At 60.6% G+C, this 56,620-nt stretch carries 53 protein-coding genes, 1 tRNA gene, 1 pseudogene and 1 riboswitch (2 of these 56 only partly in view); of the genes and pseudogenes, 26 read left to right on the top strand and 29 right to left on the bottom strand.

What is annotated here, in order from left to right; translation table 11 throughout:
* From ATY79_RS18500 to ATY79_RS18475, 6 genes are all read left to right on the top strand, one after another.
* Positions 1-896, top strand: partial view of an FAD-binding oxidoreductase gene (locus ATY79_RS18500; protein WP_088704636.1) — the 3' portion only. The gene continues 388 nt to the left of window position 1, outside the view; 896 of the gene's 1,284 nt are visible here — the last part of the coding sequence; the start codon falls outside the window, past its left edge; it ends in the stop codon at positions 894-896.
* 16 nt (positions 897-912) lie between these two features.
* Complete coding sequence (locus tag ATY79_RS18495) at positions 913-2,451, top strand: aldehyde dehydrogenase family protein (protein ID WP_088704556.1); 1,539 nt, start codon at positions 913-915, stop codon at positions 2,449-2,451.
* Between the two features lie 73 nt (positions 2,452-2,524).
* A complete protein-coding gene (locus ATY79_RS18490; protein WP_088693045.1) occupies positions 2,525-3,514 on the top strand; it encodes an Ldh family oxidoreductase in 990 nt (329 codons plus the stop codon).
* A gap of 136 nt (positions 3,515-3,650) precedes the next feature.
* A complete protein-coding gene (locus ATY79_RS18485) occupies positions 3,651-4,679 on the top strand; it encodes an iron ABC transporter substrate-binding protein (RefSeq protein ID WP_088693237.1) in 1,029 nt (342 codons plus the stop codon).
* Positions 4,680-4,853: 174 nt separating this feature from the next.
* Positions 4,854-6,410 (top strand): iron ABC transporter permease, encoded by a 1,557-nt coding sequence (locus tag ATY79_RS18480; protein WP_088693044.1) that lies wholly within the window; start codon positions 4,854-4,856, stop codon positions 6,408-6,410.
* Entirely contained in the window at positions 6,407-7,447 is a 1,041-nt protein-coding gene (locus ATY79_RS18475; protein ID WP_088693043.1) for an ABC transporter ATP-binding protein, read from the top strand. The genes ATY79_RS18480 and ATY79_RS18475 overlap by 4 nt, the downstream gene beginning before the upstream one ends.
* On the opposite strand, the gene ATY79_RS18470 is transcribed toward ATY79_RS18475, so the two are convergent.
* From ATY79_RS18470 to ATY79_RS18410, 13 genes are all read right to left on the bottom strand, one after another.
* Positions 7,448-8,773, bottom strand: a complete 1,326-nt coding sequence (locus ATY79_RS18470; protein WP_088704555.1) for a glucoamylase family protein — start codon at positions 8,771-8,773, stop codon at positions 7,448-7,450. It abuts the gene before it with no gap.
* Between the two features lie 117 nt (positions 8,774-8,890).
* On the bottom strand, positions 8,891-9,520 hold the full coding sequence (locus ATY79_RS18465; RefSeq protein ID WP_088693042.1) for a thiamine phosphate synthase: 630 nt from the start codon (positions 9,518-9,520) through the stop codon (positions 8,891-8,893).
* Positions 9,517-10,290, bottom strand: coding sequence for a thiazole synthase (locus ATY79_RS18460; protein ID WP_088704554.1), 774 nt, complete (start codon positions 10,288-10,290; stop codon positions 9,517-9,519). Before ATY79_RS18460 ends, ATY79_RS18465 begins: the two co-directional genes overlap by 4 nt.
* Positions 10,291-10,292: 2 nt before the next feature.
* The gene (thiS, locus tag ATY79_RS18455; protein WP_088693040.1) at positions 10,293-10,490 is read right to left on the bottom strand and encodes a sulfur carrier protein ThiS; all 198 of its coding nucleotides are present in this window, start codon (positions 10,488-10,490) and stop codon (positions 10,293-10,295) included.
* Positions 10,487-11,461, bottom strand: coding sequence for a glycine oxidase ThiO (gene thiO, locus ATY79_RS18450; RefSeq protein WP_088693039.1), 975 nt, complete (start codon positions 11,459-11,461; stop codon positions 10,487-10,489). The genes thiS and thiO overlap by 4 nt, the downstream gene beginning before the upstream one ends.
* A 1-nt stretch (position 11,462) precedes the next feature.
* Entirely contained in the window at positions 11,463-13,289 is a 1,827-nt protein-coding gene (gene thiC / locus ATY79_RS18445; protein ID WP_088693038.1) for a phosphomethylpyrimidine synthase ThiC, read from the bottom strand.
* Positions 13,290-13,382: 93 nt separating this feature from the next.
* Positions 13,383-13,494, bottom strand: a riboswitch (TPP riboswitch).
* 48 nt (positions 13,495-13,542) lie between these two features.
* Positions 13,543-14,307 (bottom strand): FadR/GntR family transcriptional regulator, encoded by a 765-nt coding sequence (locus ATY79_RS18440; RefSeq protein WP_189637151.1) that lies wholly within the window; start codon positions 14,305-14,307, stop codon positions 13,543-13,545.
* 24 nt (positions 14,308-14,331) lie between these two features.
* Complete coding sequence (locus ATY79_RS18435) at positions 14,332-15,393, bottom strand: four-carbon acid sugar kinase family protein (protein ID WP_088693036.1); 1,062 nt, start codon at positions 15,391-15,393, stop codon at positions 14,332-14,334.
* Complete coding sequence (locus ATY79_RS18430) at positions 15,390-16,382, bottom strand: oligopeptide/dipeptide ABC transporter ATP-binding protein (RefSeq protein WP_088693035.1); 993 nt, start codon at positions 16,380-16,382, stop codon at positions 15,390-15,392. The genes ATY79_RS18435 and ATY79_RS18430 overlap by 4 nt, the downstream gene beginning before the upstream one ends.
* Entirely contained in the window at positions 16,382-17,389 is a 1,008-nt protein-coding gene (locus ATY79_RS18425; RefSeq protein WP_088693034.1) for an ABC transporter ATP-binding protein, read from the bottom strand. The genes ATY79_RS18430 and ATY79_RS18425 overlap by 1 nt, the downstream gene beginning before the upstream one ends.
* The gene (locus ATY79_RS18420; RefSeq protein ID WP_088693033.1) at positions 17,389-18,348 is read right to left on the bottom strand and encodes an ABC transporter permease; all 960 of its coding nucleotides are present in this window, start codon (positions 18,346-18,348) and stop codon (positions 17,389-17,391) included. The genes ATY79_RS18425 and ATY79_RS18420 overlap by 1 nt, the downstream gene beginning before the upstream one ends.
* Positions 18,349-18,350: 2 nt before the next feature.
* Complete coding sequence (locus ATY79_RS18415) at positions 18,351-19,307, bottom strand: ABC transporter permease (protein ID WP_088693235.1); 957 nt, start codon at positions 19,305-19,307, stop codon at positions 18,351-18,353.
* A gap of 143 nt (positions 19,308-19,450) precedes the next feature.
* Positions 19,451-21,100 carry an ABC transporter substrate-binding protein gene (locus tag ATY79_RS18410; RefSeq protein ID WP_088693032.1) on the bottom strand — a complete coding sequence of 550 codons (1,650 nt, stop codon included), beginning with the start codon at positions 21,098-21,100 and terminating at the stop codon, positions 19,451-19,453.
* 306 nt (positions 21,101-21,406) lie between these two features.
* On the opposite strand from ATY79_RS18410, the gene ATY79_RS18405 reads away from it, so the two are divergent.
* From ATY79_RS18405 to ATY79_RS30935, 7 genes are all read left to right on the top strand, one after another.
* Positions 21,407-22,327 carry a dihydrodipicolinate synthase family protein gene (locus tag ATY79_RS18405; RefSeq protein WP_088693031.1) on the top strand — a complete coding sequence of 307 codons (921 nt, stop codon included), beginning with the start codon at positions 21,407-21,409 and terminating at the stop codon, positions 22,325-22,327.
* A complete protein-coding gene (locus tag ATY79_RS18400; RefSeq protein WP_088693030.1) occupies positions 22,324-23,511 on the top strand; it encodes an exo-alpha-sialidase in 1,188 nt (395 codons plus the stop codon). Before ATY79_RS18405 ends, ATY79_RS18400 begins: the two co-directional genes overlap by 4 nt.
* A gap of 352 nt (positions 23,512-23,863) precedes the next feature.
* Positions 23,864-24,997 carry an iron-containing alcohol dehydrogenase gene (locus ATY79_RS18395; protein ID WP_088693029.1) on the top strand — a complete coding sequence of 378 codons (1,134 nt, stop codon included), beginning with the start codon at positions 23,864-23,866 and terminating at the stop codon, positions 24,995-24,997.
* A 32-nt stretch (positions 24,998-25,029) separates the two neighbouring features.
* The gene (pdxA, locus tag ATY79_RS18390) at positions 25,030-26,019 is read left to right on the top strand and encodes a 4-hydroxythreonine-4-phosphate dehydrogenase PdxA (protein ID WP_088693028.1); all 990 of its coding nucleotides are present in this window, start codon (positions 25,030-25,032) and stop codon (positions 26,017-26,019) included.
* 77 nt (positions 26,020-26,096) lie between these two features.
* The gene (locus ATY79_RS18385; protein ID WP_088704553.1) at positions 26,097-27,062 is read left to right on the top strand and encodes a hydroxyacid dehydrogenase; all 966 of its coding nucleotides are present in this window, start codon (positions 26,097-26,099) and stop codon (positions 27,060-27,062) included.
* A gap of 34 nt (positions 27,063-27,096) precedes the next feature.
* The gene (locus ATY79_RS18380) at positions 27,097-28,146 is read left to right on the top strand and encodes an Ldh family oxidoreductase (RefSeq protein WP_088693026.1); all 1,050 of its coding nucleotides are present in this window, start codon (positions 27,097-27,099) and stop codon (positions 28,144-28,146) included.
* A gap of 114 nt (positions 28,147-28,260) precedes the next feature.
* The gene (locus tag ATY79_RS30935) at positions 28,261-28,434 is read left to right on the top strand and encodes a hypothetical protein (RefSeq protein ID WP_189637150.1); all 174 of its coding nucleotides are present in this window, start codon (positions 28,261-28,263) and stop codon (positions 28,432-28,434) included.
* A gap of 86 nt (positions 28,435-28,520) precedes the next feature.
* On the opposite strand, the pseudogene ATY79_RS18375 reads toward ATY79_RS30935, so the two are convergent.
* The 3 genes and pseudogenes from ATY79_RS18375 to ATY79_RS18365 all read right to left on the bottom strand — a co-directional run.
* A pseudogene (locus tag ATY79_RS18375) lies at positions 28,521-28,647 on the bottom strand (IS110 family transposase); the annotation flags it as partial.
* A gap of 27 nt (positions 28,648-28,674) precedes the next feature.
* On the bottom strand, positions 28,675-32,028 hold the full coding sequence (locus tag ATY79_RS18370) for an AAA family ATPase (protein ID WP_088693025.1): 3,354 nt from the start codon (positions 32,026-32,028) through the stop codon (positions 28,675-28,677).
* Positions 32,029-32,712: 684 nt separating this feature from the next.
* Positions 32,713-32,787, bottom strand: a tRNA-Gly gene (locus ATY79_RS18365).
* A gap of 254 nt (positions 32,788-33,041) precedes the next feature.
* On the opposite strand from ATY79_RS18365, the gene ATY79_RS18360 reads away from it, so the two are divergent.
* From ATY79_RS18360 to ATY79_RS18345, 4 genes are all read left to right on the top strand, one after another.
* Positions 33,042-33,551, top strand: a complete 510-nt coding sequence (locus ATY79_RS18360; RefSeq protein WP_088693234.1) for a prolyl-tRNA synthetase associated domain-containing protein — start codon at positions 33,042-33,044, stop codon at positions 33,549-33,551.
* A gap of 53 nt (positions 33,552-33,604) precedes the next feature.
* Positions 33,605-34,570: a thioredoxin gene (trxA, locus tag ATY79_RS18355; protein ID WP_088693024.1), complete on the top strand. Its 966-nt coding sequence runs from the start codon at positions 33,605-33,607 to the stop codon at positions 34,568-34,570.
* A gap of 112 nt (positions 34,571-34,682) precedes the next feature.
* Positions 34,683-35,351 (top strand): LON peptidase substrate-binding domain-containing protein, encoded by a 669-nt coding sequence (locus ATY79_RS18350; RefSeq protein ID WP_088693023.1) that lies wholly within the window; start codon positions 34,683-34,685, stop codon positions 35,349-35,351.
* 9 nt (positions 35,352-35,360) lie between these two features.
* Entirely contained in the window at positions 35,361-35,549 is a 189-nt protein-coding gene (locus ATY79_RS18345) for a Trm112 family protein (protein ID WP_007528286.1), read from the top strand.
* A 17-nt stretch (positions 35,550-35,566) separates the two neighbouring features.
* On the opposite strand, the gene ATY79_RS18340 is transcribed toward ATY79_RS18345, so the two are convergent.
* Positions 35,567-36,814 carry a ubiquinone biosynthesis hydroxylase gene (locus ATY79_RS18340; RefSeq protein WP_280950892.1) on the bottom strand — a complete coding sequence of 416 codons (1,248 nt, stop codon included), beginning with the start codon at positions 36,812-36,814 and terminating at the stop codon, positions 35,567-35,569.
* A gap of 53 nt (positions 36,815-36,867) precedes the next feature.
* Between ATY79_RS18340 and tesB the strand changes: the two genes are divergently transcribed.
* The 6 genes from tesB (at position 36,868) to ATY79_RS18310 (ending at position 44,417) form a co-directional block, all read left to right on the top strand.
* Positions 36,868-37,752 carry an acyl-CoA thioesterase II gene (gene tesB / locus ATY79_RS18335; protein ID WP_088693021.1) on the top strand — a complete coding sequence of 295 codons (885 nt, stop codon included), beginning with the start codon at positions 36,868-36,870 and terminating at the stop codon, positions 37,750-37,752.
* 211 nt (positions 37,753-37,963) lie between these two features.
* Positions 37,964-38,314 carry a P-II family nitrogen regulator gene (locus tag ATY79_RS18330; RefSeq protein WP_019280527.1) on the top strand — a complete coding sequence of 117 codons (351 nt, stop codon included), beginning with the start codon at positions 37,964-37,966 and terminating at the stop codon, positions 38,312-38,314.
* Between the two features lie 27 nt (positions 38,315-38,341).
* On the top strand, positions 38,342-39,775 hold the full coding sequence (locus ATY79_RS18325; RefSeq protein ID WP_088693020.1) for an ammonium transporter: 1,434 nt from the start codon (positions 38,342-38,344) through the stop codon (positions 39,773-39,775).
* Positions 39,776-40,020: 245 nt separating this feature from the next.
* A complete protein-coding gene (locus ATY79_RS18320; protein WP_088693019.1) occupies positions 40,021-42,681 on the top strand; it encodes a DNA translocase FtsK in 2,661 nt (886 codons plus the stop codon).
* A gap of 138 nt (positions 42,682-42,819) precedes the next feature.
* Positions 42,820-43,491 carry an outer membrane lipoprotein carrier protein LolA gene (locus ATY79_RS18315; protein ID WP_088693018.1) on the top strand — a complete coding sequence of 224 codons (672 nt, stop codon included), beginning with the start codon at positions 42,820-42,822 and terminating at the stop codon, positions 43,489-43,491.
* 122 nt (positions 43,492-43,613) lie between these two features.
* Complete coding sequence (locus tag ATY79_RS18310; RefSeq protein WP_088693017.1) at positions 43,614-44,417, top strand: exodeoxyribonuclease III; 804 nt, start codon at positions 43,614-43,616, stop codon at positions 44,415-44,417.
* Positions 44,418-44,421: 4 nt separating this feature from the next.
* Here the strand turns inward: ATY79_RS18310 and ATY79_RS18305 are convergent, their stop codons facing one another.
* Positions 44,422-44,877, bottom strand: coding sequence for a cyclic nucleotide-binding domain-containing protein (locus ATY79_RS18305; protein WP_088693016.1), 456 nt, complete (start codon positions 44,875-44,877; stop codon positions 44,422-44,424).
* Position 44,878: 1 nt separating this feature from the next.
* Positions 44,879-45,562 (bottom strand): response regulator transcription factor, encoded by a 684-nt coding sequence (locus ATY79_RS18300; RefSeq protein ID WP_007528266.1) that lies wholly within the window; start codon positions 45,560-45,562, stop codon positions 44,879-44,881.
* A 170-nt stretch (positions 45,563-45,732) separates the two neighbouring features.
* On the opposite strand from ATY79_RS18300, the gene ATY79_RS18295 reads away from it, so the two are divergent.
* Together ATY79_RS18295 and ATY79_RS18290 are read left to right on the top strand one after the other, a co-directional pair.
* Positions 45,733-46,254 (top strand): L,D-transpeptidase family protein, encoded by a 522-nt coding sequence (locus tag ATY79_RS18295; protein ID WP_088693233.1) that lies wholly within the window; start codon positions 45,733-45,735, stop codon positions 46,252-46,254.
* 141 nt (positions 46,255-46,395) lie between these two features.
* Positions 46,396-47,226, top strand: coding sequence for an aldo/keto reductase (locus ATY79_RS18290; RefSeq protein ID WP_088704551.1), 831 nt, complete (start codon positions 46,396-46,398; stop codon positions 47,224-47,226).
* 53 nt (positions 47,227-47,279) lie between these two features.
* On the opposite strand, the gene ATY79_RS18285 is transcribed toward ATY79_RS18290, so the two are convergent.
* From ATY79_RS18285 to ATY79_RS18265, 4 genes are all read right to left on the bottom strand, one after another.
* A complete protein-coding gene (locus ATY79_RS18285) occupies positions 47,280-47,819 on the bottom strand; it encodes a histidine phosphatase family protein (protein ID WP_088693014.1) in 540 nt (179 codons plus the stop codon).
* Between the two features lie 109 nt (positions 47,820-47,928).
* Positions 47,929-49,338, bottom strand: a complete 1,410-nt coding sequence (gene leuC, locus ATY79_RS18280) for a 3-isopropylmalate dehydratase large subunit (RefSeq protein WP_088693013.1) — start codon at positions 49,336-49,338, stop codon at positions 47,929-47,931.
* A gap of 244 nt (positions 49,339-49,582) precedes the next feature.
* Positions 49,583-50,404: an amino acid ABC transporter permease gene (locus tag ATY79_RS18270; protein WP_088693012.1), complete on the bottom strand. Its 822-nt coding sequence runs from the start codon at positions 50,402-50,404 to the stop codon at positions 49,583-49,585.
* Positions 50,405-50,426: 22 nt separating this feature from the next.
* A complete protein-coding gene (locus ATY79_RS18265; protein ID WP_088693011.1) occupies positions 50,427-51,224 on the bottom strand; it encodes a transporter substrate-binding domain-containing protein in 798 nt (265 codons plus the stop codon).
* 493 nt (positions 51,225-51,717) lie between these two features.
* Here ATY79_RS18265 and ATY79_RS18260 point away from each other — a divergent pair, with 493 nt between their 5' ends.
* Positions 51,718-52,272, top strand: coding sequence for a hypothetical protein (locus tag ATY79_RS18260; RefSeq protein ID WP_141105560.1), 555 nt, complete (start codon positions 51,718-51,720; stop codon positions 52,270-52,272).
* 104 nt (positions 52,273-52,376) lie between these two features.
* Here ATY79_RS18260 and rplS read toward each other — a convergent pair whose 3' ends face one another.
* From rplS to ffh, 6 genes are all read right to left on the bottom strand, one after another.
* Entirely contained in the window at positions 52,377-52,913 is a 537-nt protein-coding gene (rplS, locus tag ATY79_RS18255) for a 50S ribosomal protein L19 (protein ID WP_018855826.1), read from the bottom strand.
* A gap of 240 nt (positions 52,914-53,153) precedes the next feature.
* Complete coding sequence (gene trmD / locus ATY79_RS18250) at positions 53,154-53,834, bottom strand: tRNA (guanosine(37)-N1)-methyltransferase TrmD (RefSeq protein WP_088693008.1); 681 nt, start codon at positions 53,832-53,834, stop codon at positions 53,154-53,156.
* Between the two features lie 8 nt (positions 53,835-53,842).
* On the bottom strand, positions 53,843-54,412 hold the full coding sequence (gene rimM, locus ATY79_RS18245) for a ribosome maturation factor RimM (RefSeq protein ID WP_088693007.1): 570 nt from the start codon (positions 54,410-54,412) through the stop codon (positions 53,843-53,845).
* 117 nt (positions 54,413-54,529) lie between these two features.
* Positions 54,530-54,898, bottom strand: coding sequence for a 30S ribosomal protein S16 (rpsP, locus tag ATY79_RS18240; RefSeq protein WP_088693006.1), 369 nt, complete (start codon positions 54,896-54,898; stop codon positions 54,530-54,532).
* 49 nt (positions 54,899-54,947) lie between these two features.
* A complete protein-coding gene (locus ATY79_RS18235) occupies positions 54,948-55,268 on the bottom strand; it encodes a chorismate mutase (RefSeq protein WP_016556656.1) in 321 nt (106 codons plus the stop codon).
* Between the two features lie 15 nt (positions 55,269-55,283).
* Positions 55,284-56,620, bottom strand: partial view of a signal recognition particle protein gene (ffh, locus tag ATY79_RS18230; RefSeq protein WP_088704549.1) — the 3' portion only. 238 nt of this gene lie beyond the right edge of the window; only the last 1,337 of its 1,575 coding nucleotides appear in the window; the start codon falls outside the window, past its right edge — the gene reads right to left on this strand; it ends in the stop codon at positions 55,284-55,286.

The following is a 56,620-nucleotide window of genomic DNA, read 5'->3' as shown; positions in this document are numbered from 1 at the left end:
TCGCTGTCGGCGCGAGTGGATTGAAGGAGATCGAAGATCGCGTGCAGCAGTGGGCGGCGCGCGGAGCGCCTGTGACGTTGCTCGACGCGGCGGAGACGGCCAAGCGTGTTGGCAGCAGTGCCTATACGGGCTCATTGCTAGATATGCGCGCCGGCACGCTGCAGCCGCTCGCCTATGCCCGCGGCCTTGCGCATGCGGCGGTCAAGGCCGGCGTTTCAATCCATACTTCGAGCCCCGTGATAGCGACCGAGCCGAAAGGCAACCGCTGGACCGTGAGGACCGCAAAGGGCGAGGTGACGGCTGACTGGATCATCGTGGCGACTGATGCATACAGCACGGGTCCCTGGGAAGCGGTGCGCAACGAGCAGGTCCACCTGCCCTATTTCAATCTTGCGACCCGGCCACTTGGCGACAATTTGCGCCGCTCGATCCTTGCCGGGCGCGAAGGAGTTTGGGACACGAAGGAAATCCTCTCCTCCTATCGCATGGACCAGGCCGGGCGCCTGGTGTTCGGCAGTGTCGGCGCTTTACGCAATACTGGGCTTGGCATCCACACGGCCTGGGCCAAACGCTCTTTGAAGAAGCTCTTTCCGCAGCTTGGCGATGTCGAGTTCGAATGCGAGTGGTATGGCAAGATCGGGATGACCGACAATGCGCTGCCGCGCTTCCACAGGTTCGCGCCGAATGTCGTTGGCTTCTCCGGCTATAATGGTCGCGGGATCGCGCCGGGCACCGTTTTCGGCCGCACGCTTGCCCAGCTTATCCTGGGGCAGACGACGGAAGCGGACCTGCCACTACCGCTTACCGCGCCGTCCGAGCCGAGCTTCCGCGCCTTGAAGGAAATGTGGTACGAAGCCGGTGCCCAAGTCGCCCATTTCGCCGACGCCCGCCTTTGAGAACCGAGGTTGAACCATGACCATTTCTGCACTTGATCTCGCCGCCGAGACGAAAAAACTGCTCACGGAACTGGGCGTCAGCGCCGACCGCTATATCGGCGGCACGCTTCGCGTTACCTCTCCAGTCACCGGTAAGGAGATCGGTGCACTGAAGGAGCACTCTTCCTCAGAAGCAAAGGACGCCATCGAGGCGGCGCACAAGGCATTCCTCGAGTGGCGGGCCGTTCCGGCTCCGAAGCGCGGCGAACTCGTGCGCCTGCTCGGCGAAGAGCTCCGCGCGGCAAAAGCCGCTCTCGGCCGACTCGTCTCGATCGAGGTTGGCAAGATCACCTCCGAGGGGCTCGGCGAAGTCCAGGAAATGATCGACATCTGCGACTTTGCCGTCGGCCTGTCGCGCCAGCTCTATGGTCTTACCATTGCAACGGAGCGCTCCGAGCACCGGATGATGGAAAGCTGGCACCCGCTGGGCGTCGTCGGCATTATCTCTGCCTTCAATTTTCCGGTCGCTGTCTGGTCGTGGAATGCTGCCTTGGCGCTGGTTTGCGGTAACTCAACAGTGTGGAAGCCTTCGGAGAAGACGCCGCTGACGGCGCTTGCCGTTCAGGCGCTGTTTGAGAAGGCATTGAAGCGGTTTGTCGCCGAAGGCGGGGCCGCGCCTGCGAACCTTTCGACGTTGCTCATCGGTGGACGCGATGTCGGGGAAGTGCTTGTCGACCATCCCAAGGTGCCGCTGGTCTCGGCGACGGGGTCGACGGCCATGGGCCGCGTTGTCGGTCCCCGCCTGTCACAGCGCTTTGCGCGATCGATCCTCGAACTCGGCGGCAACAATGCCGCGATCATCTGCCCGACGGCCGATCTTGACCTGACGCTGCGTGGCGTTGCCTTTTCCGCCATGGGGACCGCCGGTCAGCGCTGCACGACGCTGCGCCGCCTGTTCGTTCACGAGAGCGTCTACGACAAGCTCGTTCCGCGCCTGCAGAAGGCCTATGGCTCGGTTTCGATCGGCAACCCGCTGGAAACGGGGACGCTTGTCGGGCCTCTCATCGACAAGCATGCCTTTACGAACATGCAGTCGGCTCTCGAGCAAGCGAGGGCCGCCGGCGGCAAGGTTACCGGTGGCGAGCGCGTCGAAAACGGTGCCGGAGACGCTTTCTATGTCCGTCCGGCGCTCGTTGAAATGCCCGCACAGAGCGGTCCTGTCGAGCATGAGACATTTGCGCCAATTCTCTACGTGATGAAGTACACGGATTTCGATCAGGCGTTGGAGCTCCATAACGCGGTGCCGCAGGGGCTTTCTTCTTCGATCTTCACGAATGATATGCGTGAGGCTGAAACCTTTGTTTCGGCGCGCGGTTCCGATTGTGGCATTGCCAACGTCAACCTCGGTCCGTCGGGAGCCGAAATCGGTGGTGCGTTCGGCGGCGAGAAGGAAACCGGCGGTGGCCGCGAGTCCGGCTCGGATGCCTGGAAGGCCTATATGCGCAGGGCGACGAACACAGTCAATTACGGCAAGACACTGCCGCTTGCGCAGGGCGTAAAGTTCGACGTCGAATGATCATTGCCTGCATTGCGGCCGAAAGGGTGATGACATAACACGTCATCACCCCTTTTCTTTTCTGCAGGTCGCCATGCATTTCACCCTAGCTGCGGCGGAAACGCTGGTTATCGAAGCCTTGACGCGCAATCGTGTGGACGAGGCCAATGCGCGCTCGGTTGCCAGGGCTCTCGTTGCCGCCGAGGCGGCCGGACAAGGCGGCCATGGCCTGCGCCGCGTCGAGGCTTACGCGAAGCAGGCCAAGGCGGGCAAAGTCGACGGATTTGCCAAGCCGCGGCTCGAAAGGCTGTTTCCCGCGGTCGTGCGGATCGACGCCTGCCACGGCTACGCCTATCCGGCCTTCGATCTCGTAGCCTCGATTCTCCCGGAGATTGTCGGGCAGCAGGGCATCGCTTTAGCGGCGGTTCATCGTTCCCACCACGCCGGCGTCCTCGCCTTGACCGTCGAGCGGTTTGCGGAAATGGGGTTTGTCGCTCTGATGGTTGCCAATGCCACCGCGTCCATGGCCGCCTGGGGTGGGCGCAAGCCCGTCTTTGGAACGAATCCGATCGCGTTCGCCGCGCCGATCCCGGCAGCCGACCCCCTCGTCATTGATCTCGCGCTTTCGCGCGTTGCCCGTGGCAAGGTGATGGCAGCACGCCAAAAGGGTGTCGCTATTCCTGCGGATTGGGCTTTTGACCGAAATGGCCAGCCGACGACGGATGCGGCTGCGGCACTCGAGGGGACGATGGCACCATCGGGAGAAGCCAAGGGTGCCGCGTTGGCGATGATGGTCGAATTCCTTGCCGGCGCGCTGACAGGGGCCAATTTCTCCTTCGAGTCCTCCTCGCTTTTCGACGATAAGGGTTCGGCACCCGGCCTCGGGCAGATGCTTGTTGTCATCAACCCGACCGCCAGCGGTGGAAGTGGTGTGGCCGAACGATTGGCCGCACTTGTAGACGAGATCTCGTCAGACCCCGGCGTCCGGCTTCCCGGGCGTCGGGGTCAAACGGCACGGCAGCAGGCCCTGGAACACGGCATTGACGTGGAAGACGAGGTCATTGCCGCGATCTGCGCGCTCTAGAACGATTCTAATGTTGATGAACTGTTTCAAGTATTTGTGATGCTTGTGCCGTCACTAAAACTTGAAATACCAAATCAACAAAAATATACGGGCTCCAACATCCCGGGATCTCGGGTGAAACACCATGGAGGGCTTCATGAAAACTTCCCTTAACCGCCTTTCCGGCGCGCTGGCGTTTGCCGCTTCGCTCGTTGCCGCAACTTCGCTCGCCACTGGCACCGCTCTGGCGCAGGAATCTGAAGGCATTGTCGTCTACAATGCTCAGCATGAGAGCCTTGGGCGCGAGTGGATCGATGCCTTCACAAAGGCAACCGGCATCAAGGTAACGATGCGCCAAGGCGGCGACATGCAGCTCGCCAATCAGATCGTTCAGGAAGGTGATGCGTCGCCGGCCGACGTTTTCCTGACGGAGAACTCTCCAGCCATGACGCTGGTCGATGCAGCTGGCCTCTTTGCGCCGGTCGACAAGGAAACGCTGGCTCAGGTCCCCGAGCAGTATCGCCCGTCTGACGGCATGTGGACCGGCATTGCTGCTCGTTCAACGGTTTTTGCTTATGACAAGACGAAGCTGACTGAGGACAAGTTGCCGAAGTCGCTGCTCGACCTCGCGGATCCGGCCTGGAAGGGTCGTTGGGGCGCTTCGCCGGCGGGCGCTGACTTCCAGGCGATTGTCAGCGCTTTGCTCGAACTCAAGGGTGAGGAAGCAACGACGGCTTGGCTCAAGGCGCTCAAGGAAAACTCCACGCCCTACAAGGGCAATAGCGTCGCGATGAAGGCGGTCAACGCCGGCGAAGTCGAGGGCGCGGTCATCTATCACTATTACTGGTTCGGCGATCAGGCGAAGACTGGTGAAAACAGCAAGAACGTTGCCCTGCACTACTTCAAGAATCAGGATCCGGGTGCTTTCGTCAGCATCTCCGGCGGCGGCGTTCTGAAGTCGAGCCAGCATGCCAAGGAAGCTCAGGCCTTCCTGAAGTTCGTTACCGGCAAGCCCGGCCAGGACATCCTTAAGAACGGCACGTCCTATGAATATGCCATCGGCAAGGATGCGGCATCGAATGACAAGCTCGTTCCGCTGGCTGACCTCAATGCACCGAAGGTCGATGCGGCCAAGCTGAACAGCAAGAAGGTGACGGAATTGATGACAGCCGCTGGCATCATCTAGTCTTTCTGTCAGAGGCCCTGCGGGTCAAAACTGTTGCTTTTGGCTCAAGAAAAACGTAGGGCATGACGAAATCGGCAACCGCCTATCATAGGCGGTTGCCTTCCTTTTTCAGCGTATGAAGGCGCGGCCTTGCTGCAGGACAACAGATTGCTTGTTCCCGGTCATGAAAGGCCGATGGCGCGGTCGGTGGCGGGAATAGATCGGCTGCGTGCACGTCTGCCCCACGCTGCCGTCATCTTTTTTGCCTCCGTTGTGGCGCTGTTCAGTCTGGTGCCGCTCGGTTTCATAGGCTGGATAACCTTCGATGTCGGTTGGCAGACCGTCAAGGAATTGGTGTTCCGCGCGCGCGTTGGCGAGCTGCTCGTCAACACGGTGCTGCTGGAAGCATTTACCATTCCACTGTCGATCGCTCTTGCCGTGACACTGGCCTGGCTGGTCGAGCGGACGGATATACCCTTCGCGCGGCTGTGGTCGTGGCTGGCGGTTGCGCCGCTCGCGGTGCCGGCCTTCGTCCATAGCTACGCGTGGATCAGCCTCGCCCCCGGCATGCGCGGGCTGCAGAGCGGCGTCTTCGTTTCCGTGCTTGCGTACTTCCCGTTTCTCTATCTGCCGGTCGCCGCTGCCCTGCGCCGGCTTGACCCCGCGATTGAGGACGCCGCTTCTTCCCTTGGCCTCGGGCCTTGGCGTTTGTTCTTCCGCACCATCCTGCCACAATTGCGCTTCGCCATCTGCGGTGGTTCGCTGCTGATCGCGCTGCATCTGCTGTCGGAGTACGGTCTCTTCGTGATGATCCGTTTCGACACCTTCGCAACGGCGATCGTCGATCAGTTCCAATCCGCCTACAATAGCCCGGCTGCCAACATGCTGGGTGGTGTTCTTGTCGGCTGCTGCCTGTTTCTGCTCGGCTTGGAAATCCTGCTGCGCGGCAACGAGCGATATGCCCGTGTCGGATCCGGCTCGGCGCGGCCGGCGGATCGCCGTCGGCTTGGCTGGTTCATAGTGCCGGCGATCGTACTCCAGGTGGGTCTCGCGGCTTTGACGCTCGGCGTTCCCTTGGTGACGCTGGTGCGATGGCTCTATCTCGGTGGGCTCGGGGTCTGGCGCGTCGACGCGGTCGGCAATGCGTTTGTGCAAACTATCGTTCTCGCGCTTGCCGGCGGCGTGCTTGCGACGATTGCTGCCGCGCCAATGGCTTGGCTTTCCGTCCGCGCGCCGGGACGGCTGCAGCGCCTGCTCGAGGCTTGCCACTACTATGTGGGCTCGTTGCCGGGCGTAGTTGTCGCATTGGCGCTGGTGACGATTACGGTCCGTCTCGTTCTGCCCCTCTATCAGACCTTTGCGACCCTTGTTGCTGCCTACATCCTGCTGTTTCTGCCGCGTGCCATGGTGGGCCTGCGCGCCAGTATCGCGCAGGCGCCGGTGGAGCTGGAGCGTGCCGCAATGGGCCTTGGCCGCACGCCCGCCCAGGCAGTGAGGCAGATCACCATGCGGCTGGCCGCGCCGGGTGCGGCGGCCAGCGTCGCGCTTGTTGGTCTCGGCATCACCAACGAACTCACCGCGACGTTGATGCTGGCGCCGAATGGAGTGGAAACGCTTGCGACGAAGTTCTGGTCGCTGACCAGCGAGATCGACTACGTGGCAGCGGCGCCTTACGCATTCATGATGGTCGTGCTATCGCTGCCGCTCACCCTTCTCCTCTATGCCCAATCGAAACGGACTGCCGGACAATGACGCTGCTTACGATCGATCGCATCAGCAAGCGCTACGGACATGTTCAGGCATTGCAGAACATTTCACTCGATGTCGCCGCCGGGAGCCGCACGGCCGTGGTCGGGCCTTCGGGGTCGGGCAAGACGACGCTGCTGCGCATCATCGCCGGTTTCGAGCAGCCTGATGACGGCCGTGTGACGCTTAGCGGCGAGCTTCTGGCGGACGGTCCGGTGGTGGTGCCCGCGCACAAGCGAGGCATCGGTATCGTGTCGCAGGATGGCGCGCTGTTTCCGCATCTGAGCGTCGCCGACAATATCGGTTTCGGCTTCGAGCGCGGCGCGCCCGATCGCGAACGACGCATTATCGACCTGCTCGATATGGTCGAGCTTGACCGCAACATGCTCACCCGCCGGCCGCACCAGCTTTCCGGCGGCCAGCAGCAGCGCGTGGCGCTTGCCCGCGCGCTCGGTCGCAAGCCGCGCCTGATGCTGCTCGATGAACCGTTTTCGGCTCTCGATACCGGTCTGCGCGAGAGTATGCGCAAGGCCGTCGCGCGCGTTCTCCAGTCGGCGGGCATCACGACGATCCTCGTCACCCATGACCAGGCGGAAGCGCTGTCCTTTGCTGATCAGGTCGCCGTCCTGCGAGAAGGCCGGTTGATCCAGGCGGGTTCACCGCAATCGGTTTATTTGCAGCCCATTGATCGCGAGACAGCTCTTTTTCTCGGAGACGCGGTTATGCTTCCGGCCATTGTTCGCAATGGTTTTGCCGATTGTGCGCTCGGCCGCGTCGCTGTCGACGGCAGCCATAAAGGCAAGGTCGAGATCATGCTGCGGCCCGAACAGATCAGGGTCGTTCCCGATGAAAGCGCGCAGACCTATCGCGGACGGGTCGTGGAGGTCGAATTCGGCGGGGCGACCTGCACCGTCGCGGTGTCGCTTGAAGGCGTCGCCCTTCCGCCGATCATGGTCAAGACGTCGAGCGTGGCGCTTCCGGAGCGCGGAGATCATGTTCGTCTCGACATCGCCGGCAAGGCGCACGTTCTCGGAAGTCGCTGATCAGGCGATCTTCAGTTCGGAACTCTCATCTTCCGATAACCAGCCACCGCTAAATCCTGCTAGCTCAAGACCGCGTCGGATGACCGGTGAACGGCGCACAAGGCCCCAGATGAAGTCCGAGCGATCATTTTCGATCGTCATGACCAGAAGACCCTGATCGATGCCGACGCAGCGGTCGTCGACCCAGCCTTCAGGCCGCTTGGTCTTGACGGTCGGGTTGAATCCACCGGGGAAGCGATCCTCGTAGAGCAGGTTCGGATAGGTCGATATCAGGGCGCGAAGGCCATCGAGCGACGCTTGGCGGTCATATGGGAGCGATGCGAGTGCTGCCCAGGGTGCGATCGTGCCGTCATCTGGTCCGAGCGGTGCGCCACGCGCTGCATAGCCGAGTACGCGCGGATGGCGACCGCCACGCATGTTACGGGTCGGAGGCGGGCCGTCCGAGGCAGACAGCCCCCAGATGTCCTTGCTGTAACCGACAAAATGGCCGGGATTGCGCTGCGCATAGTCCCGCTGCACGGCGATCGATACCTGCGTGTTGCGGAAATAATCCCAGTTGCGCTCGGCCATTGCCTTGTCCTGGATTCCGCGGAAATCGATCCAGGCATGCGAGAAAAGATGAATGAAGAGCGGGCCGGCATAGACATAAGGTTGATCGCCGAAAAGCATCCACGAATAGCTCGCGGTAAAGGCATCATAGCTCGACGCCGGGATTGGATGCGTCGGGGAAGCGAGCGCCAACGTATAAAGCAGGATCGCTTCGTCGTAGCCCTGCCAGCGCCAGCGCAGGAAGCCACTGCCCGGCTTCCAGCCCATGCAGACGGTCTGGCCTTTGTTCAGCGCCCAGTGCCAGTCGATTCTTTCGTAGACCAAACTCGCGAGCCTACGAATCTCCGTTTCGGCTTCGGTGTTGCGGTCGAAATAGGCCGCGGCGGTCAACATGCCTGCCACGAGAAGCGTGGTGTCGATCGTCGACAGCTCGCTGTTCCAGGCGCGGTGGCCGGTGTCCATATGCAGGAAGTGATAGAAGAAACCGCGATAGCCGATCGCGTGCCGCTCGCGACCTTGGTGGCCGTTGGCAAAGAAACAAAGCGTCTTCAGCGTGTAGTCGATCGCTTCGGAGCGCTGCATCCAGCCACGCTCGACAGCGACGGCATAGGACGACAGGGAAAAGCCGACCGCGGCGATGCTGCAGGGAACGCCCGCGATGGACGTGTCCGGGACCAAGCCGTTGTCCGGATTGTAGTGCTTCGGGAAATAATTAAATGCGCCTTGCTGAAGCCTGTCGATCAGCGCGGCGTCCGTTTCCTCGGTCCGTTGTAACATACGTGCCAAGCCCAACTTGTTGTCCAGTCCCCGGTTCAACATGGTGAAGCGCGATCCGCAAATCAATCATTTTTGAAGGCGTTGCGACTGAACGACCCATCAGGTCGTTCTGGTCTGCTACCGACCCAAGGGCATTTCCACCCCGCGCCAAGAAGCGGTGGCAGCAAGCCACTGCCGCGTTCGTGTCTCCGGATCGGGGCTCAGGGTAATATCCGTCACGACGGCAGCGCTGTCGGCGCCCCGAGACAAAACGCCCTCGATTCGATCGACGTTCAGCCCGCCGATAGCGACGAGCGGCAGGTCGCCGATGCGCGCTTTCCATATGCGGAGGCGCTCAAGTCCCTGCGGCGACCACTTCATTTGCTTGAGGATGGTCGGATAGATCGGACCGAGCGCGACATAGTCCGGCTTTGCCGCCATCGCTGTCTCGAGCTCGGCATCGTTGTGGGTGGACAGCCCGAGCTTCAGGCCGGCCGCTCGAATGGTGCCGAGATCGGCCGCTTCCAGATCCTCCTGACCGAGGTGGACGAAATCGCATCCTTCATTGATAGCAAGCTGCCAGTAGTCGTTGACGATCAGTTGGCAGCCATGTGCGGCGCAAATTGCCTTTGCGGTTCGGATTTCGGTGCGCAGCTCGGCCGGTTCCTTATCCTTGATCCGTAGCTGCACAAGCTTGACCCCGAGCGGCACTAGCCGCGCGATCCATTCGGCACTGTCGACGATAAGATAGAAGGGATCGAGCTTCATGCAAAGACGGCCTTTCCGATGATGGGTGTCGACGGAACAGCAACATCGCGTGGTTCGAGCATGCCCGCACCGAAAGCCTCGTGGCCGGAGTCGATCGCCTTGGCAAATGCATTGGCCATGGCAACAGGGTCGCCCGCACCGGCGACGGCGGTATTCAAGAGGACGGCATCGAAGCCGAGTTCCATGACTGATGTCGCGTGCGACGGCCGGCCGATGCCGGCGTCGACGATGAGCGGAACGTCAGGAAAATGTGCGCGCATGGAACGCAGAGCAGAGAGGTTCAGCGGTCCCGCGGCGCTGCCGATCGGGGCGCACCAGGGCATCAGCACCCGGCAACCCGCTTCGAGCAGCTTCTCCGCCACCACGAGGTCGTCAGTCGTGTAGGGGAAGACCTTAAAGCCTTCGGCTGAAAGGATGCGTGCGGCCTCCACCAGGCTGAAAACGTCTGGCTGAAGCGTATCGTGGTTGCCGATCACCTCCAGCTTGATCCAATTGGTGCCGAACAACTCGCGCGCCATCTTGGCTGTCAGCACGGCCTCTGAAACCCCATGACAGCCGGCTGTATTCGGCAGAACGCGAACGCCAAGCGCGCGGATCATTTCGAAGAAGGCACCACCGCTTCGTCCGCCGGCGGTCTCGCGGCGAAGCGAGACGGTGACGATCTCCGTTCCTGACCGTTTGACGGCCCCTGCAAGGATCGCGGGTGATGGATATCGTGCGGTACCGAGAAGCAGACGGGAAGAGACTTCAGTGTCGTAAAGTGTCAACATGGTCAGCCCCCTTGCATCGGCGACAGGATTTCGATCCTGTCATTGTCGCTAAGCGCGTGGTCGGCACGATCCTCGCGGTGGACGATTTCGCCGTTTACGGCGGTCGCCAACCAGTCGCCTTCGTATTCCATCAGCGTCAGCAACTCCGACAACGTCGCGGCAATCAGGTCGTGTTGCTCGCCATTGACGATCAATCTCATCGGTTACTTCCTCCTATTTCGGTTCGGGAGAAGACAAGGTCCGCGGCCTCCTCCGCCATCGCGGGTGCCAGCAGGAAGCCGTGGCGATAGAGACCGTTGAGCACGACAGCATCACGCTCGCGGGTCGCTCGGGGAAAATTGTCGGCGAACGCCGGTCGGACGCCGACCCCGGTTTCGACGACGGCCGCGTCCGCAAAGGCGGGATGCACGGCATAGGCAGCGTTCAGCAGCTCCATCATTGAACGTGCCGAGATCGGGCCGCCGAACTCTGTCTCGATCATCGTGGCGCCCACCATGAAGAGGCCATCTCCACGAGGAACGATATAAACCGGGAAACGAGGGTGGAGCAGGCGGACCGGTCGGCTGAGGTGAACCTCAGGAGTCTCCAGATAGAGCATTTCGCCGCGAACGCCGCGAAGTCCGTTCGTTTGCCCGATGCGCGCTGCGCCTGTGCAATCGATGATATCATCATGGTCGGTGCTTTCGGTCACTTGGGCAATGAAAGTGACACGCCGGGCGGTGAGCTTTTCTCGCAGCAGACCCAGCACGCGCCTTGGATTGAGATGGCCCTCGAGCGGGAAGAAAAGCGCGCGCCGGAAGCGGCCTGCCAGAGCTGGCTCCAATGTGGCGATTTGCTCTTCGCCCAGCCATTCACGGCCGCTTGTGCGATCGGCGAAGCGATCGAGTTCGCCCTGGTCGCGTGCAGGGGCAATGACCAGCGTTCCGTTCCGGTGTACCTCGCCCGGCAGCATCACGTCCCACCGGTCGATGGCATCGCGGCCACGCAGCAACACGGCTTCGTCGGCGCTTTCTCGCTCACACCAGGGCGCGAGCATGCCGCCAGCGAGCCAGGAGGCTGTCTGGCTGGGGCCTTGACGCGGATCCACAACAGTGACGTCGGCACCGCGAACGCTGAGCTCGTGCGCGACCGCGAGGCCGGCAACGCCGGCCCCTTTGACAAGGACATGCATCTCAGTCACGCGACTGGTCGACGGTGTGGATCGGCATATAGAGATCGCCGCCCTCGCGGTATTTTGCCGCCATGGCGTCGAGTCCTTCCTTCTGTGCCTCGGCGCGGATGTCGTGCGAGATCCGCATCGAGCAGAATTTCGGGCCACACATCGAGCAGAAGTGCGCCACCTTGTGGGCTTCCTTCGGCAGCGTTTCGTCGTGGAAGCTGCGGGCCGTCTCCGGATCGAGCGACAGGTTGAACTGATCCTCCCAGCGGAATTCGAAGCGGGCGCGTGACAGGGCATCGTCGCGCACCTGAGCGGCCGGGTGCCCCTTTGCGAGATCGGCGGCATGGGCAGCGATCTTGTAGGTGATGACGCCGGTCTTCACATCATTGCGGTCCGGAAGGCCAAGGTGCTCTTTCGGGGTGACGTAGCAGAGCATTGCCGTGCCGAACCAACCGATCATCGCAGCCCCGATGCCCGAAGTGATGTGGTCGTAGCCCGGCGCGATATCTGTCGTGAGCGGCCCGAGCGTATAGAAGGGCGCCTCGCCACAGACGGCGAGCTGCTTGTCCATGTTTTCCTTGATCTTGTGCATCGGCACATGGCCGGGGCCTTCGATCATGACCTGGCAATCCTTGGCCCAGGCGATCTTTGTCAGTTCTCCGAGGGTCTCTAGTTCTGCGAATTGCGCGGCGTCGTTGGCATCGGCGATCGAACCCGGACGCAGGCCGTCGCCGAGCGAGAACGAGACATCATAGGCGCGGCAGATGTCGCATATCTCTTCGAAATGCTCGTAGAGGAAGCTTTCCCGATGGTGATGAAGACACCACTTCGCCATGATCGAGCCGCCGCGCGAGACGATACCGGTGACGCGGTTGACGGTCAGCGGGATATAGTGAAGCCGTACGCCGGCGTGAATGGTAAAGTAGTCGACGCCCTGCTCCGCCTGCTCGATGAGGGTATCGCGATAGACTTCCCAGGTCAGGTTCTCGGCAATGCCCTCGACCTTCTCCAGCGCCTGGTAGAGCGGAACGGTGCCGATCGGCAGCGGCGAGTTGCGGATAATCCATTCGCGGATGTTGTGGATGTTGCGGCCGGTGGAGAGATCCATGACGGTATCGGCGCCCCAACGAGCGGACCAGACCATCTTCTCGACCTCTTCCGCCATGGAAGAGGTGACCGCGGAGTTGCCGATATTGGCGTTGATCTTCACCAGGAAGTTCCGGCCGATGATCATCGGTTCGGATTCGGGGTGGTTGATGTTGGCGGGGATGATCGCCCGACCCGCAGCCACTTCCTGCCGGACGAATTCCGGGGTGACGTGATCCGGAATCCGGGCGCCGAAGCTCTCGCCGTCACGCGTGAGCTTTTCCGCCTGCGCCTTGCGGCCGAGATTTTCGCGGATTGCGATAAACTCCATCTCCGGCGTGATGATGCCGGCGCGGGCGTAGGCGAGCTGCGTGACGGCCTTGCCGTCCTTGGCGCGGAGTGGCTGGCGCTTGGCGGGGAATTCCGGCGTCAGCCGTTCGCCGCTGGCGAAGCCGTTATCCTCGGGGCGCACCTGGCGGCCTTGGTAGGCTTCGACATCGCCACGTGCGAGCACCCAATTCCGGCGCAGTTCCGGAAGCCCCTGCTCGATGCGGATGTCAGCGCCTTCAACCGTATAGATCCCTGAGGAATCGTAGACCGTAACCGGCGGTTCTCCTGATGTCGGGTGCACGCTGATCTCCCGCATCGGCACGCGGATATCGGGATGGATGTCCCCCGGGATGTAGAGCTTGCGGGATGCCGGCAGCGGGCCTGTTGTAACGGTCGGGGTGATGTTCTTTGCGGCAATATTCATGGTTTGAGGCTCCAAGTTTTAGGTTTGGAGACCCAGTCCTCAGCCGGAATGATGAAAAGACGCCGGCACCGATTCCACGCGAGAATCCAATGCCTTCGAGCGCTTGCACCGTCCCTACGCCAGTATGAACTGGATCAGGTTCAACGGGTCACTGCGCACGATAGCAGTATCTCAGCCCCTTGCCGGGACCCCCCTGGTGAATGTCAAAAGGTTAGAACCAGAGCAGCAAAGCTGTCAAGCCGACTGCCGCAACCTACATGGAAAGGTCCAGAGCGCGGCCTTCGAAGAGGCGGCTCTGCGAACCCTCAAGATGCGCCTTCATCAAAGCCCGCGCGTCTTCCGCACGGCCTTCGACGATGGCGAGGTAAATCTTGTTGTGCTCCTCGTAGACCTGCTCAAGGCCCTGACGCGGACCAAGGAGCGATAGGCCGTGAAGGTGCATGCCAACGGCGATATGAGCCTTCAGGGCGTCGATCGAGGCCGTGTAGTAGTGGTTGTTGGCGGCTTCCGTGACGGCACGATGAAACGTGAAGTCGGCGTCGGTACGATGGAGCTGATGGCTGGTCGCCTCGCGCAGATCGGCGAGTGCAGCGGCAATTTTCTGGATCGCCGCTTCGTCACGACGCTTGGCCGCAAAATAAGCGGCAGCGGGCTCGATCGTCAGGCGAAACTCGTAGCAGCGCTGAATGTCGGCAATTGTCTTGACCGGCGAATACGAAAGCTGCGTCGTTGGTGAGCCGTGGGCGCTGACGAAGGTGCCTGCGCCCTGACGGGCATAGACGATCCCTTGATCGCGCAACCGCGCCAAGGCATCGCGCACGATTGGACGCGAGACGCCCAGCATCGATGCGAGCTCATGCTCGCCGGGCAGACGCGAATCCGGTGGATAGTTTCCGGAACGAATGCGCTCCTGCAACTGGTCGAAGACCCGATCGACCAGCTTGACGGCCTTGCCACGCTCCGGCTTGGCTGCCGGGGTCGTCTGGGCATTTGCCGATACACCGTTTGCTTCGTCCACTTTCATTCTCCCCGCCGGCATCGCCTATGCCGCCTGATTCTGTGCAATCAGTCTTAGCAAACTATCAGAATTCCCAAAGCCCCCCGACTTCACCGCACAGTGCAGATGCAGGCCGTCGGATGTGTTTACATCAAACCATGGAATCCCCGCTTCGATCTCGCCCTTCGGCCTCAGGGTTCGAATTCCAAGTTCGCGAAATACCGCCAGCGCCGTATCGCCCCCACCGACCATCAGCATCTCCGGGCTCGTTGCGTCTATGACTGATTTTACGCCTTTCGCGAAGCGGTCGGCAACTGCTGCCGCCTCGCTGGTGATTTCGCCTGTGCAGCGCAGAAGGATTGGCAAGCCAAATCGTGCTTCGGGAGGCAATGCTCCCATGGGCGCATCGATGGTCGAGACTAGGCCACCGGAACTTTCCAGTTTGGCCATCTGCGCCGCCGTGATGGGATCGCGCGAGCCGAAAGCAAAAACCGTCCGGGATGACGTCGCAAAGGGATTGTTTGCGCTATTCGGTTGGCCGATCTTGCGGGCAAGTGCACTGCCGATACCTCGGGCACCGACGGCTAGGGTCCTTCTCCAGTCATATGCATCAACCACCCGGTCGAGATCGCTGTCCGTTTCGGCGTCGCGGACGGTCACTTGATGGTCGCTCGTCTCGAAGAGAACGGAGATTGGCAGCGCCTCACCGACGCCACGGCCGACCACGTGGCCGCTGCGGGTCAACCGCTCCTGATCGGGAATGGCGGGTGACACGACGATCGCCTCGTGACCGAAGACGGCAGCCAAAGCTGCGCTTTCCGCTGCAACATTCCCCTTGAGCCGGGAGTCGATCTTTTTCAGAACGATCTGAGGCGAGGCGGCAAGAAGGGCCTTCGCCGCAGCGCTGACCTTTCTTGCCGCTTCCTCCTCCGGGAGAGCTCTTGAAGCCGTGTTGACGACCGCGACCTCGCAATCGGTCGCAAGCGTTTCCGGTATGGCTCCGACGTCGATCGCGACAGCGACGGAAAGTCCGGCGTCGACGAAGGGGGTTCCCGTGTCGAGCGCGCCGGTCAAATCGTCAGCGATGATCGCGACCTTTAGCGTCATACAGTCTGTCCTGTGTTGACGGCGTGGCAGGCGACAAGGTGGCCGGGTTTGGCTTCCTTCCACTCCGGCACGACCTTGCTGCACACGTCCATGGCGATCGGGCAGCGCGAATGGAAGCGGCAGCCGCTCGGTGGGTTGAGCGGGCTCGGCACGTCGCCCTGCAGGATCTGGCGCTTGCGCGTGCGTTCCAGCTCCGGATCCGTTTCCGGAACGGCAGAGAGCAGCGCCTTCGTGTAGGGATGCAAAGGGTTTTCGAACAGTTCCTCGCGCGTCGAAAGTTCCGCCAGGCGGCCGAGATACATGACACCGACGCGGGTGCTGATATGGCGCACGACGGCCAGATCATGGGCGATGAACAAATAGGTCAGGCCATATTTTTCCTGCAGATCGAGCAGGAGATTGATGATCTGCGCCTGGATCGAGACGTCGAGCGCCGAGATCGCCTCGTCGCAGACGATGAATTTCGGCTGGCAGGCGAGTGCGCGAGCGATGACGACACGCTGCCGCTGGCCGCCGGACAGCTCATGCGGATAGCGCTGTGCAAAGCGGGTGGGCAGGCCAACGTCGGTCAGCAGTGTGGCGATCTTGTCCTTGAGCTCCGCTTTGGTGCAAAGCTTGTGAAAGAGGATCGGCTCGCCGATCGCCTCACCGATCGTCATACGTGGATTGAGCGTTGAATAGGGATCCTGAAAGACGATCTGCAGGTCGCGGCGGAAGGGCCGCATTTGCTTTTCATCCATCGTCGCCAGATCCTGCCCCTTGTACAAGACCTTGCCTGATGTCGCCTTGTAGAGGTTGAGGATGGTGAAGCCGGTCGTCGACTTGCCGCAGCCGGATTCACCGACCAGCGAGAGCGTCTCGCCTTCCATGATGTCGAGATTGACGTTATCCAGCGCATAGACCGTCGCCGAGCGCTCGCCGAAGGCGCCGAGCTTGACGTGGAAATGCTTGACGAGGTTTTCGACCTTTAGCAGCGGTTGAGCACCCATCACGCAGCCTCCTGCATTTTCTGGACGACGAAGCAGGCCGTGCGGTGGTTTCCGGCGCCTGATAGCGGTTCGAGTTTCGGCACGCGCTCGTGGCAGACGGCTTCCGCCAGCGGACAGCGCGGTGCAAAGGGGCAGCCCTTGGGGCGGCGGCCCGGCTCCGGCGGCGTGCCGCCGATGGAGCTAAGCCGGCTTGCTGGCGCATCCGACAGCTTCGGGATCGAGGCCAAGAGGCCACGCGTATAGGGATGACTCGGCCGGGCATAGAGCTCGTCGACCGGTGCATCCTCGACCACGGTGCCGGCATAGAGCACGGCGACGCGATCGACGAGACCGGCGATCAGCGCCAGGTCATGGGTGATCCAGACAACCGACATACCGAGCTTGGCGCGCAGGTCCTTCACCAGGTCGACGATCTGCGCCTGGATGGTGACGTCAAGCGCCGTCGTCGGCTCGTCCGCGATCAGCAGTTTCGGATTGCAGGCAAGGCCGATCGCGATCATCACGCGCTGGCGCATGCCGCCGGAAAGTTCGTGCGGATAGGCCTGCAGACGCTCTTCCGGACCGGGAATACCGACGAGGCGCAGCAGTTCGACGGCGCGAACGCGAGCCTCTGCCTTCTTCATGCCGCGGTGATAGATCAGCGGTTCGCAGATCTGGTCGCCGATGCGCATGACTGGGTTGAGCGAGGTCATCGGATCCTGGAAGACGAAGCCGATATCGCCGCCGCGCACCTTGCGCAGTTCCTTATTCGACATCTTCTGCAGGTCCTGGCCGTCGAAGCTCGCCGACCCCTTGGTGACCTTGATCTTGTTCGGCAGTAGCCGCATCAGGCTCAGCATCGTCAGGCTCTTGCCGCAGCCGGACTCGCCGACGACGCCAAGCGTCTCGCCCTTGTTGACGTGAAGGTCGATGCCATCGACCACGACCGCCGGGCCGTTTCTGCCGTCGATTTCGACCGTCAGGCCGCGGACATCGAGCAGTTTCTCGTTGGATCGCGTCGTGTTCATCACTTGGAACCCCGCGGATTGAGTGCGTCGTTGAGGCCATCGCCGAGGAAGCTGAAGGCAACCGAGGCAAGGCCGAGAACGGCGGCCGGGGCGGCCAGCAGATGCGGGTAGTGCTGCCAGACGCGCAGGCCATCCGAGATCATGTTGCCCCAGCTTGGGGTCGGTGGGTTGACGCCGATGCCGAGGAAGCTGAAGGCGCTCTCCAGAACCATGGCAGTGCCAAGGCCGGCGCTGACGGAGACAATCAGCGGACCAAGCGCATTTGGAATGACGTAGCGCTTCATGATGATCCAGTTCGAAAGGCCGAGTGCCTGGGCGGCCGTGATATAGGGCCGGCTGCGGATCGACAGTACCTGGGCGCGAACGAGACGCGCATAGGGCGGCCAGGAAATCAAGGCCATCGAGCCGAAGACCAGAATGAAGTCGACCCAAATGGTCTGGCGATAGAAGGGATTGAGCGTCGCCAGATACTGCGCCTCCATCCATTTGGTGATCGGGGACTTCAACGATGCATTGATGACGACGACGAGGAGCAGGTTCGGCACGGACATGGTCATGTCGGTCAGCCACATGATGACGCGGTCGAACGGATTGCCGAAGAAGCCAGCGATGGCGCCGAGAATCGTGCCGATCAGAACCGCGATGACGGTGACAATGACCGCGACCAGGAAGGCCGTGCGGGTGCCGAAGACGACGCGGCTGAATACATCGCGGCCGAGATCGTCGGTGCCGAAGAGATGCTGCAGCGACGGCACGGCGTTGCGGGCCTGCAGATTCTGGCTCAGGTAGTCATAGGGCGTCAGATAGGGGCCAAAGATCGCGGTGAAAGCAAGGATTGCCACGACGATCAGGCCGAAGACGGCAAGCTTGTTGCGCTTCAGGCGATGCCAGGCGTCGCGCCAGAGGCTGACGGGTGCCTCTTCCTGAGCTGCGACGGGAGAGAGAGGGATGGCGGACATGGTCAGCGGCTCCTTCTTGCATCGTTGGCACGCGGATCAAGCAGCGGATAGAGAACGTCGACCAGAAGGTTCGAGATCATCACCAGGAAGGATCCGATGAGCGTGATCGCCAGAATGACGGGGTAGTCGGAATTGGTCAGTGCCTGCACGGTCAGGCGACCGAGGCCGGGAAGACCGAAGACGAGCTCCACGAAGATCGCGCCATTGACAATGGTAATCATGATCAGGCCGAGCTGGGTGACAACGGGAGTGAGCACCGGGCGCAGGATATGACGCAGTGCCACGACCATTTCAGGTACGCCCTTGGCGCGGGCCGTGCGGACGAAATCCTCCGACAGTACTTCGATGACGGCGGCGCGCGTTTGGCGGACGATCAGCGCGATCGGCTGAAATGAGAGCACGATGAGCGGCAACAGGATGCGCACATCGAAAACCCCACCCCAACCATACGGCACCTTGACCATCGGCAGCAGCACGATAAGGCCGACCATCAGCAGCGGGCCGGCGACATAGGCCGGGATCGCCCACAGAAAGAGCGCGCTGCCGAGGATCGTATAATCGAGGCGGCTGTTCTGGTTCATTGCGGCGATCATGCCGAGCGGAATGGCGATGATGGTCGTCAGGATGATGGAACAGAGCGCCAGCTTGAAAGAAACGGGGGCCGCAGCCGAAACCATTGCCCAGACCGAGCGACCGGAGGTCAGCGAATTGCCGAACTGGCCGTGCAACAGGTTCCAGATGTAAAGGGCGAACTGCTCGATGAAGGGCCTGTTCAGGCCGGCACTTTCGCGGATGGCTTCGATGCGCTGTGGATTATAGGCGACATCGCCGGGTGCGCGCAGAAAGATCAGCTTGATCGGGTCGCCGGCGCCGTAGAATGCCAGCGCGTAGACGGCCAGCATCACGATCAGAACGGACGGAATCCAGATGGCAAACCGGGTCAGCACGTAGCGTAACAAGGTCATCTCCCACCGGTTGGCAGACACCTTTCCGCATCAACGCGGACATGCGATGTCTTCTTGAAACTTGCGCGAAGGCCTTGCGGTCTTCGCGCGGTTGCTAATGTGCCCGAGGGCTATCTATTTCAGAGTTTCGGGCCGGCTCAGCCGATCGAAATGTCCCAGGGCGCCACGACCTGCCAGTCGAGGTTTTTTTCCATTCCCTTGACATCTTTGGTGGCCCAGCGGGACATCGCTTGAGAATACCATGGAATGAATGCCCAATCGTCGCGGAATGCCTTCTGAGCATCCTGGGCGAGCTTGACGCGCTGCGGATCATCGACGGCTTTCGTCGCGGCTTCGGCAAGTGCCGCATCGACCTTGTCGTTCTTGTAGCCGCCAAGCTTGTTCTGCGCGTTCGACGAGGTCGAGGCGATACAGCCGGCGAGATAGGAAACGGCATCGGGAACACGGGTGCCGACGTCATCGCGGAAGATCTGGACAGCATTCTGGTCCGGACCTGCATAGGAGTCCTGCTGCGGCTTCATGTCGACCGCCGTGATGCCAAGGTTCTGGCGCCACTGCTCGGCGATGAACTGGGCCGCAGCCTCGATGGCAGGGGCCGAAATGCCGACGAAGAGGATCTTCGGCAGCCGCTCGGGACCACCGTAGGTCGATTCGGCAAGCAGCTTCTTGGCGGCTGCAGGATCGTATGGATAGGGCTCGAAGCCGGAATTGTCGGCACCGGGCACAGAATTCAGGATCTGGTCGGCCTTCTTATGCGGGCCATCCGGATAGGAAGCCTTGAAGAGGCCGTCGCGATCGATCGCCATGATCAGCGCCTGGCGAACCTTTGGATCGTCCATCGGCGCGCGGGAAACGTTGAACCAGAAGTGCTGGCTGGTCGGGATCAGCGGGCCGGCGGAGAATTCAGGGCCGAGGTCCTGGATGATCGTCGAGGTGACCAATTCCGTGTGGGCGTTGAATTCGCCGGACTTGATCAGCGACGTCGCGGTGACGTTGTCTTCGATCGAGGTGATTTCGATGCGTGAGAGCTTCGGCTTCGGGCCAAAGAAGTTCTCGTTCGGCTCGAACACCAGCTTGCCGGCATCGATGTCGATGCTGGTCAGCTTGAACGGGCCGGAATAAACGGCGCTATTGTCGGGCTTGTACCAGTCGGTCACTTCCTCGCCGTCGCTGCCGCGCGACTGCGCGGCCTTGGTGATCGGGACAATGTGGTTGGCCAGGCGCATGAAGAAGATCGGATCGACGTCAGCCAGCGTCACGACGACAGTGCCTTCATCAGGCGTGGCGACCCCCGTCAGCTCGTTGCCGGAACCGGCGCCGATTTCCTTGTAGCCCTGAACCTTGCTCAGCACCTGGTCGGCGCGCTGGCTCTTGGTATTGGGCATGGAGGCGACTTCCCAGGATCCCTTGATGTCGGCCGAGGTGATCTTGCTGCCGTCGGAGAAGACAGCCTTGGGATCGATCTTGAAGGTCCAGACCTTGTTGTCTGATGATTCCCAGCTGCTGAAGACGTATGGCTTGATCTTGCCTTCGCTGTCGAAATACATCGGCGAGGCCCACCAGATCGAATTCCAGCGGAACGGAACGCCACCACCGCGCAATGGCGACCAATCCTGGTTGAACGCCGGATTAGCGACCTTCAGAACCTGGACGTCGTCGGCAAGCACGATGCGTGCGTTCATGCCGAAGACTGTAAGGCCGACGCCGGCGGCGAGGCCAAGCTTCAGCGCTTCGCGACGCGACATCTGCGCGTTCTGCGCAATATTCCCTTCATTGCGATCAGTCATCGTGTCCTCCCATGACAAAATCAGTGACGGCACCACTTTCACTCTGTTCCCGAAAGTGCGTCACGACATGGCGCAGACACTCGCGCGATAATGTAAATATGTCAACACAAATTAATGTTCTCTGCCTGCGTCAAAGGGAACGAAATATTTTCTGTAATTTTTTCAATATGTTAAAAAATCACAACTGAAGCTCTCTGTATTGTCATATTGACAACACGGCTTCAGAGGATGAAGAAAACGCCAGCTTGCGGGTCGGATTTCCGGCCGTTGCCGCCTTTTTCGCGGCGTTCATCCGAGGAGGACGATATGAGCAATCACAAGATTACAGGCGTATTTAGCGCCGCCGCGACGCCACTCAATGCGGATGGCAGCCCCGATCTCAGCCTTTTCACCGAGCACTGCCAGCGACTGTTGCGGGAAGGGTGCCATGGCGTCGCCCTGCTTGGCACGACGGGTGAGGCAAATTCCTTCTCTTCCGCCGAGCGCCGGGCAATCCTCGAGGCGGCGCTCAAGGCAGGGGTGCCGGCCGACAGGTTGCTCCCCGGGACTGGTGTCGTTGCCATTCCTGAAACCGTCGAATTGACCAAGCACGCTCTTTCACTCGGTGTGACAAAGGTCGTGATGCTGCCGCCCTTCTATTATAAGGGCGTCTCCGACGACGGATTGTTTACCGCCTACTCGCAGGTTCTGGAAAAGATCGCCGACGCCCGGCTGCAGGTCATTCTCTATCACATCCCGCAAGTCTCGGGCGTTCCGCTTTCGATTCCGCTGATCGGCAGGTTGATAGAAGCCTTCCCCGACACGGTCGTTGGAATCAAGGAATCTGCTGGCGATTTCAATAACATGCAGGCGATCGTCGCAGCCTATCCGGGCTTCTCCGTGCTGGCGGGCGCCGATCCGCTGCTGTTGCCGCTGCTGAAGGCTGGAGGCGCGGGCTGCATCACGGCAACCTCCAATCTCGTCGCGGATTCGCTGCGCACCGTATACGACAAGGTGCATGACGAGACGCAGGCCGGCGCAGTCGAGGCCGCTCAGGCCCGCATCAACGCCTATAGAACGCTTTCCAATTCCTACGTGCAGATCCCGACCATCAAGGCCATGGTCAGCCTGAAGACCGGCAACGCTGCCTGGAAGCGCACGCGTGCGCCCCTGATGCCGATCAGTGATGCTGACTATGCCGCGCTTTCCGAAGCCTACGCCAAGCTGCCACAGGGAGCGCGACCATGAGCTCCACAGCTTTACCACCCGAGGCCGTTCCGGCGCTGATGACCGGAGAGATCGTCGCGAACGCGAACGGAAAGGGGCGCGCAGATGCCTATTTGCCCTCCCCTTGCATTCAGAACCATGCCGCCAACCTCGCCTTTCTGCCTGACGGCACGCTCACCTGCGTTTGGTTCGGTGGCACGATGGAGGGCATGGGCGACATTTCCATTTACATGTCGCGGCTTGCTGCGGATGCCAATGTTTGGTCGCAGCCGGAGAAAATGTCCGATGACCCGACCAAATCCGAGCAGAATCCTCTGATTTTCACGGCTCCCGATCAAAGAGTCTGGCTGCTTTACACCTCGCAGACCTCGGGGAATCAGGATGGTTCCATTGTCAAATGTCGGATCTCCGAGGACGGTGGCAAAACGTTTGGAGCGGTCCGTGTTCTCTGCGACATCCCAGGCACCTTCGTTCGCCAGCCGATCATCGTCAACGAGGCCGGCTCCTGGCTCCTGCCCGTCTTTCGCTGCATTGGAGTGCCCGGCGAACGCTGGACTGGCGACGTGGATACGGCAGGCGTGCTGATCTCCGGCGACCAAGGCGAGAGCTGGGACCTGACCGAGGTCCCGGACAGCATTGGGGCGGTCCACATGAACATCGTGCCGACCGACGACGACTGTCTTGTCGCCTTCTATCGCAATCGGTTCGCCGAATCGGTCTTGTCCAGCCGCTCGAGTGACGGTGGCGAGCATTGGAGCGCGCCGCAGCCGATCGATCTTCCGAACAACAACTCTTCAATCCAGGCGACAAGGCTTAAAAATGGCGTGATAGCAATGGTTTACAACCATTCCAATGCCTCGACGTCGGACGCCCGGCGCCAGTCGCTTTACGACGAGATCGAGGGCGACGAGGAGATCAAGGTGGCACCGGCGCCGGCTATCGAACGCCGCAAGGCCGTCTGGGGCGTTCCCCGCGCGCCGCTAAGCCTCGCCTTCTCCAACGACGGCGGCGCCAGCTTCCCACGTCGTATCGACCTCGATACCGGCGATGGATATTGCCTGAGCAACAACTCGAAAGACTCGGTGAACCGCGAGTTTTCCTACCCTTCGATTGTTCAGGGGGCCGATGGCAGCATGCATATTGCCTATACCTACTATCGCCGAGCCATAAAATACGTCCGGCTTTCGGCAGACGCGATCGCCTGAGGTCTTCACCAGGTTGTCAGTTGGGAACCTCATCGATCCGACGCGGCTTCCTCAGAGCATGAGGCGCGTCGGATTGGTGCCTGTTTTGACAACTTTCGTGGCATTCTTCCAAGGATTGAGTGTGGTCCCCGCCTTGGTGTCATCAAACAACGGATCGTATCCGTTTGTTTGATTATTTCAGTAAGTTAACTGATGCGCGAGCGTTGCTTTTGTGCGCGGTGATTAGCGAAAACGCAATTTATTTCGGCACTTGTGAATGTGGTCGCTTGCCAAATACAGGATCATTGTATAACAAATTTACATCTTGTGCGACCGAGGCGTCGCTAGCAATCGCAGGGGGAGGACTGGTCCGGTGGTTAGCTTGGATTCGCCTATCACAATCGTTCGACCGCATCTGATCGAGTTCGGCGTCGGTACGGCGGAGCGGCTCGGCAAGTGGGCGAACGACAGGGGCTATCATCGGATCCTCGTCATTTCCGATGCCTTCAATGCGACGCGTGTCGATGCGCTTGCCCTCAAGGGCAAGGTCACGGTCTTTGCCGATGTGACGCCCGAGCCTGACATTGCCAATCTCGACAAGGTGCTAGCGGCGGCGAATGCGGCAGATGCCCAGCTTGTTGTCGGCTTCGGCGGCGGGAGCGCGATGGATCTTGCCAAGCTCGCGGCAGTGCTTGCCGGCTCATCGCAAACGCTTCATGAAGTTGTCGGCCCGAACAAGGTCCAGGGGCCGCGCCGCGTTGCTCTTGCGCAAGTGCCGACCACATCAGGCACGGGAAGCGAAGCCGGTATCAGGGCTCTGGTCACCGACCCGAAGACGAAGGCCAAGCTCGCGGTCGAGAGCATGCACATGCTAGCCGATATCGCGGTTGTCGATCCAGCGTTGACCTTTAGCGTGCCAGCGCGCACGACCGCGGCGACGGGCGTTGATGCCATGGCGCATTGTGTCGAGGCGTTCACCAATCGCAAGGCGCATCCGATGATCGACCTTTATGCGATCGAGGGCACGCGGTTGGTCGGAAAGTATCTTGCCCGTGCGGTCAAGGACGGATCCGACGCCGAAGCACGTGCGGGTCTCTCACTTGCTTCGCTGTATGGCGGCTTCTGTCTCGGACCGGTCAACACAGCCGGTGGTCACGCGCTCGCCTATCCGCTCGGGACGCGCTGGCACGTGGCGCATGGCGCGGCAAACGCTCTGATCTTTCCGCATGTCCTCGCATTCAACACCCCGGCCGTGCCCGAAAAGACCCGTGCCGTCATGGACGCGCTTGGCCGCAGGACCTCCGACGAGATCGCGTCTGTGTTCGATGCCGCCTATTCCTTCTGTGCCGAACTCGGGATTGAGATGAAGCTCTCCGGCCTCGGCGTTCCGGAAAGCGATCTGGATGCGATGGCCGAAGATGCCTTTGCCATCCGTCGCCTGCTCGACAATAATCCGCGCGACCTGTCGCGCGCCGATATCCGCTCGATCTACGGAGCCGCCTTTTAAAGCGCGTTTCCATTCAAAGAGGACCGTGAGTGATGGACAGAAATGCGAAAGTCGCCGTGACGCTCGGCGATCCTGCGGGCGTCGGCCCCGAGGTGATCGTCAAGGCGCTCGCCACGATGCGGGAGCAGGAGCGACGTGATTTCGTCATCGTCGGCAATACAGAGGCGCTCGAGCGCGCCAATCGAACGGCAGCGACCGGACTTTCCTTTGCGCCGGTCGATGCAGTGAGTGCCGGCAAGATTGCAGTCGACGAAGTGGACCTCGGCGCACCGCTGCCCGAAATCGGCAAGGTCAGCCCGGTCGCAGGCGATGCCTCGGTTCGCTATATCAGCCGCGCGGTTGATCTTGCGATGTCAGGCGACGCCGATGTGATCGTCACCGCACCGATCAACAAGGAAGCAATGAATCTTGCCGGCCATCACTATGACGGTCATACCGGCCTGCTGGCGCACCTGACGGGCTCCAAGAGCTCGTTCATGTTGCTCGCCTCAGAGCGGTTGAACACCATCCACGTCTCTACCCATATCTCGCTGAAGGGCGCGATCGAGCGCGCGAAGACCGAGCGTGTGCTGGCAACGATCGAGGCAGGACACGATCACTTCATGCGCCTTGGCAAAAAGGCGCGCATCGCAGTCGCCGGCCTCAATCCGCATTGCGGCGAAAACGGTCTGTTTGGCACCGAGGATACCGAGTTCCTGGCCCCGGCCGTCGAGCTGGCGCGAGCGAAGGGGATCGATGTCGTTGGTCCGATCTCGGCGGACACGGTCTTTGCACGCGCCTATAGCGGCGCTTTCGATCTCGTCATCGCGCAGTATCACGACCAGGGCCATATCCCGATCAAGCTCATCGCCTTCGACACGGCGGTCAACGTCTCGCTCGGCTTGCCGATTGATCGCGTGTCGGTTGATCACGGCACGGCCTTCGATATTGCCGGCACGGGCAAGGCGAATCACGTGAACATGCTTTCGGCCATCGCCTATGCACGGCTGATGGCGCGGTCTCCACGCCAACGCGCGGCCTAACGCTTCGGGTGCTTGCCGCATTGTCAGCGGCACAAGCGTTGCGCCGCTGACAATTTGCTCGGTGGAGGAGATGAGCGATGGAAAAGACTGTTGTCATTCTCGGTGGCGAACTGGCGCCGGAAGGTCGGTCGCTTCTGGAAGAGGCCGGGGCAAGCGTCATTGCCACGCCGCCCTATATCGACCGGCAAGCTGTCATCGAAATAATGAAGACCCACCGACCGGATGCCGTCATCGTGCGATTGCTGACCGATCGTCTCGGGCCAGATGAAATGCAGGCGGGCGGAAAGCTCCGGCATATCGCCAAGCACGGCGTCGGAACGAATGACATCGATGTGAAGGCGGCCGCAGCGCTCGGCATTCCGGTGTCGATGACCACGGGCAGCAACGGGCACTCCGTCGCCGAGCACGCGCTTGCATTGATCATGGCGCTGGTGAAGGATCTGCCGCACCAGGATGCACTGATCCGGGACGGCATCTGGGACAAGAACCAGTACAAGGGGCGCGAGTTGCGTGGCCAGCGGCTTGGCCTCGTCGGTTTCGGCTTCATCGGCCAGGCGCTCGCGAAAATGGCTGGCGCGATCGGCATGACCGTCTCGGCCTTCGATCCGCACGCGCCAGACAGCGCTTTTGGCGATGAGGTCGGCCGCGAAACAGATCTCGATACGCTTCTTGCGAATTCCGATATCGTCAGTCTGCACTGTCCGTTGACACCTGAGACGCAAAATCTGATCGACGCCCGCGGCATCGGCTTGATGAAGCAGGGCGCATTCCTGATCAACACGGCGCGCGGCGAAGTCGTGGATGAGAAGGCATTGATTGCCGCCCTCGAAGAGGGGCGCCTCGCCGGAGCCGGCCTCGACAGTTTCGCCGTTGAACCGCCTGGTATCGACAATCCGCTGTTACAGCTCTCGAACACGCTCGTGACACCGCACGTCGCTGGCGTCACGCTCGATGCCAAACGCACCGTTTCGATCATGTCGGCCGAGAACGTGCTGACGGCGCTCGATGGTGGGACGCTTCACCCGCGCTTTCTGGCGCGCTGACCCGGTCTATTGCCGGCAACTGATGGAGAAAGCTATGGGCGAGACATCCGACCTCCGCTACGCACCAGATGGGCTGCGCCAGTTTGCGCTGGCACTGTTTGCTGCTGCCGGGCTCGAGGAAGAGAAAGCGGCCGCCGTTGCCCATTATCTCCTTGAAGCCGATCTGATGGGACACACGACGCATGGTCTGGCATTGGCAGGCTGGTATCTCCAAAGTATCGCCGATGGCGTGATGAAGAGTGAAGGCGTGCCTGAGGTGGTGTCCGACCGCGGGCCTGCCATCGCGTGGCAGGGACGCCGCCTTCCCGGTGCTTGGCTGACATCGGAGGCCGTGAAGCTTGCCTGCGAGCGCGCGGCGACTTACGGCACAGCGACGATCGCGATTGCGGACAGCCATCATATCGGTTGCCTTGCCGCCTATCTCACCATCGCCACCGATCGCGGCTATATGGTCAGCATCGCAAGCTCCAGCCCATCGGGGGCGCAGGTCGCTCCTTTCGGGGGACGAAAGGGTGTCTACACGCCGAACCCCGTCGCCCATGGTATTCCGACGCCTGGCGATCCGATCCTGATCGACATCAGCGCCTCGATCACAACGGTCAATATGGCGCAGCGTCTAGTTCGCGAGGGCCGGCAATATGATCATGAGTGGCTGATGGATGAAAACGGCGAGCCCAGCCGTGATCCGCGGGTGATTGAACGCGGCGGTACGCTCATGCCGGTCGGAGGGCTCGATCACGGCCAGAAGGGTTACGGTATGGCACTTCATGTCGAAGCCTTCACACAAGGCCTTGCCGGTCTTGGCCGTGTCGACGAGCTGAAGGGTACGAATGCCGCTGTCACCGTCCAGGTTTTTGATCCTGATGCCTTTGGCGGTCGCGATGCCTTTCTGCGGCAGACCGGCTGGCTCGCCGACGCATGCCGCAGCAATCCGCCCAGGACGGGCGTTGCCCGCGTTCGGCTGCCGGGTGAGAATGGATTGGCGCGCAAGCGCAGCGCCCTCGCTGAAGGGCTCGTGCTCCACCCTAGCATCATGACATCACTGGCGCCGCATGCCGAACGGCTCGGGCTGGCCATTCCCTAGTTCCGAGCGCTCATCCTAGCTGGACAAAAGCACGTGGAGAGTTCGATCGCATCGTTTCGATCGGCGCTGCAAGCCGCTAAATGTTTACAAACCGTAAACATCGCGAGGGATGAGATGAGAAGCTTTGCAGCAGGCCTGACCGCGGCTCATTTGGAGCAAATGCTGGCGCCCTACATTGCTGACCGGCAGGCGCAAGCGGATCGCGACAATGCCGAGCGCGGAGACGAGCGCGGCGCCGCTCCGACCAAGAAAACCGCGGAGAATGCCTGGACGTCGCCTCGCTATTGAAACCCCGCTGACCACTTTTTGGGGTCTCAAGAACCGACGATATTTGTCGTGCTATAAGCTGACCCGAGATTGCTGCCGCCGCATACCGCGCGCTTCATCCCGCGACGTCTGGCCACATCAAGCGCCCAGCGCTTCAGACTGGAAAAGCGCCCGCGTCAGCATTACGTGCACGGACTCGAACAATGCGGTTCTCACCATCGCATCGCCAACCTTGCGGGTTTCGCTCATACCTCCGTCACGCTATGTAGCTCTGCCCTTCTCTGGAATGGCCCCATCGGCGCCGCGGCCCAAACGTTCAAGCAACGCCTGCGCCTCCGCGATCTCGGGCATCTCCGCCGTTGGCGAAAAGCCTGCGAGTGCACACGCGAGGACCTCGCGTGTGCCGGCGGCGCGGGCGGTCGATTGGTAGAGCTTCGCCAGCCCTAGCGCCGCCTGCAGTTCCAAGCTCCGCGCCCCCTGGGCTTGGGCGACGGCGATGGCATCGCGAAACGCTTGCTCCGCCGCCCGATTGGCAGGGTCAAGCCTGAGCAGAATCTCGCCGCGGATGCGATGTAGCAAGCTGTCCGACCAATGCTCCCCCGTTTCGCGTGCAAGTGCTAGCGCGCCGTCGATTCGGCTCAATGCGCGCTCCCCCATCTCTGCCTCGATCTCGGCAAGCAGAGCTTGGTAGAGCGGTACATTGAACTTGCTTCCTTGGTCTGTTAGGTCCGTCAGGCCTTCCTGCAACTCGCTCACACCGGCCCCGCGATCTCCCAGCCGAGCAGTCGCCCATCCGTGATACATTTTCCCCCACGCCCCATATCGTGTGATCCCATGGTCTTGGCTGAGTTTGACCATGGTTTTTGTCAGCGACAGCACGGCTTCAACGTCGCCGCGAACGGCCTCAAGCAGAGCCCGGCGGCCGCAAATGAATCCTTCCGTTGTAGCATGTTGCGATTGAATTGCGCCGGCGACCGCCTGATCGATTAGCTCCTGCGCCTGCCCCACGTCGCCCAGCAACCAGCTTGCTTCTGCAAGATAGGACGTGGCGAGGACACCAACGTCCGAGCCGAACCGTAGCTTGGCCTCGCGATGCCAGCCGGGATCGTAAATTTTCAACGCCTCCTCAAGGTGCGCTCGCGCCCCAGCGGGATCGCCCTGCGTCGCTATAGTCGAGCCTAAGCAGACACAGGCTCGAGCCAAACTCGGCGCATAGGCCTCATCCCCTGCTTCCCGTCGGAACGTTTCGGCAATTTGCCGCGCCTGCGCCAGGTCACCTCGATCTAGGCTTCCGGCCCAAATTCCAAAGTAAGCATCAAATCGCCCCGCGGGATCCGCTGTCTCTACCGCGATCTTCAGGGCGTCGGCAAAAGCGGCCTGCGTTTCCTCGGCGCCGTAGCCTTTGGAAAACATCATTGCCTGGCCGTAGTCAATCTGCAGCTTCAGGCGGCTGCGGTTCAAGGCGGCGGCGTCTCCCGCAGCAGCCCACGCTACGCCCCCCGTCCTATCCGCCATCGCGATAGCCTTGCCGAGATGGGCGATTGCCTCCTGAAATGCAGAGCGGCGCAATGCCTCGTCGCCCGCCTTGCCCCACCATTCAATCGCCAGGTCGTCGAGCCCGGCCTGAGTGAAATGATGCGCGATGACCTCGTGCTCCACCGCCGCGCGCTCTGGATCGTCGCGCAGGATTTCCGCGGCGCGCCGGTGCAGCGCCTGCCGGCGGCTCCTGAGGAGGCTGTCGAAAGCCGCGTCCTGGATCAGCGCGTGCTTGAAGCGATACGTTGCGATAGGCGGCGCGCCCTCGACGAACAGAAGGTCGGCGTCGGCGAGCCGCTCCAACGAAGCTTGTAGCGCGGGCTCGCCGAGTTCGCCAACGTTACGCAGCAGCCCGTATGTGAAATCGCGTCCAAGCACTGCGCCGATCTGCGCGACCTCACGCGCCGGGCCGAGCCGATCCAGGCGCGCGGCGAGCGACTGCTGCAAGGTCGGCGGGATTGCCTGCGCACTGGCTTGCTCGCCCCGCTCGAGCAGCAGGCGCATCACTTCCTCGACGAACAGCGGCACGCCGCCTGTGCGCTCGTTCACTCCCTCGATCACATCTTTGGAGAGAGCATGCTGGGCAGAGATTTCGCCGATCATGCGCGCGACGCCAGCTCGGTCCAACGGCGACAGAGAGATTAGGCTGTGGTGCGAGCGCAGGCTCCAGGGCGGACGGAACCCGGGACGGGCCGTCGCCAGCAGAAGGAGCGGCGCCTGCGCACCGCGGTCGGCAAGAGCTCGCAACAGGTCGAGTGATGTAGGATCGGCCCAGTGGAGGTCCTCGAAAGCGATCACAACCGGCTGAGACCGCGCCCCAGCCAAAACGAAGGCGGTCATTGCCGCCAGTTGCCTTCGCCGCAACTCCTCGGGTGCGAAGTTTGCCGCGCGTTCCGGCAGCAACGCAATATCCACGAGCGGCGCGATCAGGGGCGCGTATTCCACAGGGTCGAGGCCGACCAGCCGCAGCGTGTTCTCAAGATCTGCGAGGCGCTGCTCGGCAGGAGCGTCCATCCCGAAGCGTTGCCTGCCCCATTCGGCGATTGGATGAAGCGGGGTATTCTGCAGAAGCTGTGAAGCGCTCCACTCGCTCCAGGTATGAGGCGTCTCCGTCAATTTCGAGCGGAATTCCTCGATGAGCCGCGACTTGCCAATCCCCGGTTCGCCCACAATGAGCACGAGCTGGCCTTCTCCTTTCCGTGCGCGCTCCCAGTGGCGAGCAAGCACGCTTAATTCCTCCTCGCGGCCAATGAAGGGCGTAAGCGCGCGAGCGCCGCCTCTTCTGCCGCCGCCACTGGCCCGAACAATGCGGAAGAGCTGGACGGGCTCAGGCAGGCCCTTGAGTTTCTTCGCGCCTTGCTCCTCGGCGACGAAGAGTCCAACAACCAGGCGCTGGACGTTCGTGGTGACAAGCACCGAGCCCGGCGTGGCGGCAGTCTGTACCCGCGCCGCAACGTTCGGCGCGTCGCCGAACACCTCTCCTGTAGCCTCCACGACCACAGGCCCGCACTCGAGGCCGATCCGCGCCGAAAGCTCTGGCACGCCCTTGCGGCAATTCTTGACGTTTATCTCCGCGAGCGCCCGCTGGATTGCGAGCGCCGCCCGCACCGCGCGTTCTGCGTCGTTCTCCTGCGCTTGGGGGTAGCCGAAGAGGGCCATCAGACCGTCGCCAAGCTTTTTCAGAACGTGGCCACCAAGCGCGGTCACCGCCGTCGAAGCCTCGTCGAGGTAGGAGTTGAGGAGGTTGCGCCAGTCTTCCGGGTCGAGCTTCGCGGCAAGTTCGGTCGATCCCACAAGATCGCAGAACATGACCGTGATCGGACGGCGTTCGGCCGACTCTTCGGCCTTGAGTGCCGCGGCCTTCGATGAAGAAGCAGCACCGTTGACAAGCGGATTTGCTTGAGCCAACGCAGCAATCGCATCGAGCAAGCGCAGCCGGTCGCCAAGAGCGGAGACGCCGATGTCCTTAAGGCCAGCGTCCGTCAGCCGCGGCAGCAGTTCCGCGTCGATTTTGTTGTCTCGGAAATTTGTCTCGTATTCGCCGAGCCCGAGACCGCGAAGCCATCCACCGAGATCCATGGCTGCGCCTCACATCGCTTGGCAGGATAATCCCCTAGTAGGGGCGTCGTGTCTAGTGGCGAAGCGTGGGCGTCAGATTAAGAGAATGAAGATCGCTTAGGAATGTTTGTGTGGTCCAGCGGACGAATCCACATGTTGAAGATTTTGGCCTCATGCGGGCCAGTTTTAGGCTCTGAGTAACGACCGCCGGGATCGTAGCGCGCGAAGTCTTGCAGGTTGCTGGCGTAACCACCGCGAAAGTGGTCGGAGTCCCTCCGGGCCTCTCACGCCAGCGGTTATCGTCGAAAAACGGGGTAGGACTAAACGATGAAAGATGCGGGAGGCCAGCCCATGCGCACAGCGGGCTTCATAGGCCCCAATATAGGCCATCGCTCTCTGAAGCGGAGCGAGTTAGCGAAATTTCTAGTAATGATTTCAATATGGTGCGGACGACGGGGTCGAACCCGTATGACCGAGGGATTTTAAGACCTCCGGCACTCTTGGTCGGGCAAGAGGATCATCCTTGACCGAAGTGGAATTGTCCCGGCGGTTCCTTCAGGGCAAATGGTAACGCGTCTAGCCCGTTTTTGCAGATAGCTTTGACTACACGGCTCAAAAGGCTTTTCGATGGTGGCGACACGCAGCTCAAACAACAACGCCGCCTTGCGGCGGGTATAATTATTCACTTGATTTCCTTAATAAAACTGGAGCGGGCGAAGGGATTTGAACCCTCGACCCCAACCTTGGCAAGGTTGTGCTCTACCCCTGAGCTACACCCGCTCAATCCGCATCGGTCCGGGGTAGTTGTGAGGACCGTGGGCGCCACCTTGCGGCGACGGGCGCTATATCGCCCAAACGATTTTCAAATGCAACAGGGAAATGACGGAAATTCGAAGAAAAATTTCCAGGCTTCGTTCGAAGGTATCGGAAGTGCCGCAAATGCAGGGCAAAGCGTCGACCACGAGCGTTGCAAAAGATAGTGGCGAGACGTAATCAGGCATCCTGTCACTCTCCCCACTGTATGGATTTTTATGATGACCGACGCGACGCCGAAGACCAGAGATGACCTTTTTGCCTTTCTCGATGGTCTTGAGATCAATCACAGCACCAAACACCATGCGCCCGTCTTCACGGTTGCCGAATCGGTCGCGCTGCGTGACGAGATTCCTGGAGGCCACACGAAAAATCTCTTCGTCAAAGACAAGAAAGATCAGTTCTTCCTGCTGACGGTGGAGGAAAACGCGACAGTGGACCTAAAGACCGTGCACACGCTGATTGGTGCAGCCAGCAAGGTCTCATTCGGAAAGCCGGAAAAGCTGATGGAGTATCTTGGTGTGGCTCCGGGTTCGGTCACGGCTTTCGGGGCGATCAATGATACGGGCCGAAACGTGACGTTCGTTCTTGACGCAAATCTGATGAAAGACGAGATCATCAATTGTCATCCGCTATCCAATGATGCCACGACGTCGATCGCGAGCGACGATCTCATTCGCTTTATGGAAGCGACAGGGCATAAGCCGCTTGTCTTGAAAGTGACGTCCTGACATACGATTTTAGCGCTAGAAAAGCCGGCTGACCGGCACGGCGGGAGATATCCATGAGCGGCAACGACAATCCTTACAGCAATTCCTTTGGTCAGATGACGGCAGCGGCGAGTTACGGGGCGGCCCCGGCTGCCGACGCGGGCAGTTATATCAAGGATACGACGACTGCGACTTTCGCGAAGGATGTCATCGAGGAATCGCGCAACCAGCCGGTTCTCGTCGATTTCTGGGCGCCCTGGTGCGGTCCCTGCAAGCAACTGACTCCGGTGCTCGAAAAGGTCGTCAATGAAGCGCAAGGGCGCGTCAAGCTGGTCAAGATGAACATTGATGACCATCCCTCGATCGCCGGGCAGCTCGGTATCCAGTCGATTCCGGCCGTGATCGCCTTCGTCGGTGGTCGTCCCGCCGATGGCTTCATGGGCGCCGTGCCGGAAAGCCAGATCAACCAGTTCATCGATCGCATCGCCGGTCCGGCCGGCGCCGATCAGGCGGCCGAAATCGAAGGCGTCCTCAAGGAAGCGGACGAGCTGTTGGCATCCGGTGATATCAACGGTGCCGCACAGCTTTACGGTGCCGTCATGCAGGCCGATCCGGAGAATGCAAAGGCATTGGCGGGAATGGCCGAATGCATGATTGCAGCAAACCAGCACGAGCGTGCGCGTGAGGCGCTTAAGGAATTGCCGGAGGAAATGGCGAAAGATCCAGCGATCCTGGCGGTTTCGAAGAAGCTCGATCAGATCGAGGAAGCGCGCAAGCTCGGTGATCCCGTCGCCCTGGAGCATGATCTGGCGCGCAATCCCGACGATCACGAAGCCCGTCTGAAGCTTGCCAAGATCCGCAACGTCGAAGGCCGGCGCGAAGAATCGGCGGAACACCTGCTTTACATTATGCGCAAGGACCGTGCTTTCGACGACGACGGCGCACGCCGGCAGTTGCTTCAATTCTTCGACGTCTGGGGCTTCAAGGATCCCGCGACGGTCTCGGCGCGGCGTAAGCTTTCCGCCATGCTGTTTTCGTGATTCGGATTTCAAGTTTCGGCCGGCCGCCCTTGCGTTTTTGGAGGGAGGCCCCACATTCCCGTTTGTGTGGGCGCATCGTGTCGCGCCTGCCGGCAATGCAGGACCAGTCTCTATGCAAGTGGGGAATGCACGATATCTGAAGCCCGGCGATCTGCCTGATACGATCGCGGTCTTTCCGCTTGGCGGCGCTCTGCTGCTGCCGACAGGGCAGTTGCCCCTCAATATTTTCGAGCCGCGCTATCTTGCGATGTTCGATGCCGCTCTGTCCGGCAATCGGTTGATCGGCATGGTCCAGCCGGCGCTTGGCGACCAGGAAGGGCAGGGTGAGGCTCACCTGGCCCCCGTTGGCTGCCTCGGGCGCATTACCTCGTTCGCTGAGACGGGCGATGGTCGCTATATCGTCTCCCTCACAGGGATTTGCCGTTTCCGCCTGCTTGAGGAGAAGGAAACACATCAACCCTTCCGAACCTTCCGTATCGCGCCCTTCATTGCCGATCTTTCCGCGCGCGACGAGGAGGATGCGGTTGATCGTGCGGCGCTTCTCGCTGCCTTCAAGTCCTATCTTGATGCAAACAAGCTGGAGGCTGATTGGGAGAGCGTCGAGCGTGCCAGCAACCTGACCCTTGTCAATTCGCTGGCGATGATGTCTCCCTTCGGACCGGCCGAGAAGCAGGCGCTTCTCGAGGCGCCCGATCTGAAGACGCGGGCCGAAACGCTGATCGCGATCACCGAGATCGTGCTGGCGCGCGTCTTCGGTGACTCCGACACCGTTCTGCAGTAAAACCGGTTCATGGACGAAAAACTCAGCCGCGTTGACCCGAAGCTTCTGGAGCTCTTGGTATGCCCCCTGACCAAGGGGCGGCTGACTTACGACCGCGAGCACAACGAACTCGTGTCGGAGAAGGCACGCCTCGCCTATCCGATCCGTGATGGCATTCCGATCATGCTGGTCTCGGAGGCACGCGAGCTGGACGACTGATTTAACCCTGAAAGCCTCTAGATCGTCTGCCCTGCCAGCAGGCGGGGATTGTCGCTGGCGGTCGTGCCGGCCGCCTGGCCGATGAAGTACGATTTGAGGCCGGGTAGCCGATCGACGATACCCAGGCCGAAATCGCGGGCGATGCGCAGCGGCGCCAGGTCGTTCGAGAAGAGCCGATTGAGCACATCAGTGGTGACGCCCATGCGGAAGGTATCGAAGCGGCGCCATGCCTGATAGCGCTCGAGAATATTGATCGAGCCGATATCAAGGCCAAGCCGATCAGCCTCGACAATGGTTTCGGCAAGGGCGGCAACATCCTTGAAGCCGAGGTTCAGGCCCTGACCGGAAATTGGATGGATGCCGTGAGCCGCATCACCGGCGAGCGCCACGCGCGGGGCCACAAAAGCCCGCGCAAGCGTCAGCCCGAGGGGGAAGGCGCGCTTGTCGCCGACCGTCCTCAACCTACCGAGCTTGTGACCAAAGCGACGCTCCAGCTCTTCTTCAAAGATGAGGTCGTCGGATGCGACAAGACGGTTCGCCTCCGGCGTCGGCTCCGTCCAGACGAGTGACGAGTGGTTCCCTTTCAGCGGCAAGATCGCAAAGGGTCCCGACGGAAGGAAATGCTCTTCCGCGCAGCCGTGATGCGGACGCTCGTGCTCGACCGTCGTGACAATCCCCGACTGACCGTAATCCCAGGACACGGTCTTGATGCCTGCCAAGTCCCTTAGGTGCGAACGGACGCCGTCGCAGGCGACGACGAGCCGAGCTTCCATCACGCTGCCATCAGAGGCAGTGACTGTCGCATGCGTATCGGCAACGGAAAGGCCGGTCGCGCCGAAGCCGTGACGAATCTCGATGCCAAGACGCTCGCATGCTCCACGCAGCGCCCGGACGAGCGTGACATTCGAAATCATATGCGCGAAAGGCCGTCCGTCCTCCACTTCGCCATCGAAGGTCAGGAAAACCGGCCGTACGGGATCCGCTGCCTTCGAATCGGTGACGATCATCTTCGTGATCGGCTGAGCGTCCGGCTCGATCTCGTCCCAGATGCCGAAAACCTCAAGCATCCTGGTGGCGGCAGCGATAATGGCCGAGGCGCGCATGTCCTTCTGCCATACGCCGGCAGGCGCTGCTTCCACGACTGCGATATCGAGATGAGGCGCCGCCTGCTTGACCGCCACGGCAGCGGAGAGCCCGACATAACCCGCGCCTACAACCAGCATGTCCCGCATGGAGTTCCGTTCCGTTTCTTGTGAATATCGTATTGATCTATATAGATCATCGCTGCCGCACTTCCTACCGTCCGGAGCTATACAAAATGACGCGTGACACCGAAAAACCGACTGCGATGGAGACGCTGCTTTCCACGCTGGATCTTGAAGCGATCGAGGTCGACATCTTTCGTGGGCGCAGCCCTCAGGTTGGCTGGCAGCGTGTCTTCGGCGGTCAGGTTATCGCGCAAGCGTTGATGGCGGCACAGCGCACGGTGGAGCGTGACCGTATCGTGCATTCGCTGCACGCCTATTTCATGCGCCCGGGCGATCCCTCGGTGCCGATCGTCTATCAGGTGGAGCGGATTCGCGATGGGTCGAGTTTCAACACGCGTCGCGCCGTCGCCATCCAGCATGGAAAGGCGATATTCGCTCTGTCGGCCTCCTTTCAGATCGAGGAGCCCGGCTTCTATCATCAGATCACCATGCCGGATGTTCCCGCTCCTGAAAAGCTGCTCGACGAACAGCAGATCGCGGCGCAGTTTCTTGCCAACGCGCCAGCGCCGATACGCAAATACTGGGAGCGCGAACGGCCGATCGAGATTCGGCCGATATCGCTCACGCACTATTTCTCGGACAAGAAGCTAGACCCGGTGCAGCATATCTGGGTGCGACCGACGGGACCGGTTCCCGACGATCGTTACTATCAGGCGGCCATTCTCGCCTATCTCTCGGACATGACGCTGCTCGATACCTCGCTCTATCCGCATGGAACGTCGATCTTCGACCAGACGATCCAGGTCGCCAGTCTCGATCACTCGATGTGGTTTCATCGGCCCTCGAAACTCAACGATTGGCTTCTTTACACACAGGATAGCCCTTCGGCTTCCGGCGCAAGGGGACTGACGCGCGGTAGCCTGTTTACGAGGGAAGGCGTCCTGATTGCGTCGGTAGCGCAGGAGGGTCTGATTCGTAAAACGGCAAATGAATAAATTGTAGGCATATTTATTCATTCGGATATTTTTTGAGCGATTATTAGGCAATCATTTGCCTGTTAATTAACGCAAATTTATATGATGCTTATTTTTCAAATAGTTAGCTTATCCCATCGAATCTGGCACGCCCCTTGAATGTATATCCTCGGTCGCTGTTCGGGAACGTCAGCGGCAAGGAGAGTCGGCTCCGTGCCGAGGATAACGAAGGATGGGAAACCAGATGAAAATTGTGATGGCCATTATCAAGCCGTTCAAGCTGGATGAGGTGCGCGAAGCCCTCACGGCGATCGGCATTCAGGGCCTGACCGTGACCGAAGTGAAGGGCTACGGGCGCCAGAAGGGGCATACTGAGATTTATCGCGGCACCGAATATGCGGTCAGCTTCCTGCCGAAGCTCAAGATCGAAATCGCGGTTGCTTCCGAACTCGTCGACAAGGCCGTCGAGGCCATCGCGTCATCCGCCAAGACCGGCCAGATCGGCGATGGCAAGATCTTCGTCTATTCGATCGACCATGCCGTGCGCATCCGCACCGGCGAAACCGACACAGAAGCGCTGTAAGGCGGCAGAGCAAGGGAGCCTCTTTCAATGTCAATTTCGAAGTTTTCTTCCAATTTTGCGCGGCTTGGCGCTGCTTCCGCTGCGCTGCTGGCGCCGGTCGCTGCCTTTGCCCAGGACGCTGCCACGACAGCTGCGCCTGCTGCTGCCGCGGCTGCTCCTGCGATGACGATGGACAAGGGCGACAACACCTGGATGCTCGTCTCGACGGTTCTCGTCCTGCTGATGACCATCCCGGGCCTGGCGCTATTCTACGGCGGCCTCGTTCGCGCCAAGAACATGCTCTCGGTTCTCATGCAGGTTTTCATGATCACGGCCGTGGTCATGATCATCTGGGTTACCTACGGCTATTCGCTGGCCTTCACGGACGGCGGTTCGCTCAACAGCTTCGTCGGCGGCTTCTCGAAGGCCTTCCTTGCCGGCGTCAACACGACGACCCTGTCTGAGACCTTCACAAAGGGCGTGGCCATTCCGGAACTGACCTTCGTCTGCTTCCAGATGACCTTCGCCTGCATCACGCCAGCCCTGATCGTCGGTGCCTTTGCCGAGCGCATCAAGTTCTCGGCTGTCATGCTTTTCGTCGTTCTGTGGGTCACCTTCGTCTATTTCCCGATGGCACACATGGTCTGGTTCTGGGGCGGTCCGAGCTCTTACACCTCTCCGTCGGGCCTGATCTTCTCCTATGGCGCACTTGACTTCGCCGGCGGCACGGTCGTCCACATCAACGCCGGCATTGCCGGTCTGATTGGTGCCATCATGCTCGGCAAGCGCACGGGCTATAAGAAGGAAATTATGGCTCCGCATTCGATGACGCTTACCATGGTCGGTGCATCGCTTCTGTGGGTTGGTTGGTTCGGCTTCAACGCTGGCTCCAACCTCGAAGCCAACTCCTTTGCTTCGCTCGCGATGATCAACACCTTTGTTGCAACGGCTGCTGCCGCTGTGTCCTGGTGCCTGGTCGAAAACTTCGCACGCGGTAAGGCTTCGATGCTCGGTGCAGCTTCGGGTGCCGTCGCTGGCCTCGTTGCCGTCACTCCGGCTGCTGGCTTCGCCGGCCCGATGGGTTCGATTGTTCTCGGCCTCATCGTTTCGCCGGTCTGCTACTTCTTCGTCGACGTCGTCAAGAACAAGTTCAACTACGACGACTCGCTCGACGTCTTCGGCGTACATTGCATCGGCGGTATCCTCGGCGCGATCGGCACCGGTATCCTGGTTAACCCGGCGCTCGGCGGCGCAGGCATTGTCGACTATTCGACGGCTGATTTCGCAGCCAGCTATCCGGGTACGGCGACCCAGGTTCTCGCTCAGCTGAAGGGCGTTCTGACAACGATCGCATGGTCGGGTATCGGTTCCGCGATCCTCTACAAGATCGTCGATGTCGTCATCGGCCTGCGCGTTACCGTCGAAGCCGAGCGCGAAGGTCTCGATCTTTCGACCCATGGCGAAGCCGCTTACCACGCGTAATCAAGGCATTGCGGCGCCTGCGTAAGCAGGCGCCGCTGAACAGCCCGTCGCGGCCTATTCGTTCGAATAGTCCGCTCTTGGCCCGGACCTCCATAGGTTCGGGCCTTTTTATTTTCCGGTGCAAGATGTGGGGGGGGGCGGCATGGTTAATACCGCTTTAACCGTCCTCTGATTAGGTGGGGCGAAGGTACTGGGTGCAGACGCTTGGCGATTCGCACGCTCTCACGCATTGAACGGGTACACACATGGCAAGAAGCACATCGCCAGCAATGGATGGCCGGCCGGACCGTTTTTCCCTTTCGGGTTTCATGTTCCGGCAGGCGCAGACCCTTGTTGGCTTCGCGATTTTTCTGCTGCTCGCATTGGCAGTCGCGGCGCTCGCGACGTGGAACGTTGCAGATCCAAGCTATTCCTATGCGACCGGGAACGAACCGACCAATGTTCTGGGCTATGGCGGGGCCGCGTTCGCCGACATCGCGATGCAGTTTTTCGGCCTTGCCAGTGTCGTGGCACTCCTGCCTGTTGTGGCGTGGGCTCTGGCATTGATCTCAGGTCGTCGCATCAGCCGCATCCCGGCGCGCGCTGCCGCGTGGGGGGCGGGTTCTGTGCTTTCCTCCGCCGTTATCGGCTGCTTCCCGCCGCCGCTCACCTGGCCGATCCCCAACGGCATCGGTGGCGTTGTCGGCGATATGATCTTGCGGTTTCCTGCGCTCTTTGTTGGCGCTTATCCGACCGGGGCCTTTGCGACCGCGGTGGGCTGCGTGTTTGCCATCCCGACAGTCTGGATGATGCTGTTTGCTGCCGGTCTCGTCGGCCGTAGCGAGGACGATGAAGACGAGGCCGAGGAGGAATATGCAAACACGCGTTCGAAGCTGCGCTCGGTTGGCGATGAAGACGAGGATGACGATGAAGGTGGCTGGCTTGCCGTCGGCGCGCTGACGCATGCCTGGTACATGAGCCAGGCTCGGATGCGGCGCTTGCTCGGCATGGGCCCCCGCAAACGACGGCAGGACGATTTCGAGTCACCTTACGATTTCAACGATGACGAGTTTGGCAAGCTGAACGAACCGGTGCGCGCAAAGGCGCCAGTCGCGCGCGGAGAGCGCATGGAACCATCGATGGACCCGCGCGCTGCCTCGCAGCGCCGTGTCGTTTCTGCGCCATCCATTTCGCTCAACGATGACGAGGATGACGACGATCTGCCGTTTGACGACATGCCGCCGCGTCCGGCCGATATCCTGCCCGACGACGATGACTGGATGATGCGTGCGCCAGCCAAACCGGCCGACCGCGCCGAGCCGCGCGTCGTGCAGCCTGCCGCCCGGCCGAAGCCCGGCGCGCGCATCGAACGCGAGCAACAGGGCTCCTTCATTCGTCCGGAAGGCTTCCAGCTTCCCTCGATGCACTTGCTGGCGGAACCGAAGAATGTTGTTCGTGATTCGACCCTTTCAGCTGATGCGCTGGAACAGAATGCACGTATGCTCGAGGGCGTGCTTGAGGATTTCGGCGTCAAGGGAGAGATTATCCACGTTCGGCCGGGTCCCGTCGTCACGCTTTATGAATTGGAGCCCGCTCCGGGCATCAAGTCGTCTCGCGTCATCGGCCTTGCCGACGACATTGCCCGTTCGATGAGCGCGATCGCTGCCCGCGTTGCCGTCGTGCCGGGTCGCAACGCGATCGGCATCGAACTGCCGAACTCCACGCGCGAAACGGTCTATCTGCGCGAGCTCATCGCCTCGCGCGACTTCGAAGGTTCGAAGGCAAAGCTTGCCATGGCGCTCGGCAAGACGATTGGCGGTGAGGCTGTGATCGCGGATCTGGCGAAGATGCCGCACTTGCTGGTCGCCGGTACGACCGGGTCCGGTAAGTCGGTCGCCATCAACACCATGATCCTGTCTCTGCTTTATCGCATGACGCCAGAGCAATGCCGTCTGATCATGATTGATCCGAAGATGCTTGAATTGTCGGTCTATGACGGTATTCCGCACCTTCTCTCGCCTGTCGTCACCGATCCCAAGAAGGCCGTCGTTGCGCTCAAGTGGACCGTCCGTGAGATGGAAGAGCGCTACAAGAAAATGTCGAAGATCGGCGTCCGCAACATCGACGGCTTCAACAGTCGCGTCGAGCAGGCGCTCGCCAAGGGCGAGGTGATTTCGCGTACCGTGCAAACGGGCTTCGACCGCCATACCGGCGAGGCGATGTATGAGACGGAAGAGTTTGATCTGCAGCCTATGCCTTACATCGTCGTCATCATCGACGAGATGGCTGACCTCATGATGGTCGCCGGCAAGGACATCGAAGGCGCGGTGCAGCGCCTGGCGCAGATGGCGCGTGCCGCCGGCATTCACGTCATCATGGCTACCCAGCGCCCGTCCGTCGACGTTATCACCGGCACGATCAAGGCAAACTTCCCGACGCGTATTTCCTTCCAGGTCACGTCGAAGATCGACAGTCGCACCATCCTTGGAGAACAAGGCGCCGAACAACTGCTCGGCATGGGCGACATGCTCTATATGGCTGGCGGCGGGCGCATTCAGCGTGTCCATGGCCCGTTCGTTGCGGATATGGAAGTGGAAGAGATCGTTTCCTATCTGAAAACGCAAGGCGCGCCGCAATATCTCGACGCGATCACGGCGGATGATGACGAAGATGGCGACTACGGCGGCGGTCCGGCCGGGACGTCCAATCTCTCAGATTCCGACGATCCGTACGATCAGGCTGTCGCGATCGTTCTGCGTGACGGAAAGGCATCGACGTCGTATATTCAGCGTAGACTTGGCATTGGGTACAACCGCGCCGCATCACTGATCGAGCGGATGGAGCAGGAAGGCATCATCGGTCCCGCCAACCATGCTGGAAAACGCGAGATCCTGGTTCCGACTGACGGTGATATTCTCGACCGCTGAAATGTCAGCAGCAATTGAATGACGCCGGCGTTCACGGAAACCTGATCGCACCGAAACCGTTAGTTTATGCAGGTCTGCGAACTACGCCATGAAGGCGCCGCGTTTCCGCAGCATTCAAATTGCATAAAGGAGACATAGATGAACAACTCCGACTCCATCCTGGACCGCATCTCGCTGACCCGGCGCCATCTGTTGGGTACGCTGGCCGTCGCTGCGGCATCTTCGGTCCCGATTGCTGCCTATGCGCAGGCGGCATCCGCAGCTTCAAGCGCGGCCACCGCGCAGGCGATCGCTGATCACTTCTCAAGTGTCGCCACCATGCAGGGCGAATTCGTTCAATTCGGCCCGCGCGGCGAGCAGACCGGCGGCAAGTTCTATATTCAGCGCCCCGGTAAGCTGCGCTTCAACTATGACAATCCGTCGCCGATCCGTGTCATCGCGGATGGTAAGAATGTCGCCGTCGGAAACATGAAGCTCAAGACCTGGGATCTTTACCCACTGTCGAAGACGCCGCTCAGCCTGCTGCTGGCACAGCATATCGATCTCTCGGCCGGATCAGTCAAAAGTGTGAAGCAGGAATCCGACCTGACAACGATTGCGCTCGGCAACAACACCGTCTTTGGCAACTCGACGATTACGATGATGTTCGATCCGAAGACCTATGATCTCCGCCAGTGGACGATTACCGACAATCAGGGCAAGGACACGTCCGTGATGGTCTTCAACGTCAAGACCGGCGTCCAGTTCGACGACAAGGTGTTCAAGGTGCCCTACGAGGTGATCCCGGGAACGGCCGCTTACCGAGATTGATTTCAGCTGCTTTGCAAGAACAACGCCCTGCGATCCGCGGGGCGTTTTTCTTTTGCGGCATCCGTTCCATCGGCACAGCCTTTGCTCTAAAGCCAGTTCGTCCGGTTTTGAAAGGCAATCGAATGGGCTTCTCGGTTACGACTTGGAATATCAACTCTCTGCGGCTTCGCATGCCGATCGTCGAGCAATTCGTCCTCAAGCATAAGCCTGACATCCTTTGCCTCCAGGAAACGAAAGTTCCGAACGACCTGTTTCCTGCCTCGCCGCTGCGCGCGATGGGCTACGAACACATTATCATCCATGGCCAGAAGGGCTATCACGGCGTTGCCATCGCGTCGCGCTTTCCGTTGGTCGAGGACCACCGCCAGGACTACTGCAACGTCGGCGACGCGCGCCATATCTCGGCCGTCTTCGAACGTGGTGGCCGGCGTATTCGCCTGCATAACTTCTACGTACCTGCCGGCGGAGACGAACCGGATCGGACGATCAATCCGAAGTTCGGGCACAAGCTCGATTTCATCGACGAGATGAAGCAACTCAAGGCAAATGGCGAAGCAAACACCTCGGCAATCCTCGTCGGCGACCTCAACATTGCGCCACTTGAGCATGATGTCTGGTCACACAAGCAGCTGCTCAAGATCGTCAGCCACACGCCTATAGAGACGGATGGTCTTCTCGAAGTGATGCAGCGCGGCGCCTGGCTTGACCTGATGCGGCAGCACGTTCCGGAGAACGAAAAGCTCTATACATGGTGGAGCTATCGCGCCAAGGACTGGGAAGCGGCTGATCGCGGCCGCCGCCTTGACCATATCTGGAGCTCAAAGGACCTTGGACCGCACCTGCAGCGCATCGACATTCTGAAGGAAGCGCGCGGTTGGGAACGGCCGTCCGACCACGTGCCGGTCACGGCGCACTTCAATCTCTGATCCGTCAGACGAAGCGGTGAAGTTGGGCCGCGGCCCTGGCTGCGAGCTCGGCAATGTTGTCGCGGATGCGGCTCTCGATCAGTCGAGCTGCATCCGGATATTCCTCGATCAGCCGATGGAAGAGCGAACGGGTGATGCGGATGATGCTCGTGTCTTCTGTCGCAACGGCCGTGTACTTGCGCTCGACGAGTGTGATCAGCGCAAGTTCGGATAGAAGGGTGCCAGGTCCGGCGGTATTCTGGACTTCTGGCTCGCCATCGCGGCCGATCCGGCTGAGATCCACGCCGCCACTAAGGATGACGTAGGCGCTTTCAGCCGGCGAGCCTTCCCGAAAGAGCATCTGACCGGCGGAAATGACTCGTCGATCTGCGCCGAAGGCGATCAGCCTTAATTGATCCTCCGACATATCGTGGAACAGCGGCAACTGCGACAGCAGTCGGATGTCGTCGTTCAGCGCCATCTTACGGGATGATCTTGTAGCCGCCGTTTTCCGTTACCAGAATTTCGGCGTTGGAGGGATCGCGTTCAATCTTCTGGCGCAAACGATAGACATGGGTTTCGAGCGTGTGCGTCGTCACACCGGAATTATAACCCCATACCTCTTCCAGCAGCACGTCACGAGTGACGACCTTCTGCTCGGCGCGGTAGAGGTAGCGAATGATTGCCGCTTCCTTCTCGGTCAGGCGGATCTTCTGGCCACTGTCCATCGTCAGCAGCTTTTGGCTCGGCTTGAAAACATAGGGGCCGACATTGAAGGTGGCGTCCTCGCTCTGCTCGTGCTGTCGCAGCTGCACGCGGATGCGCGCAAGCAGGACGGCAAAACGGAAGGGCTTGGTGATGTAGTCGTTGGCGCCGGCCTCAAGGCCAAGGATCGTATCCGAATCCGTGTCATGGCCGGTCAGCATGATGATCGGGGCTTTCAAACCACCCTTGCGCAGCAGCTTCACAGCCTCGCGACCGTCCATGTCAGGCAGGCCAACGTCCATGATGAGCAGGTCGATCGGCGTTGATCGTGCGCGCTCGACACCCTTGGCCGCCGTCGTTTCCTGGAGGACCGTGAATTCGTCATAGAGCGAAAGCTGCTCCGTGAGTGTCTCGCGGAGGTCGTCGTCGTCATCCACCAAGAGAATGGTGCGTGCGGTCATGCGGCTCTATCCCTCGCCTGCGGTCCCCCTCTCCTACGCCAATTTTTCAGCATTGGCAAAGATCGGGCGACCGAGCTGTTGTCGTATACGATGCTATATGATTTCAATCATAATCCTAGCAATCGCAAACACATGTGAGAAAAATGGAGAAAACAAGGCGTCCGAGACCGATAAAGTCGACGACCCTCCTCGTTCGGCCTGCGCCAGGCAAAAAAAGCCGGGCTTTGGTTCAGTTCGGCGCAATTAGAGTGCCTGCCGCGATCGGCCGGGCCGGTCGAACGGTCCGCAAGCGTGAGGGTGATGGAGCTACCCCAATCGCTCCGATGAAGCTGCTTTACGGCTTTCGCCGCGGTGAACGTCCGATGCGTCTCGAGACATCGCTTGCGATTCGTCGCATTCGTACGGATATGCTCTGGTGCGACCAGGCTGAGGATCCGAACTACAATAGACTCGTCAAAGCGCCTTTCCGGCCGAGTCACGAGGAAATGAAGCGCAAGGACGGGCTTTATGACGTCTGTCTCGTCATGGACTGGAACATTACCTCACGAGCCCGCAATCGCGGTTCGGCAATCTTCTTCCATCTGATCAAGCCCGGTTACAAGCCGACCGCGGGATGTGTGGCGGTTCATCCGCGCGACATGCGGCGCCTTCTTCCCTTCCTGCGCAAGGGCACCGTCATACGCGTTCTTTGATGCCATGGGGGTGATAAACCGACCGCGCTGACCTATATGCCTTCTCGACCGGCGCGAGGGCTGAAATGCGCGCAGGGAAATCCGCGAGGCCGCGGGTTCAATCACGCCCCGTCCAATTCTTCAAACTTCCGGAGACATATTGTGGCACAGCAACCCATTATCACTTTCCATGACGGACATTCCATTCCCCAGGTGGGCCTTGGCGTATGGCAAACGCCCCAGGAGATTGCGGCACCGACGGTGCGCGCGGCCATTGCCGCCGGCTATCGTCACATTGATACGGCTTCCGGTTACGACAACGAGGAAGGCGTCGGCGAGGGCATCCGCTCATCCGGTCTCGATCGCAAGGACATTTTCGTCACCACCAAGCTCCGCAACACCGACCAGGGCTATGATGCGACCATGCGCGCCTTCGAGGGCAGCCTGAAGAAGCTCGGCACGGATTATGTCGACCTCTACCTCATCCACTGGCCATCGCCGCACCGCGGTCTGTATCGCGAAACCTGGAAGGCCTTCGTGACGATCAGGGAAGAAGGCCGCGCGCGTTCCATCGGTGTTTCGAACTTCTATCCCGACCATCTGGAACAGATCATCGGCGACACGGGCGTCGTTCCTGTTATCAACCAGATCGAGCTGCATCCGGATTTCCAACAGAGAGCGGCGCAGGAAGCACATAAGAGGCTGAACATCGTCACTGAATCCTGGAGCCCGCTCGGTCAGGGCAAGTTGATCGCCGATGCAACGATTGGCGAGATCGCCAAGAAGCACGGAAAGACGCCTGCGCAGGTCATCGTCCGCTGGCACATCGATAGTGGCCTCGTCGTTATACCGAAGTCGGTGACGCCATCGCGCATCGAGGAGAATTTCAAGGTCTTTGATTTCAAGCTGGATGCGGCCGACATGGCAGCGATTGCCAAGCTCGACGACAAGGGCGCCCGCATGGGACCGGATCCCTACACGGCCAACTTCTGATGTAGACTTCGCTCTCGCTCCTCTCATGCGGGGGAGGGAGAAGCGGCTGTCGTTCAGTCGAGCGAGCGCGGTGTGACGAATCGTTCCAGCGTGCCGCTTTTCGGTTTCAGCTGTTTCCAACGATCAGCATCGAATGCGATGACAGCAAGTGCGGCTGTCGGGAATTTCTGCCTGATGCCAGCACATGCCTCGGGATCGCCTGCGCCGATGAGGCCCTCTGCGAGATCCTGAAAGCCGGGATTGTGCCCTATCAGCATAAGCGTTCGAACCGATGGATCGACCGCCTGCACGACGGCAGCGATTTTCGCCGCGGAGGCTTCGTACAAGTCTTCCGTATCCAGCTTTTCGATCGAAGATGGGAGCTTTTTGGCGACGAGTTTCCACGTCTCCTGTGTGCGGCGAGCGGATGACACCAGCACAAGATCAGGAATAAGCTTTTCGCGCGCGAGATAGCGGCCCATCAGCGGTGCTGCCTTTTCTCCGCGACCCGCAAGCGGACGGTCGTGGTCGGCAACATCTGCCGGCCATGCGGATTTGGCGTGACGAAGAAGGAGAAGGCGTCGTTTTGCGGGCGGCTTCGCTGCGGCGTTCATGTTGCTCTCCAGAGAGCTAAGGTTCGAACGCGGCCATTGTCTCACCGAATGCGTCCGGTGTCTGCTGAGATAGCCTCCCCCTCGTTTCCAAGAGGGAGGCTTACGCGTCTTAGTTCCACTCGCGAATATCGACGAAGTGGCCGGCAATCGCGGCCGCGGCAGCCATGGCCGGGGAGACCAGGTGCGTGCGGCCCTTGAAGCCCTGGCGGCCTTCGAAGTTGCGGTTCGAGGTCGAGGCGCAGCGTTCGCCGGGCTTCAAGCGGTCGTCGTTCATGGCGAGGCACATGGAGCAGCCCGGCTCGCGCCAGTCAAAGCCGGCTGCCTTGAAGATCTTGTCGAGGCCTTCCTGCTCTGCCTGCTCCTTGACCAGGCCGGAGCCCGGAACGATCATGGCGTTGACGGTCGAGGCAACGGTCTTGCCTTCGACAACCTTGGCAACGGCGCGCAGGTCTTCGATGCGGCCGTTGGTGCAGGAGCCGATGAAGACGCGGTCGATGTTGATCTCGGTGATCGGGGTGCCAGGCTTCAGGCCCATGTAATCGAGCGCACGCCACTTGGAAGCACGCTTCGTCTCTTCCTGGATCTCGTCCGGATTCGGAACGACACCCTGAACGGAAATGACGTCCTCCGGCGAAGAGCCCCAGGACACGATCGGCGGCAGTTCAGCGGCGTTAAGCTTCACAACGCGGTCGAAATGGGCACCCTCGTCCGACTTCAGGGTCTTCCAGTAAGCGATCGCCTGCTCCAGCGCCTCGCCCTTCGGCGCGCGCGGCTTGCCCTTGATGTATTCGAAGGTGATCTCGTCAGGGGCGATCAGGCCTGCGCGGGCGCCGCCTTCGATCGACATGTTGCAGATCGTCATGCGGCCTTCCATCGACAGCGCGCGAATGGCTTCGCCGGCATATTCGATGACGTAGCCGGTGCCGCCGGCGGTGCCGATTTCTCCGATGATGGCGAGAACGATGTCCTTGGCGGTGACGCCAGCCGGCAGCTGACCATCGACCTGCACCAGCATGTTTTTCGCCTTCTTCTGGATCAGCGTCTGGGTCGCGAGCACGTGCTCGACCTCAGAGGTACCGATGCCGTGCGCGAGCGAGCCGAAGGCGCCATGCGTCGACGTGTGGCTGTCGCCGCAGACGATCGTCATGCCAGGCAGGGTAAAGCCCTGCTCCGGTCCGATGATGTGGACGATGCCCTGGCGCTTGTCATTCTCGGAATAATACTCGACACCGAATTCGGCGGCGTTGATGGCGAGCTGCTCGACCTGGATCCGGCTTTCCTCGTTCTTGATGCCGAGATGACGATCAGGCGAAGTCGGGACGTTGTGATCGACGACGGCGAGGGTCTTTTCAGGCGCGCGGACCTTGCGGCCGGTCATGCGCAGGCCTTCGAAGGCCTGCGGCGAGGTGACTTCATGGACCAGGTGGCGGTCGATGTAGAGGAGACAGGTGCCGTCGTCCTGCTGATCGACCAGATGGTCGTCCCAGATCTTGTCGTAAAGGGTACGCGGTGCGCTCATGGCGTTAGGTCCGTTCTTGGATGCGTATGGAGAAATGGAGCTGGTGGCGGTGAGGCCCGCCGGCCGTCATTCGATCAACGAAGTCGGCTGTTGAGTGCACCGGAAACGGTCGCAAAGAAGCGTGCCGGCAGGCGGTAATGATCCTGCAGCACGAAAATATGCGCCCCAATGCAACTGAACTTGGATTCCATGGGCTGTCACATACCAATTTTTCACGACGGCGGCAATTCGAATCATTCGGACGCTAGCGTCGGTCTTTCCCGCGCATCCGTTTCTCCACTTGCCTCAGCGCAAGCGACAGACCGATCGTCAGGATGAGATAGATGTAGGTGACGATGGAGTAGGTTTCAAAGAAGCGAAACGAGCCGGAGGCATAGACCTTGCCCATCTGTGTGATGTCCGAGACGCCGAGGACGGAGACAAGCGAACTGTCCTTGACCATCGCCACGAAATCGTTCGACAGCGGCGGGAAGATCACCCTGATCGCCTGCGGAAAGACGACGAACCGAAACCGGTGGTAGCGCGAAAGACCGAGCGCCTTAGCCGCCTCGATCTGACCGTGATCGACAGACTGTATGCCGGCGCGGAAAACTTCGGCGATGAAGGAGGAATAACCGATCATCAGTGCGATGATCGCCCGCCACATCAGCGAGAAGTCGCGCACCATCACCGGTTCGCTCAACCCGGCCTGGACCAGCGGGCTGGTCAGGAAGTTATAGGCCGCGACGATGCCGGGGGCGCCGACGAAGGCGACATAGAATAGCAGCACCAGCATCGGCACGCCGCGGATGACTTCGACGTAGAAACGAGAGATCTGGCGGAGCACGACGCTGTCGGATAGTCCGAGCAGCGCGATGCCGAGGCCGAGAAGGGTCGCCAACGCAAATCCCACCAGCGTCACGAAGATGGTGACGCCGACGCCGTTGAAGACGGTGCGGAAGACCTGCGCATAGATGTCGTTGGTGACAATGACGACGGCAAGGACGATGCCGATCGCGACAAGGGCGACTAGCCACCAGGGGTAGTCGCCCTTACTATGCCCACCCGGGGCCGGCTGAGAAGCCATCACGCGCTAACCGAAGACAGGATCATTCGCCCATCTTGTAGTCGAGGAACCACTTCTTGTTCAGCGCGTCGAAGGTGCCGTCGGCCTTCAGGCTCGCGATCGCGGCATTGACTGGGGCGACGAGATCGGAGCCCTTCGGGAAGATGAAACCGAAATCTTCCGTACCGAGCGGGCCGCCAATGACCTTCAGGCCGCCGCTGGACGCGTCGACATAGCCCTTGGCAGCGACGCTGTCCGTCAGCACGACATCAACGTCACCCGCCTTGAGAGCCTGAACGGTGGCGCCGAAGGTTTCGAAGAGCTTGATACGCGGGTTCTGTTCGTTGCCGTCAAGAATCTCGTACACGGCCGTGTAGAAAGGTGACGTGCCCGGCTGGGCACCGACGAGGCCTTCATTGAAGGCACCAAAGGTCTTGGCATCGGTAAAGCGTTTCTCATCTCCGCGCACCAGCATGAACTGCTGCGAGCGCATGTAGGGATCGGAGAAATCAACCTTGGCCTTGCGATCATCCTTGATGGTGATGCCGGTCATGCCGATGTTGTACTGGTTGTCGGAGACCGCCTGGATCATCGCGTCCCAGCTGGTGTTCTGGTACTCGACCTTGAAATTCAGCCGCTTGGCGATCTCGTTCATCGCATCATATTCCCAGCCAATCGCCTTGCCCGACTTCGGATCAACGAACTGCAGCGGCGGATAGGCATTCTCGGTGACGACGACCACCGACTTGCCGTTGAGGTCTGGAAGGTCGGCGGCAAGGGCGGCCAACGGCGACAGGATGAGGGCGGTCAGTCCAGCAAGGACGGCGCGGCGGAACGGCATTAAGTATCTCCCCGAAATATAGCTCGCGAAACTGTCACAGTTGCAAAGCGGATAGCAAGAGAATTGCTCGATAGCTGTGCGCAAAAACGGGAAAGGCGGTTCAAAAACTGTGGCTTTGATGGAAGGAATTTCGCAGAAATCGGTGTGATGGGTGCCTAGGTGGGTTGTGGGCTGGCGCTGGCTCCCGGATCCCAACGATTAATTTACGGGGCAACTGTAATTGCATCGGATCGGGGTCGTCATCAAGTCGTCGCCTGTCGCATCGCGCACACCTGGATTCTGCTGTAGAAACGAACAGAGCATGTCGCCGATCACTTCGGGTTTCGTTTCGGCTGGCACGCAGAAGTTCACGCCGAAGGAGTTAGCGAGGAAGAAATTGGCTTGACGCGCTATTTTCTTCAGCGCAACCAGAGGGGGAGAATTGGGCGCTGGCTTACCGTATCTCCCGAGTGTGGTTCAATGCGATTTGAGTTTCGATGACGAGCACTCGACAATGAGCACAACGGAAACCAGTTTTCCCCGTCGTGAATTCACGCGAGCCAGAGGCCCCGTCTACTTCGCGCTATTTGGGGGTGGTGTCATATCTCTGTATTTGATTGCAAAGGGCGCGGCGGCCATCTCGGGCTCTTGGTTTGGCCTGGTCGCCGGTATTCTCGCGGCAGCGGCACTCCTCGCCAGTTACGTCACCGGTGCTCTCAAGCTTTTGTCGCGAGTAGATTTCAGCAAGGTCACGTTAGCCATGGATCATGAGGGAATTCATGTCGCGCACCAAGCTGAGACAAGCATTCCTTGGACATCGATTGCTAAGATCAGATACTACGAAGTAGGGCGGTTCAAGCAGAGAAAAATCATCCTGATCGAGAGGTTGGATATGGGCAAAAGTGAGGTCCGTATTGATGCGGACTTCCTCAACTGTGGCAGCCCGCGCGACCTATACGAGACCATGAAGCGCTATCGTCGTTATTTCGCACCGATGAGCGAAAGTGACGATAATGGCAATGCGCTAGTCTATGGGTCATCGTCATGGACAGGGTTGGATGACGATTGACTGGATTTGAAGGCGAACGCCGCCAGCGGCGAAAGGCACAGTCGGCGCGCAACAAAAAAGGCGACCCGAAGGTCGCCTTTCCGACAATCCCTGAGGATTGAAACTTATTCTGCTGCCGGCTCTGCCGCTGCTGCAGCTTCTGCTGCTGCCTTGGCTTCTGCGGCTTCCTGTGCTGCCTTTTCGGCTGCGAGCGCCTGAGCTGCTGCAACCTTTTCGGCTTCCAGGCGTGCCTTTTCCTCGGCAACGGCCTGACGTTCAGCGTCGTTGAGCTTGCGGGCGCGGGTGCCGGTGTTTTCGACGATACGAGCCGACTTGCCGCGACGATCGCGCAGGTAGTAGAGCTTCGCGCGACGGACCTTGCCGCGGCGAACGACTTCTACGCTTTCGATAGCCGGGGAGCAGACCGGGAATACGCGCTCGACGCCTTCGCCGTAGGAGATCTTGCGAACCGTGAAGTTCTCCTGCAGGCCTCCGCCGGAGCGAGCGATGCAGACGCCTTCGTAGGCCTGTACGCGGGTACGGTTGCCTTCCTTGACGCGGACGTTCACGCGAACGGTGTCGCCCGGGGAGAATTCCGGGAGCGTACGCTGGGCTTCGATCTTGGCGACCTGTTCGGCCTCAAGCTGCTGAATGATGTTCATGACTCAACCTCTTTGTTGGTTCAACAGCCAGAGCGCTCTGAACGATCTATCCTTGGTCGAGCCGCAGATATTTGCCGGTGAGGGCAGGAGCGAATTCGTCTGTTTTTCTTTACGTGGTTGATGGGAGTTTTCCCATTCCGGGCGTGCGCATAGCGTATTCCGCAGGCTTTGTCACCCCTTCGGCCCAGAAATTTTGTCGGCCCGACCGTTAATTGTGGATGCCTGGCCGCCGGTCATCTCTCATTTGTCCAGCAGGTCCGGGCGTCGTTCGCGGGTCAGCTGCAGTGCCTGCTCGCGGCGCCATTTGTCGATCGCGCCGTGATTGCCCGATGTGAGGACCGCCGGAATCTCGCGGCCCTCCCATTCCTGCGGCCGGGTATAGTGCGGATGCTCGAGCAGGCCGCCCTCGAAGCTCTCGTGCAGTCCGGAAAGATCATTGCCCATGACGCCCGGCAGAACACGGACGATTGCATCCAGTACGGTCAGTGCCGCCGGTTCGCCTCCCGACAGCACGTAGTCCCCGATTGAGACCTCTTCCAACTCGCGCGCATCGATGACTCGCTGATCGACGCCCTCGAAGCGACCGCAAACGATGATGACCCCTTTGCCGGACGCGAGTTCGCGCACGCGCTCCTGCGTCAGCGGCTTGCCGCGCGGGCTCATCAGCAGTCGAGGACGGCTGTCGTTCTCGGAGGCGCTGTCGATGGCGCGGGCGAGAACATCGGGCTTGAGCACCATGCCGGCGCCGCCGCCGGCGGGCGTGTCATCGACGGTCCGGTGCTTGTCGGTGGCGAAATCACGGATCTGCAGGGTATCGAGCGACCATTGGCCACGCTCCATCGCCTTGCCGGCGAGGGAATAGCCGAGATGGCCCGGAAACATTTCCGGGTAGAGGGTCAGCACGGTCGCGCGAAACGCCATCGACGGCCTCACTTCTTCTTTTTCGGCTTGTCGGGCGTGAAGTTCGGTCCGTCATCCTCGCTGTCGACGAGGCCGGCAGCCAGCGGATCGATTGTGATCCTGCCGCTTTCAAGGTCGATATCGAGAACCGAGGTTTCGGAGAAGGGGATCAGGACCGGGCGCTTGCCGGGACCTTTCAGCTCCAGGAGATCGCCGGCGCCGAAATCGAAAACGCCGGTCACCATGCCGTAGCTGATGCCCTGATCGTCGAGCGCTTCCAGGCCCTCCAGATCGGCGTAGAAGAATTCGTCTTCCTCTAGTTCCTCATCCGGCAAGTTCTCACGCTCGATGTAGAGCTCCAGTCCGTTCAGCGCCTCGGCGGCATTGCGATCGTTGATGCCGCGGAAGCGGACGACGACAACGTTCTTCATCTCCCGGATATCGAGAATCTCGAAGGTGCGGCCGTCCATGCTGTGCAGGTTGCCGTAGTCGCCGAGGGCCGTCGGGTCAGCGGTGTAGGCCTTGGCGCGCACTTCGCCGCGCAGCCCCTGGGCGCCACCGATCGTTGCCATCAGAACCGGATTTTCAAGCTTTGCCATGACGTCCTTCACATGAAGCCGCAAATCTGGGCTTCTCTTAAACGAAGTGCGGTGGAATGGAAACGAAAACGGGCGGCATGTCGCCATGCCGCCCGTTCGATAAGGGAAAGTCCCCGATTATTCTGCGGAAGCAGCAGCTTCGGCAGCGTCGGCGGCCTTCTGAGCCTTTTCAGCAGCGCGCTCCTGAGCCTTCTTGCCCGGCTTTGCCTTTTCCGGGTTGTTCTTGGCGTCACGCTTTGCGAGGCCAGCTTCGTTGAGGAAGCGCAGAACGCGGTCGGTCGGCTGTGCGCCCTGCTCAAGCCAGTGCTTGATGCGGTCGTTGTTCAGCGTAATGCGCGCGTCGTTGTCCTTGGCGAGCATCGGGTTCCAGGAACCGAGGTTCTCGAGGAAGCGGCCATCGCGCGGCGAACGGGCGTCGGCGAGAACGATGTGGTAGTACGGGCGCTTCTTGGAACCACCGCGTGCGAGACGAATTTTCAGTGCCATTTTCTTTACTCCTTGGACTTTTCTGGACCGCCTGATCCGGCGGTACGGTTCATTTTGCTGCGGCGCCGTTTTCGGCGTGGTCGGCAGCGATCTGCTCATGATGCCGGATGACTTCCTTGATGATGAAGTTCAGGAACTTCTCGGCGAAATCCGGATCCAGATTGGCATCCTTCGCCAGGTGGCGGAGGCGTTCGATCTGGTATTCTTCGCGCGCCGGGTCGGCCGGCGGCAACTTGTACTTGGCCTTTAGAACGCCGACCTCTTTGGTGCAGCGGAACCGTTCGGCCAGGATGTGGACCAGCGCCGCATCGATGTTGTCGATCGACTGGCGATAGTTCGAAAGCTGGGCTTTGATTTCAGGATCAATCATCGTTCACGCGACCCTTCACTTCTTCTTGGGCAAGCCGGGAAGCCCCGGGAAACCACCACCAAGGCCCGGCAGCTTTGCGCCGCCGAGACCCGGCAAACCACCGGACATGCCGCCAAGACCAGGTAGGCCACCGCCCGGCTTTCCGAGACCAGCAGCTTCAGCCTGCTTTTGGAGCGCTTCGAGCTGTTTGGGGTCGATATTCGAAAGATCGGGCATGCCGCCGCCGAGGCCACCAAGGCCCATCTTGCCGGCAAGGCCGCCCATCATCTGCTTCATCAGGCCGCCCTTGCCCTTGCCGCCCATCATCTTCATCATGTCCGCCATCTGGCGATGCATCTTCAGAAGCTTGTTGATGTCGGCGGCATCGGTGCCGGAGCCGGCGGCGATACGCTTCTTGCGGGAGTGCTTGAGAATATCGGGGTTGGCGCGCTCGGCCTTGGTCATCGAGGAGATGATAGCGAGCTGGCGGCCGAACAGACTGTCGTTCAGACCAGCGGAAGCCATCTTGTCCTTCATGCCGGCCATGCCGGGCATCATGCTCATGATGCTGCCCATGCCGCCCATCTTCTGCATCTGGCGCAGCTGGTCGGCGAGGTCGTTCAGGTCAAACTTGCCCTTGGCCATCTTGGCGGCCATGGCAGCCGCCTTCTCGGCGTCGATGTTTTCGGCGGCGCGCTCGACCAGCGAAACGATGTCGCCCATGCCGAGAATGCGGTCAGCAATACGGCGGGGATGGAACTCCTCGAGCTCGCCCATGCGCTCGCCGACACCGATGAGCTTGATCGGCTTGCCGGTTACGGCTCGCATCGAGAGCGCCGCACCGCCACGGCCGTCGCCGTCCATGCGGGTCAGCACGAGGCCGGTGATGCCGACGCGTTCATCGAAGTTGCGGGCCAGATTGACGGCGTCCTGACCAGTCAGCGAGTCCGCGACCAGCAGGATTTCGTGCGGGTTCGACTTCTTCTTGATGTCGGCCATTTCGACCATCAAGGGTTCGTCGATATGCGTGCGGCCGGCGGTGTCGAGGATGACGACGTCATGGCCGCCGAGCTTGGCGGCCTGCACGGCGCGCGCGGCGATATCGGTCGGCGACTGGCCTGCAATCACGGGCAGCGTGTCGACATTGGTCTGCACACCGAGCTGGCGCAGCTGCTCCTGGGCGGCCGGACGTCGCGTATCGAGCGACGCCATCAGCACCTTCTTCTTTTCACGATCGGTGAGACGCTTTGCGATCTTCGCCGTCGTGGTCGTCTTACCTGAGCCCTGCAGACCGACCATCATGATAACGACGGGGGCTACCGCATGCAGATCGACACCGACACCTTCGCCGCCGAGCATCTCGATCAGCTCGT

This window comes from Rhizobium sp. R693 (assembly GCF_002211315.1).
Classification (GTDB): Bacteria; Pseudomonadota; Alphaproteobacteria; order Rhizobiales; family Rhizobiaceae; genus Rhizobium.
This window is presented reverse-complemented; position numbering and strand designations above follow the sequence as displayed.

What these genes read in the sequence shown, in the direction of transcription:
- pdxA (WP_088693028.1), top strand. Translation starts at nt 25,030, where the DNA reads ATGGACAGAAATGCGAAAGTCGCCGTGACGCTCGGCGATCCTGCGGGC.
- trmD (WP_088693008.1), bottom strand. Translation starts at nt 53,834, where the DNA reads ATGGCGTTTCGCGCGACCGTGCTGACCCTCTACCCGGAAATGTTTCCG.
- ATY79_RS18430 (WP_088693035.1), bottom strand. Translation starts at nt 16,382, where the DNA reads ATGGGTGCTCAACCGCTGCTAAAGGTCGAAAACCTCGTCAAGCATTTC.
- ATY79_RS18320 (WP_088693019.1), top strand. Translation starts at nt 40,021, where the DNA reads ATGGCAAGAAGCACATCGCCAGCAATGGATGGCCGGCCGGACCGTTTT.
- ATY79_RS18420 (WP_088693033.1), bottom strand. Translation starts at nt 18,348, where the DNA reads ATGTCCGCCATCCCTCTCTCTCCCGTCGCAGCTCAGGAAGAGGCACCC.
- thiC (WP_088693038.1), bottom strand. Translation starts at nt 13,289, where the DNA reads ATGAATATTGCCGCAAAGAACATCACCCCGACCGTTACAACAGGCCCG.
- ATY79_RS18350 (WP_088693023.1), top strand. Translation starts at nt 34,683, where the DNA reads ATGCAAGTGGGGAATGCACGATATCTGAAGCCCGGCGATCTGCCTGAT.
- thiO (WP_088693039.1), bottom strand. Translation starts at nt 11,461, where the DNA reads ATGCATGTCCTTGTCAAAGGGGCCGGCGTTGCCGGCCTCGCGGTCGCG.
- thiS (WP_088693040.1), bottom strand. Translation starts at nt 10,490, where the DNA reads ATGAGATTGATCGTCAATGGCGAGCAACACGACCTGATTGCCGCGACG.
- ATY79_RS18425 (WP_088693034.1), bottom strand. Translation starts at nt 17,389, where the DNA reads ATGAACACGACGCGATCCAACGAGAAACTGCTCGATGTCCGCGGCCTG.
- ATY79_RS18370 (WP_088693025.1), bottom strand. Translation starts at nt 32,028, where the DNA reads ATGGATCTCGGTGGATGGCTTCGCGGTCTCGGGCTCGGCGAATACGAG.
- rimM (WP_088693007.1), bottom strand. Translation starts at nt 54,412, where the DNA reads ATGGCAAAGCTTGAAAATCCGGTTCTGATGGCAACGATCGGTGGCGCC.
- ATY79_RS18330 (WP_019280527.1), top strand. Translation starts at nt 37,964, where the DNA reads ATGGGAAACCAGATGAAAATTGTGATGGCCATTATCAAGCCGTTCAAG.
- ATY79_RS18270 (WP_088693012.1), bottom strand. Translation starts at nt 50,404, where the DNA reads ATGGCTTCTCAGCCGGCCCCGGGTGGGCATAGTAAGGGCGACTACCCC.
- ATY79_RS18410 (WP_088693032.1), bottom strand. Translation starts at nt 21,100, where the DNA reads ATGACTGATCGCAATGAAGGGAATATTGCGCAGAACGCGCAGATGTCG.
- ATY79_RS18345 (WP_007528286.1), top strand. Translation starts at nt 35,361, where the DNA reads ATGGACGAAAAACTCAGCCGCGTTGACCCGAAGCTTCTGGAGCTCTTG.
- ATY79_RS18475 (WP_088693043.1), top strand. Translation starts at nt 6,407, where the DNA reads ATGACGCTGCTTACGATCGATCGCATCAGCAAGCGCTACGGACATGTT.
- ATY79_RS18400 (WP_088693030.1), top strand. Translation starts at nt 22,324, where the DNA reads ATGAGCTCCACAGCTTTACCACCCGAGGCCGTTCCGGCGCTGATGACC.
- ATY79_RS18385 (WP_088704553.1), top strand. Translation starts at nt 26,097, where the DNA reads ATGGAAAAGACTGTTGTCATTCTCGGTGGCGAACTGGCGCCGGAAGGT.
- ATY79_RS18310 (WP_088693017.1), top strand. Translation starts at nt 43,614, where the DNA reads ATGGGCTTCTCGGTTACGACTTGGAATATCAACTCTCTGCGGCTTCGC.
- ATY79_RS18470 (WP_088704555.1), bottom strand. Translation starts at nt 8,773, where the DNA reads ATGTTACAACGGACCGAGGAAACGGACGCCGCGCTGATCGACAGGCTT.
- ATY79_RS18480 (WP_088693044.1), top strand. Translation starts at nt 4,854, where the DNA reads ATGGCGCGGTCGGTGGCGGGAATAGATCGGCTGCGTGCACGTCTGCCC.
- ATY79_RS18265 (WP_088693011.1), bottom strand. Translation starts at nt 51,224, where the DNA reads ATGCCGTTCCGCCGCGCCGTCCTTGCTGGACTGACCGCCCTCATCCTG.
- trxA (WP_088693024.1), top strand. Translation starts at nt 33,605, where the DNA reads ATGAGCGGCAACGACAATCCTTACAGCAATTCCTTTGGTCAGATGACG.
- ATY79_RS18460 (WP_088704554.1), bottom strand. Translation starts at nt 10,290, where the DNA reads ATGTTGACACTTTACGACACTGAAGTCTCTTCCCGTCTGCTTCTCGGT.
- ATY79_RS18495 (WP_088704556.1), top strand. Translation starts at nt 913, where the DNA reads ATGACCATTTCTGCACTTGATCTCGCCGCCGAGACGAAAAAACTGCTC.
- ATY79_RS18360 (WP_088693234.1), top strand. Translation starts at nt 33,042, where the DNA reads ATGACCGACGCGACGCCGAAGACCAGAGATGACCTTTTTGCCTTTCTC.
- tesB (WP_088693021.1), top strand. Translation starts at nt 36,868, where the DNA reads ATGACGCGTGACACCGAAAAACCGACTGCGATGGAGACGCTGCTTTCC.
- ATY79_RS18325 (WP_088693020.1), top strand. Translation starts at nt 38,342, where the DNA reads ATGTCAATTTCGAAGTTTTCTTCCAATTTTGCGCGGCTTGGCGCTGCT.
- ATY79_RS18285 (WP_088693014.1), bottom strand. Translation starts at nt 47,819, where the DNA reads ATGAACGCCGCAGCGAAGCCGCCCGCAAAACGACGCCTTCTCCTTCTT.
- ATY79_RS18435 (WP_088693036.1), bottom strand. Translation starts at nt 15,393, where the DNA reads ATGACGCTAAAGGTCGCGATCATCGCTGACGATTTGACCGGCGCGCTC.
- rpsP (WP_088693006.1), bottom strand. Translation starts at nt 54,898, where the DNA reads ATGGCACTGAAAATTCGTCTCGCACGCGGTGGTTCCAAGAAGCGCCCG.
- ATY79_RS18380 (WP_088693026.1), top strand. Translation starts at nt 27,097, where the DNA reads ATGGGCGAGACATCCGACCTCCGCTACGCACCAGATGGGCTGCGCCAG.
- ATY79_RS30935 (WP_189637150.1), top strand. Translation starts at nt 28,261, where the DNA reads ATGAGAAGCTTTGCAGCAGGCCTGACCGCGGCTCATTTGGAGCAAATG.
- leuC (WP_088693013.1), bottom strand. Translation starts at nt 49,338, where the DNA reads ATGAGCGCACCGCGTACCCTTTACGACAAGATCTGGGACGACCATCTG.
- ATY79_RS18235 (WP_016556656.1), bottom strand. Translation starts at nt 55,268, where the DNA reads ATGATTGATCCTGAAATCAAAGCCCAGCTTTCGAACTATCGCCAGTCG.
- ATY79_RS18300 (WP_007528266.1), bottom strand. Translation starts at nt 45,562, where the DNA reads ATGACCGCACGCACCATTCTCTTGGTGGATGACGACGACGACCTCCGC.
- ATY79_RS18315 (WP_088693018.1), top strand. Translation starts at nt 42,820, where the DNA reads ATGAACAACTCCGACTCCATCCTGGACCGCATCTCGCTGACCCGGCGC.
- rplS (WP_018855826.1), bottom strand. Translation starts at nt 52,913, where the DNA reads ATGAACATCATTCAGCAGCTTGAGGCCGAACAGGTCGCCAAGATCGAA.
- ATY79_RS18405 (WP_088693031.1), top strand. Translation starts at nt 21,407, where the DNA reads ATGAGCAATCACAAGATTACAGGCGTATTTAGCGCCGCCGCGACGCCA.
- ATY79_RS18305 (WP_088693016.1), bottom strand. Translation starts at nt 44,877, where the DNA reads ATGGCGCTGAACGACGACATCCGACTGCTGTCGCAGTTGCCGCTGTTC.
- ATY79_RS18260 (WP_141105560.1), top strand. Translation starts at nt 51,718, where the DNA reads ATGAGCACAACGGAAACCAGTTTTCCCCGTCGTGAATTCACGCGAGCC.
- ATY79_RS18465 (WP_088693042.1), bottom strand. Translation starts at nt 9,520, where the DNA reads ATGAAGCTCGATCCCTTCTATCTTATCGTCGACAGTGCCGAATGGATC.
- ATY79_RS18490 (WP_088693045.1), top strand. Translation starts at nt 2,525, where the DNA reads ATGCATTTCACCCTAGCTGCGGCGGAAACGCTGGTTATCGAAGCCTTG.
- ATY79_RS18485 (WP_088693237.1), top strand. Translation starts at nt 3,651, where the DNA reads ATGAAAACTTCCCTTAACCGCCTTTCCGGCGCGCTGGCGTTTGCCGCT.